This window comes from Alcaligenes sp. Marseille-Q7550 (assembly GCF_965112015.1).
In genome coordinates this window covers 1,705,438-1,761,540 of sequence record NZ_CBCOPU010000001.1, presented here as the reverse complement: position 1 = coordinate 1,761,540, position 56,103 = coordinate 1,705,438, and the positions used below count along the sequence as shown (strand labels likewise).

54 protein-coding genes, 1 tRNA gene, 1 pseudogene and 2 riboswitches (2 of these 58 cut by a window edge) are annotated in these 56,103 nt (G+C 64.2%); of the genes and pseudogenes, 18 read left to right on the top strand and 38 right to left on the bottom strand.

Annotation, left to right across the window (positions count from 1 at the left end; translation table 11 throughout):
• From ACWPWO_RS08410 to ACWPWO_RS08385, 6 genes are all read right to left on the bottom strand, one after another.
• A protein-coding gene (locus tag ACWPWO_RS08410; protein WP_454005920.1) for a hypothetical protein crosses the window boundary here: on the bottom strand, nt 1-36 show its beginning. Its footprint begins 294 nt before the window's first position; 36 of the gene's 330 nt are visible here — the first part of the coding sequence; it begins with the start codon at nt 34-36; its stop codon lies beyond the left edge, outside the window.
• A 472-nt stretch (nt 37-508) separates the two neighbouring features.
• Complete coding sequence (locus tag ACWPWO_RS08405) at nt 509-976, bottom strand: hypothetical protein (protein WP_454005918.1); 468 nt, start codon at nt 974-976, stop codon at nt 509-511.
• 259 nt (nt 977-1,235) lie between these two features.
• On the bottom strand, nt 1,236-2,675 hold the full coding sequence (locus ACWPWO_RS08400) for a hypothetical protein (RefSeq protein WP_454005916.1): 1,440 nt from the start codon (nt 2,673-2,675) through the stop codon (nt 1,236-1,238).
• Nucleotides 2,676-2,862: 187 nt separating this feature from the next.
• Nucleotides 2,863-3,738 (bottom strand): hypothetical protein, encoded by an 876-nt coding sequence (locus tag ACWPWO_RS08395; protein ID WP_454005914.1) that lies wholly within the window; start codon nt 3,736-3,738, stop codon nt 2,863-2,865.
• Entirely contained in the window at nt 3,738-4,130 is a 393-nt protein-coding gene (locus ACWPWO_RS08390) for a hypothetical protein (protein ID WP_454005912.1), read from the bottom strand. Before ACWPWO_RS08390 ends, ACWPWO_RS08395 begins: the two co-directional genes overlap by 1 nt.
• Before the next feature lie 699 nt (nt 4,131-4,829).
• Nucleotides 4,830-4,906: transfer RNA gene (locus ACWPWO_RS08385), tRNA-Val, on the bottom strand.
• Nucleotides 4,907-5,286: 380 nt separating this feature from the next.
• On the opposite strand from ACWPWO_RS08385, the gene ACWPWO_RS08380 reads away from it, so the two are divergent.
• The 5 genes from ACWPWO_RS08380 to ACWPWO_RS08360 all read left to right on the top strand — a co-directional run bounded on the left by ACWPWO_RS08380 (nt 5,287) and on the right by ACWPWO_RS08360 (nt 11,626).
• On the top strand, nt 5,287-5,781 hold the full coding sequence (locus tag ACWPWO_RS08380) for a YkgJ family cysteine cluster protein (protein WP_454005910.1): 495 nt from the start codon (nt 5,287-5,289) through the stop codon (nt 5,779-5,781).
• 191 nt (nt 5,782-5,972) lie between these two features.
• Nucleotides 5,973-7,019, top strand: a complete 1,047-nt coding sequence (locus tag ACWPWO_RS08375; RefSeq protein WP_454005908.1) for an NADP(H)-dependent aldo-keto reductase — start codon at nt 5,973-5,975, stop codon at nt 7,017-7,019.
• 318 nt (nt 7,020-7,337) lie between these two features.
• Nucleotides 7,338-8,471 (top strand): quinolinate synthase NadA, encoded by a 1,134-nt coding sequence (nadA, locus tag ACWPWO_RS08370; protein ID WP_454005907.1) that lies wholly within the window; start codon nt 7,338-7,340, stop codon nt 8,469-8,471.
• A complete protein-coding gene (nadB, locus tag ACWPWO_RS08365) occupies nt 8,471-9,943 on the top strand; it encodes an L-aspartate oxidase (protein WP_454005905.1) in 1,473 nt (490 codons plus the stop codon). Before nadA ends, nadB begins: the two co-directional genes overlap by 1 nt.
• 106 nt (nt 9,944-10,049) lie before the next feature.
• A riboswitch (glycine riboswitch) is annotated at nt 10,050-10,137 on the top strand.
• A 1-nt stretch (nt 10,138) separates the two neighbouring features.
• A riboswitch (glycine riboswitch) is annotated at nt 10,139-10,219 on the top strand.
• Nucleotides 10,220-10,264: 45 nt separating this feature from the next.
• Entirely contained in the window at nt 10,265-11,626 is a 1,362-nt protein-coding gene (locus tag ACWPWO_RS08360) for a D-amino acid dehydrogenase (protein ID WP_454005903.1), read from the top strand.
• Here the strand turns inward: ACWPWO_RS08360 and ACWPWO_RS08355 are convergent.
• The 4 genes and pseudogenes from ACWPWO_RS08355 to ACWPWO_RS08340 form a co-directional block, all read right to left on the bottom strand.
• Nucleotides 11,571-12,797, bottom strand: a pseudogene (locus tag ACWPWO_RS08355) (ATP-dependent DNA helicase); the annotation flags it as partial. The gene ACWPWO_RS08360 and the pseudogene ACWPWO_RS08355 sit on opposite strands and share 56 nt — an antisense overlap.
• Complete coding sequence (locus tag ACWPWO_RS08350) at nt 12,761-13,747, bottom strand: hypothetical protein (protein WP_454005901.1); 987 nt, start codon at nt 13,745-13,747, stop codon at nt 12,761-12,763. The gene ACWPWO_RS08350 and the pseudogene ACWPWO_RS08355, both read right to left, overlap by 37 nt.
• A complete protein-coding gene (locus ACWPWO_RS08345) occupies nt 13,744-15,417 on the bottom strand; it encodes a VRR-NUC domain-containing protein (protein ID WP_454005899.1) in 1,674 nt (557 codons plus the stop codon). Before ACWPWO_RS08345 ends, ACWPWO_RS08350 begins: the two co-directional genes overlap by 4 nt.
• Nucleotides 15,418-15,457: 40 nt before the next feature.
• Nucleotides 15,458-15,973 (bottom strand): MarR family winged helix-turn-helix transcriptional regulator, encoded by a 516-nt coding sequence (locus ACWPWO_RS08340; RefSeq protein ID WP_454005897.1) that lies wholly within the window; start codon nt 15,971-15,973, stop codon nt 15,458-15,460.
• 84 nt (nt 15,974-16,057) lie between these two features.
• Between ACWPWO_RS08340 and ACWPWO_RS08335 the strand changes: the two genes are divergently transcribed.
• Entirely contained in the window at nt 16,058-16,942 is an 885-nt protein-coding gene (locus ACWPWO_RS08335; protein ID WP_454005895.1) for an EamA family transporter, read from the top strand.
• Nucleotides 16,943-16,977: 35 nt separating this feature from the next.
• Complete coding sequence (locus tag ACWPWO_RS08330) at nt 16,978-17,595, top strand: nitroreductase family protein (RefSeq protein WP_454005893.1); 618 nt, start codon at nt 16,978-16,980, stop codon at nt 17,593-17,595.
• A gap of 9 nt (nt 17,596-17,604) precedes the next feature.
• Here ACWPWO_RS08330 and ACWPWO_RS08325 read toward each other — a convergent pair whose 3' ends face one another.
• Nucleotides 17,605-18,501, bottom strand: a complete 897-nt coding sequence (locus ACWPWO_RS08325; RefSeq protein ID WP_454005891.1) for a LysR substrate-binding domain-containing protein — start codon at nt 18,499-18,501, stop codon at nt 17,605-17,607.
• 159 nt (nt 18,502-18,660) lie between these two features.
• On the opposite strand from ACWPWO_RS08325, the gene ACWPWO_RS08320 reads away from it, so the two are divergent.
• Entirely contained in the window at nt 18,661-19,266 is a 606-nt protein-coding gene (locus tag ACWPWO_RS08320) for a short chain dehydrogenase (protein WP_454005889.1), read from the top strand.
• A 39-nt stretch (nt 19,267-19,305) separates the two neighbouring features.
• Here the strand turns inward: ACWPWO_RS08320 and ACWPWO_RS08315 are convergent, their stop codons facing one another.
• Complete coding sequence (locus ACWPWO_RS08315; protein ID WP_454005887.1) at nt 19,306-20,613, bottom strand: aminotransferase class I/II-fold pyridoxal phosphate-dependent enzyme; 1,308 nt, start codon at nt 20,611-20,613, stop codon at nt 19,306-19,308.
• A gap of 74 nt (nt 20,614-20,687) precedes the next feature.
• On the opposite strand from ACWPWO_RS08315, the gene ACWPWO_RS08310 reads away from it, so the two are divergent.
• The 5 genes from ACWPWO_RS08310 to ACWPWO_RS08290 all read left to right on the top strand — a co-directional run bounded on the left by ACWPWO_RS08310 (nt 20,688) and on the right by ACWPWO_RS08290 (nt 23,178).
• Nucleotides 20,688-21,488 carry a YggS family pyridoxal phosphate-dependent enzyme gene (locus ACWPWO_RS08310; protein ID WP_454005885.1) on the top strand — a complete coding sequence of 267 codons (801 nt, stop codon included), beginning with the start codon at nt 20,688-20,690 and terminating at the stop codon, nt 21,486-21,488.
• Complete coding sequence (locus ACWPWO_RS08305) at nt 21,485-21,757, top strand: hypothetical protein (RefSeq protein WP_394065540.1); 273 nt, start codon at nt 21,485-21,487, stop codon at nt 21,755-21,757. The genes ACWPWO_RS08310 and ACWPWO_RS08305 overlap by 4 nt, the downstream gene beginning before the upstream one ends.
• Nucleotides 21,758-21,866: 109 nt before the next feature.
• Nucleotides 21,867-22,181, top strand: a complete 315-nt coding sequence (locus ACWPWO_RS08300; RefSeq protein ID WP_394065539.1) for an ArsR/SmtB family transcription factor — start codon at nt 21,867-21,869, stop codon at nt 22,179-22,181.
• The gene (locus ACWPWO_RS08295; RefSeq protein ID WP_454005883.1) at nt 22,178-22,525 is read left to right on the top strand and encodes an SRPBCC family protein; all 348 of its coding nucleotides are present in this window, start codon (nt 22,178-22,180) and stop codon (nt 22,523-22,525) included. Before ACWPWO_RS08300 ends, ACWPWO_RS08295 begins: the two co-directional genes overlap by 4 nt.
• A 38-nt stretch (nt 22,526-22,563) precedes the next feature.
• Nucleotides 22,564-23,178, top strand: a complete 615-nt coding sequence (locus ACWPWO_RS08290) for an ATP-dependent Clp protease proteolytic subunit (RefSeq protein WP_454005881.1) — start codon at nt 22,564-22,566, stop codon at nt 23,176-23,178.
• A 132-nt stretch (nt 23,179-23,310) separates the two neighbouring features.
• Here the strand turns inward: ACWPWO_RS08290 and ACWPWO_RS08285 are convergent, their stop codons facing one another.
• Both ACWPWO_RS08285 and ACWPWO_RS08280 read right to left on the bottom strand, forming a co-directional pair.
• Complete coding sequence (locus tag ACWPWO_RS08285) at nt 23,311-24,633, bottom strand: MFS transporter (RefSeq protein WP_394065800.1); 1,323 nt, start codon at nt 24,631-24,633, stop codon at nt 23,311-23,313.
• A gap of 281 nt (nt 24,634-24,914) precedes the next feature.
• Nucleotides 24,915-26,054 (bottom strand): FAD-dependent monooxygenase, encoded by a 1,140-nt coding sequence (locus ACWPWO_RS08280; protein ID WP_394065536.1) that lies wholly within the window; start codon nt 26,052-26,054, stop codon nt 24,915-24,917.
• A gap of 417 nt (nt 26,055-26,471) precedes the next feature.
• On the opposite strand from ACWPWO_RS08280, the gene ACWPWO_RS08275 reads away from it, so the two are divergent.
• The 4 genes from ACWPWO_RS08275 (at nt 26,472) to ACWPWO_RS08260 (ending at nt 32,002) form a co-directional block, all read left to right on the top strand.
• The gene (locus tag ACWPWO_RS08275; protein WP_394065535.1) at nt 26,472-26,948 is read left to right on the top strand and encodes a MarR family winged helix-turn-helix transcriptional regulator; all 477 of its coding nucleotides are present in this window, start codon (nt 26,472-26,474) and stop codon (nt 26,946-26,948) included.
• Nucleotides 26,949-27,026: 78 nt separating this feature from the next.
• On the top strand, nt 27,027-28,190 hold the full coding sequence (locus ACWPWO_RS08270) for an NnrS family protein (RefSeq protein ID WP_454005879.1): 1,164 nt from the start codon (nt 27,027-27,029) through the stop codon (nt 28,188-28,190).
• Between the two features lie 173 nt (nt 28,191-28,363).
• Nucleotides 28,364-30,304, top strand: a complete 1,941-nt coding sequence (locus tag ACWPWO_RS08265; RefSeq protein ID WP_454005878.1) for a PIG-L family deacetylase — start codon at nt 28,364-28,366, stop codon at nt 30,302-30,304.
• Between the two features lie 264 nt (nt 30,305-30,568).
• A complete protein-coding gene (locus ACWPWO_RS08260; protein ID WP_454005876.1) occupies nt 30,569-32,002 on the top strand; it encodes a hypothetical protein in 1,434 nt (477 codons plus the stop codon).
• Between the two features lie 177 nt (nt 32,003-32,179).
• Here the strand turns inward: ACWPWO_RS08260 and ACWPWO_RS08255 are convergent, their stop codons facing one another.
• From ACWPWO_RS08255 to ACWPWO_RS08215, 9 genes are all read right to left on the bottom strand, one after another.
• Nucleotides 32,180-32,434: a hypothetical protein gene (locus ACWPWO_RS08255; RefSeq protein ID WP_454005874.1), complete on the bottom strand. Its 255-nt coding sequence runs from the start codon at nt 32,432-32,434 to the stop codon at nt 32,180-32,182.
• Nucleotides 32,332-33,066, bottom strand: coding sequence for a dihydrodipicolinate synthase family protein (locus ACWPWO_RS08250; protein ID WP_454005872.1), 735 nt, complete (start codon nt 33,064-33,066; stop codon nt 32,332-32,334). The genes ACWPWO_RS08255 and ACWPWO_RS08250 overlap by 103 nt, the downstream gene beginning before the upstream one ends.
• A gap of 156 nt (nt 33,067-33,222) precedes the next feature.
• Nucleotides 33,223-34,104: a helix-turn-helix domain-containing protein gene (locus tag ACWPWO_RS08245; protein ID WP_454005870.1), complete on the bottom strand. Its 882-nt coding sequence runs from the start codon at nt 34,102-34,104 to the stop codon at nt 33,223-33,225.
• A 216-nt stretch (nt 34,105-34,320) separates the two neighbouring features.
• A complete protein-coding gene (locus tag ACWPWO_RS08240; RefSeq protein ID WP_454005868.1) occupies nt 34,321-35,091 on the bottom strand; it encodes an aldolase in 771 nt (256 codons plus the stop codon).
• A 97-nt stretch (nt 35,092-35,188) separates the two neighbouring features.
• Complete coding sequence (locus tag ACWPWO_RS08235) at nt 35,189-35,590, bottom strand: RidA family protein (RefSeq protein WP_454005867.1); 402 nt, start codon at nt 35,588-35,590, stop codon at nt 35,189-35,191.
• Nucleotides 35,587-37,038: an aldehyde dehydrogenase family protein gene (locus tag ACWPWO_RS08230; RefSeq protein ID WP_454005865.1), complete on the bottom strand. Its 1,452-nt coding sequence runs from the start codon at nt 37,036-37,038 to the stop codon at nt 35,587-35,589. The genes ACWPWO_RS08235 and ACWPWO_RS08230 overlap by 4 nt, the downstream gene beginning before the upstream one ends.
• Nucleotides 37,038-37,541 (bottom strand): aromatic-ring hydroxylase C-terminal domain-containing protein, encoded by a 504-nt coding sequence (locus tag ACWPWO_RS08225; protein WP_454005863.1) that lies wholly within the window; start codon nt 37,539-37,541, stop codon nt 37,038-37,040. The genes ACWPWO_RS08230 and ACWPWO_RS08225 overlap by 1 nt, the downstream gene beginning before the upstream one ends.
• Nucleotides 37,541-38,569, bottom strand: a complete 1,029-nt coding sequence (locus ACWPWO_RS08220; protein WP_454005862.1) for an FAD-dependent monooxygenase — start codon at nt 38,567-38,569, stop codon at nt 37,541-37,543. The genes ACWPWO_RS08225 and ACWPWO_RS08220 overlap by 1 nt, the downstream gene beginning before the upstream one ends.
• A gap of 125 nt (nt 38,570-38,694) precedes the next feature.
• Complete coding sequence (locus tag ACWPWO_RS08215; protein WP_454005860.1) at nt 38,695-39,387, bottom strand: ArsR/SmtB family transcription factor; 693 nt, start codon at nt 39,385-39,387, stop codon at nt 38,695-38,697.
• A gap of 144 nt (nt 39,388-39,531) precedes the next feature.
• Between ACWPWO_RS08215 and ACWPWO_RS08210 the strand changes: the two genes are divergently transcribed.
• Nucleotides 39,532-40,893, top strand: coding sequence for an MFS transporter (locus tag ACWPWO_RS08210; RefSeq protein ID WP_454005858.1), 1,362 nt, complete (start codon nt 39,532-39,534; stop codon nt 40,891-40,893).
• A gap of 23 nt (nt 40,894-40,916) precedes the next feature.
• Here ACWPWO_RS08210 and ACWPWO_RS08205 read toward each other — a convergent pair whose 3' ends face one another.
• The 15 genes from ACWPWO_RS08205 to ACWPWO_RS08135 form a co-directional block, all read right to left on the bottom strand.
• Nucleotides 40,917-41,720, bottom strand: coding sequence for an APH(3') family aminoglycoside O-phosphotransferase (locus ACWPWO_RS08205; RefSeq protein WP_454005856.1), 804 nt, complete (start codon nt 41,718-41,720; stop codon nt 40,917-40,919).
• Between the two features lie 204 nt (nt 41,721-41,924).
• Complete coding sequence (locus tag ACWPWO_RS08200) at nt 41,925-43,070, bottom strand: YncE family protein (protein ID WP_454005854.1); 1,146 nt, start codon at nt 43,068-43,070, stop codon at nt 41,925-41,927.
• 66 nt (nt 43,071-43,136) lie between these two features.
• A complete protein-coding gene (locus tag ACWPWO_RS08195) occupies nt 43,137-43,445 on the bottom strand; it encodes a DUF3325 domain-containing protein (protein WP_454005852.1) in 309 nt (102 codons plus the stop codon).
• A complete protein-coding gene (locus tag ACWPWO_RS08190) occupies nt 43,442-45,088 on the bottom strand; it encodes a PepSY-associated TM helix domain-containing protein (protein WP_454005850.1) in 1,647 nt (548 codons plus the stop codon). The genes ACWPWO_RS08195 and ACWPWO_RS08190 overlap by 4 nt, the downstream gene beginning before the upstream one ends.
• Nucleotides 45,085-45,357 (bottom strand): DUF3649 domain-containing protein, encoded by a 273-nt coding sequence (locus ACWPWO_RS08185; protein WP_454005848.1) that lies wholly within the window; start codon nt 45,355-45,357, stop codon nt 45,085-45,087. Before ACWPWO_RS08185 ends, ACWPWO_RS08190 begins: the two co-directional genes overlap by 4 nt.
• Before the next feature lie 5 nt (nt 45,358-45,362).
• On the bottom strand, nt 45,363-47,771 hold the full coding sequence (locus ACWPWO_RS08180) for a TonB-dependent siderophore receptor (RefSeq protein WP_454005846.1): 2,409 nt from the start codon (nt 47,769-47,771) through the stop codon (nt 45,363-45,365).
• A 195-nt stretch (nt 47,772-47,966) separates the two neighbouring features.
• The gene (locus ACWPWO_RS08175; RefSeq protein ID WP_454005844.1) at nt 47,967-48,956 is read right to left on the bottom strand and encodes a FecR family protein; all 990 of its coding nucleotides are present in this window, start codon (nt 48,954-48,956) and stop codon (nt 47,967-47,969) included.
• A 75-nt stretch (nt 48,957-49,031) separates the two neighbouring features.
• The gene (locus ACWPWO_RS08170; RefSeq protein ID WP_454005843.1) at nt 49,032-49,535 is read right to left on the bottom strand and encodes a sigma-70 family RNA polymerase sigma factor; all 504 of its coding nucleotides are present in this window, start codon (nt 49,533-49,535) and stop codon (nt 49,032-49,034) included.
• A gap of 338 nt (nt 49,536-49,873) precedes the next feature.
• Nucleotides 49,874-50,650 carry a DUF72 domain-containing protein gene (locus tag ACWPWO_RS08165; protein WP_454005841.1) on the bottom strand — a complete coding sequence of 259 codons (777 nt, stop codon included), beginning with the start codon at nt 50,648-50,650 and terminating at the stop codon, nt 49,874-49,876.
• Nucleotides 50,651-50,716: 66 nt separating this feature from the next.
• A complete protein-coding gene (locus ACWPWO_RS08160; protein WP_454005839.1) occupies nt 50,717-51,322 on the bottom strand; it encodes a GrpB family protein in 606 nt (201 codons plus the stop codon).
• Nucleotides 51,323-51,552: 230 nt separating this feature from the next.
• Nucleotides 51,553-52,464 carry a LysR family transcriptional regulator gene (locus tag ACWPWO_RS08155; protein WP_454005838.1) on the bottom strand — a complete coding sequence of 304 codons (912 nt, stop codon included), beginning with the start codon at nt 52,462-52,464 and terminating at the stop codon, nt 51,553-51,555.
• A gap of 73 nt (nt 52,465-52,537) precedes the next feature.
• The gene (locus ACWPWO_RS08150; RefSeq protein WP_454005836.1) at nt 52,538-53,548 is read right to left on the bottom strand and encodes a xylose isomerase; all 1,011 of its coding nucleotides are present in this window, start codon (nt 53,546-53,548) and stop codon (nt 52,538-52,540) included.
• 44 nt (nt 53,549-53,592) lie between these two features.
• Nucleotides 53,593-54,636, bottom strand: a complete 1,044-nt coding sequence (locus ACWPWO_RS08145; protein ID WP_454005834.1) for an aromatic ring-hydroxylating dioxygenase subunit alpha — start codon at nt 54,634-54,636, stop codon at nt 53,593-53,595.
• Between the two features lie 39 nt (nt 54,637-54,675).
• On the bottom strand, nt 54,676-55,653 hold the full coding sequence (locus ACWPWO_RS08140) for a PDR/VanB family oxidoreductase (protein WP_454005832.1): 978 nt from the start codon (nt 55,651-55,653) through the stop codon (nt 54,676-54,678).
• Nucleotides 55,654-56,042: 389 nt separating this feature from the next.
• On the bottom strand, nt 56,043-56,103 hold the final stretch of the coding sequence (locus tag ACWPWO_RS08135) for a DUF4148 domain-containing protein (RefSeq protein WP_454005830.1). 317 nt of this gene lie beyond the right edge of the window; 61 of the gene's 378 nt are visible here — the last part of the coding sequence; its start codon lies off the right edge, out of view — the gene reads right to left on this strand; the stop codon is at nt 56,043-56,045.

Sequence of the window (56,103 nt, the reverse complement as noted above, 5' to 3'; positions counted from 1 at the left end):
GAAAGCATGAGGGGCGTTAAAAGTATAAGGATTCAAGGTGATCTCTCTGGAAAAATCTGGCCGTCTATCAAAGCCTTAAGCAAGAGTGCCGATGGCCTTCGCATTCGCTTCAAACCCATCGCGCAACGGCGCAGGCATCATCTTTTCAAACCGGTGGGTAACCTACGGATACGTGGGGTTCCTGTACCGGGGAGTTAAACCATCCACCACTTCCAAAACTTTGCGCGCCTCCTGCTCAGTCAGCACATCGCATTGCACCGGCGTGGTCACGTCGCTCAGTTTGATGCCATGTACGTAGTCCTCGCAGATCGTGAGAAGGCTTACAGGATCCGCATACGCAATGAGCGAGGGCTCCTCCCAGGCGGCGGTCCGCCTAACGGAAGCAGTCACCATGTCAGTCCGAGCACCAGCAACTGTTTGCCCTTCCATAACGACCACCCATAAAAAAACCCCGGCATCAACCGGGGCGAATCACAAAAAAACAAGTTCAAAAAAATAATTTCTACGCTTACCGCCCAAAAGCCTCAACCATCTCATAATAAAGCTTCACACCTGCGCGAGCGTTCGAGCAAAACTTGGATATTGAGCCTGGATATTCAAAACCGCACACCTTCGGCCAGTCCTCAATAAGCTCACACTTGTCACCAACCTTACTCAGGTCGTCAGAGAAGTCCCCCTGAAGAACAATCAAGTCATAGACCCTTTTAAAGTCAGCATCTCTTACCTCGGAGACTATCGCGGCAATGCCTGTCTTTTTCTCATAGAAAAAGGGAGTTTTTCCAACATAGCCTCCCATGCGATTTTTTGCGTTCAGGTAGCCACAAACATTGCCTGGCGCAGCACCATCTACAAGACCGGAAAACTGCGCGCTACCAGGGTCATTGAGAAGCTCCTTTACAGCATTTTTTGCTTCCCATTTTGCACATCCCGATATAAAAAGCATCGCAACTAATGCCACAAATGTGACGACCCTCATTTCTTCTCCTTAACATCAAAGATGTCGGGATGATACCAGCAGCTATTCTTCGGTGAACAACGCCAGAACCTCAGTCTCGGTCGCCCGGTTGGCAACCCTGATATCCTCGTGCTCGCTACCCTCAGTCTCCGGATGCTCTTCGTAGTCCATATGGAAATAAATATTCCCGTTCCGATGACAGCCTCTCGTTCTCCAACTTCCGTCTTCAAGCACCGAGCAGGACAATTCGAACCAGCGAAAGGCAAAGAACACGGGTCTTTTACTTGCTGCTCCAACTGCGCATGAACTGGAGCATAGCCTCGGCCTCCCGTCTCTTTTCACCAAATTCGATCAGCCTCAGGGCCCGCCTGGCGTCACTCAGTTTTTCTCGGCAAAGCAAGTTCAGGTCCTGCTTTGGCAGGTCCTTGGAGCTTTCTTCACTGAACTGGCTGCAATACGTGTAGACTCGCGACAGTCCCACCTCATTGAGCGCGTTGACGCCCAGACGCAATCCCAAGGCATGTAAGCGCGAGGCTCCGCACAAGTACAACAAGACATCATCATCCAGCATTTGCAAGGAAGCAACATTCAGCGGCCCATGCGGATTGTGTGCGGAGTTCCGGAACAGACACAGGCTTTTATCTACCGCTATACGCACATCTTTACTCACCTGTTCGGGCAGCCATCCGTAGAGTTGATTGATCTTGCCCACCAGGAGATGCAGATCATACAAAGCCTTCGACGCGGCAAGCTGATCGCCTGCAAGCCTGGCCCACGTCAACGCCATGTTCACTTTCCTCAGATCATGTGTAAACCGTGAATGGATCTCGTGCCCCAGCGCATGGCGGATGCTATCCAGCGTGGCGAGAGCCTGCTGCCTCTCGGATTGATTGCCGATCCGACCCAGAGCGCTCCGGGCGGGCTCCAGTATTTGCGGCTGAAATACGAGCGAGAACCCCCGCAATCGATCCGCGGGCAAAGACCGGAGGTAATTGTCCAGCAGGGCGAAAGTCGCAGGGCCGTCATCCGACCGATTAAGATCCGACCTGGCCAGACCTGTGAACAAGGAAAGCAATTGCGCCGCCAGCTCCTGCTCGCTCACGAATTGGGCGAGCATCAGATTGTGAATCCTCCACAAGGGCTCCACTATGAGGACTTGAATCAACCGCTGGGTCAGGGCCGCCTTGATCTGCCGCAGCACGTTGTCCGCACGGGCTCGCAAGTCAGGCGAAATCCGCTTCAGCACCGCGGCGCTAGCATTCGGGTGACTCAACATCCCATCGTACATAGCCTCGAGATCGGCGCGCGTCAATTCACTCATGTAGGTGGCTAAGATGTATTCCCCCCCTGAAAGATCGGCCAGATCGTATGTCACCTTCATACTTAACTGCTCCAACCCTTCCTTGATTCTGAGCAGATCCTTCCCCTTTCTCCATGAGCCCGTCAAGCTGCCGAGAAAATTTCCGATGCGCCAACTATTGCCATATACCTCATTCCTGGCGGCGCGCTGCAACTGCTCTGCTGGGGTTGCCCGCCTACGAAACCTCTGATTGGCCCATGCATCGCGCACGAGCCTTATCAAGCCGGGGCCGCTGGCACGCGCCGTGCCACCTCGCGCCGCATTTACCCGCAGGTTGCCGATGGCTCCCAAAGGAGCAGCCGCCAGATCTTGGCGCTGCCACTGCGGGATATTCTGCAAGCCAAGGGGTTGAACATTCATGATGATCTTCCTTGAAAAGAATCACCTCCCTTGAACTTCAGTAACAGGCGTATATCGGGCGTTCCTTTGTCTGCGCATGCGCAGAACACACACTCCCGCCCAGGGCTGCGGCACACGCGCATTCATCCCGACGGCGTCGAACGCCGCCCCCAATCCTGACTATTACAGCCTTAACAAGAAACACTGGTTAGCTGGCACGCAACTCAGGCTCCAGCTCCAACCCAAAGCTGCCCAAGACCACGGCGGCGGCGCCGAGATTTCTGCGCCTGCCGTCATCCAGCTTGTTCAGGGAATGTCTATTGAGCGGGCCAACCGGATTATTCTGACGATCACGGAGCAGGTCCACGCTTGACTCGACCAGTCGCTGCACCCGCTCAAGCTCACTTTGGGGCAGCGCTCCCCAGGTCTGATAGGCGTCCTCCACCACGCGGCTCAAGCGATACAAGGCATCGGTTACGGCAAACCTGTCGCCCGCGCCCAAAGCCAAGGTCAGATTGACTTGTTCGGTCCGCAGGCTGCGCGACGCCCGTCTACTGAACTCGAGCTCCAACGAGTGCACCAGCCCAAGGAGAGAATTCGCCTGCCAATAATCCCCAGTCTGCCACAGTGCCTGTCGGACGGTATCCAGATTTCTGGAATGCAGGACGCCCAGCAGCCCCTTGAACTCGTCCGTAGACAACGTCTTGAAATAAAGCTTCTGCGTGGTCCTATCGTCGGAGAGCATCAACAATTGCGCACTCAGGTCTTGCTTATTCACTGAGTCAGCAGCCAGCAGATCGACAATCTGCAATAAAGGCTTATGCATGGCATGCCGGGCCGCTTGCTGATTCACGGCTTTTGCAACATCCTTCAACACCCGGGACGCCTGCTTGCGCACCGCATCATCAAGGCGAGGCGAAACCCGGTCCAGAACCGCGTCACACGCTTTCTCCTTGTTCAGAGCCCCGCCGGTCAGAGCCACAAGATCGAACTCTGTCAGCTCCTCCAGATACGTATGCAGGCAGTACTTCGCTCCCTTTAGCGAGTACAAACCGCCCTCCCCGCCGGACCTGTTCAGCTCCATCAATGCTCGGGCGATTCTGGAGTGATCATGGCATCGACGAACCGGCCTTCCTCATCCACCTTGGCCGTCAGGCTGCCCAGCAAATTGCCGATGAGCAGGCCGTTGGCGCGGACCTCAGCACGGGCCTCGGTCAATGCCTGGCGCTGCGCCCGCGCTTGCGAGGATTCGCCGGTGACGTCAGCGTTCAAATTAGCGCGTCTGTCGGCCAGCGGCTGGTTCATCTCCGACAATGGCGCCCCGGCCCTAGGGGCAGGCGCTGTCCCGCCCTGCTCCACTGAGTACTGCAGGTTGCCGACAGACCCCAGAGGACTGGCCCCCAGCTCATTGCGCTCCGGCACCTGCTGCCGGCGGTCAGCTTCCAAGGTAGAGGAATTAAGGGATTGAGTGGCCATGATCAACTTCCTTAAAAAGTTAGTCCCCCGCGAAGGCTGGCATCTAGTTTGCGTACCTCTTGGCAAATGTGCCAAGAATCGATGGCAGCCAGCGCAGATACGATCCTGCATGGCAAGAGTCTGTCGCCGCTCCGGGCTTCTTCGATCTGCAATTCATTTCATCCGTCGTCGTCCAACGTCGAAATCCACACCCTGCTCTACTGTGCATCGCAAATTACCGACTCAACATTTGAGTAACCGTCGAATGGCTCGCGTTCCTTTACCCGCGTTGAACGCGTTGCCAGCTCGGCTGCCCCCATTTTCCAACTATCACGTTCTGCAGGAGAGACACCAATGAGCAGCAACAATACCCACGGTCAGACTCAACCTGCCGCGAGCGCAGAGCCGCTTTTCCGGTACCGCCCATGTTCCGATGGCGGGTACGAAGTCCTGCTGCACAATGGCCGCATCGAGAACGTGCGCAAGAAATCTGGGGCATAGAGATCGCGCTGTCTCCAGGCGCAGCAGAACGCCGACCCATGCCCGCAATAGCCCCCTGGCTTCGCGTGTAAAAAGCCTAGGTCCCCAACCGTTGGGCCCATGCCCCAAAATAGCTTGCCGAGGCTTGACGCAGCCTGGAACGATGAGCAACAAAAAAGCCCCAAAGCATTGATCTTTGGGGCTTTTCCTGGCACAGCGCGGTGCTGTGTACCTGTATTCTGGTAGGCAGTACTGGATTCGAACCAGCGACCTCTACGATGTCAACGTAGCGCTCTAACCAACTGAGCTAACCGCCTGCGGTGAAGAAATGAAATAATAGCCCTTCCTTGAAGTTGCTGTCAACACTTTTCTGTGTTTTTCTTCAAAAAAAGTGAACTTTTTTCTGCGGGCGGTTCGAGCAGGCGCCGGGAAAGATGTGGGGAAACCCCTAGTTCATTGTTAACAAAGGAATATTGAGCAGGTCCACTTGGACTTTACTCAGGCGGTGGTTTTTCATGCCTCTCGGCCGAAGATACATAAAGATACAATATGCCTGTCTCCGCGCCGCATCATCGCGCCGACGGGGCCGCAGATTTTCCTATCCAGGATCACGGCGCAAAAATAAAATATCTGCTTTACGCTCTGGATGCGTATCGGGCCTGACCGGGTGCGCGTCTGTACCGGGACACCCTCGATCATGACTTCCTCTCATCTGCCTCTTCTCCCGACCGATTTGCGTGATCTGCCCGGCGTGCAGGAAAGCCCTTTGGACGCCGTCCGCTACGACCCGCCCAATGACGAGGTCTTTGACGAAAATCCCTGCCTGAGCTGCGGCGTATGCTGTTCGCATTTCCGCGTATCCTTCTACAGCGGCGAGCTGGCCGGCGAGACAGGAGGTACGGTGCCGGTGGAACTGACCACGAAAATCGGCCCCTTGCGCGCCTGTATGAAAGGCACCGAGCAAGGCGGCGGGCGCTGCATCGCCCTGCGGGGCACGCTGGGCCAGCCCGGCATTCACTGCGCCATCTATCCTGACCGCCCCAACCCCTGCCGCGACTATCAGATCTGGGAAGCCGACGGCAGCCCCAACCCGGACTGTCAGCGCCTGCGCGCCAAACATGGATTGCCGCCCCTGCCTCATCGCCCCGACCCGCAGGCCCCCGCCGCTCCGGAACATGACAAGGCGGCCTGATCGATGCGACACGTTCCTGCAACGCCGGCTCGCCAATGAGCCGGCTTTTTTTCGCGCTTCTCCAGGACAAAACGCAGTCCGCAAAAAGCCATTGCACCCCAGGGGCAAGGGCCGGGCAGCCCATGAAACACGCTACCATGGTCCTTTTTGTTGTAGGGCCGCCCGGCCCTGCGTTTTCGGGAGTGGATGCAATGAAATACCGCAAGCTGGGCAATACCGATCTGGACGTCAGCCTGATAGGCCTGGGCACCATGACCTATGGCGAGCAGAACAGCGAGGCCGACGCGCACGCGCAACTGGACCTGGCCCTGGAACTGGGCGTGAACCTGGTGGACACCGCGGAGATGTATCCCGTGCCGCCATCGGCCGCCACGCAGGGACTGACCGAGCAATACATCGGCACCTGGCTGGCCAGGAGCGGACGCCGCCAGGACATCGTACTGGCCAGCAAGGTCGCCGGCCCCCAGCGCGACCCCAAGCGTCCCGGCCATATCCGCGACGGCGCCACCAGCCTGGACCGCAAGAACCTGGAGCAGGCCCTGCACGACAGTCTGCGTCGCCTGCAGACGGACTACCTGGACCTGTACCAGTTGCACTGGCCGGACCGCAGCACCGTCACCTTCGGCCAGCGCAGCTATCCCTGGAAAGAAGAAGACACCGTGCCCATCGAAGAGACTCTGGAGGTGCTGCGGGACTTCGTGCGCCAGGGCAAGGTGCGGCACATCGGCGTATCCAACGAGACGCCCTGGGGCGTGGCGCGTTTCCTGGAACTGGCTCGCCACCGCTCGCTGCCGCTGATCGCCACCATACAGAACCCCTACAATCTGCTCAATCGAGTGTTCGAGGAAGGCCTGTCGGAGTTCTGTCATTACGATGGCCTGGGCCTGCTGGCCTACTCGCCCCTGGCCATGGGCGTGCTGACCGGCAAGTACGACCACGGCGCGCGTCCCGAGAAGGGTCGCCTGACCCTGTACGAGCGCTTCAAGCGCTACGACGGCCCCAACGCCCGCGAAGCCGCGCTGGCCTACAACGAGCTGGCGCGCCGGCACGGCCTGACGCCTACGCAACTGGCCCTGGCCTGGGTGAACCAGCAGGCTTTCACCAGCAGCAATCTGATCGGCGCCACAACGCTGGAGCAATTGCGCGAGAACATCGCCAGCGTGGACGTGACGCTGGACCACGAGCTGATCGCGGCCGTCAACGACATCCATGGCCGCTACCCGAATCCAGCTCCCTGAGCACGCTTCTTCATGCAAGCCTCGCCATCCTCGGCCAGGCCTGCGCCCGCAATGTCGATGCCGCTAGGCGCCCCTGCTTCAAGGTGAAGAAACTCCGGCCATAAGGCCGGGGCCCCGTGCCGCTTACAACCGCTGCGCTTATGACCTGCACCGGCGGGCTCATTGCCACAATGTATGAAACACCGCTTTCACCGGCTGTTTTTTCCATTTATGCTCAAAAAAAGCATAATAGAAATCGGGAGACAGGCACTCTGAAGCGATCTGGTCCGCCGGTTTTTTTTCACTTATTTATGCTCAATTTGAGCATCAAGGACAAACATGCCTCAGCACTACCCTATCGACGTGTGCCAGCCGGCAAATGGCGCAGCCCTGCAACGTCATACGGCCTGGCAGGCCGTACCGGCCGCGTCCGCCAGCCCCGAGGCCGACCAGGCCTTGAAAGCGGAGCTGATCCGCTTGCTGGACGAACAGGACGCCGTTCTGGTGGCCCATTACTACCAGGATCCGCAGCTACAGGACCTGGCGCTGGAAACCGGCGGCTGCGTGGGCGACTCCCTGGAAATGGCGCGCTTCGGCCAGGAGCATCCGGCGCGCACCGTGGCGGTGGCCGGGGTGGGCTTCATGGCCGAATCGGCCAAGATTCTCAGCCCCGGCAAGCGCGTGCTGATAGTGCACGACCAGGCCACCTGCTCCCTGGACCTGGGCTGCGCACCCGAGGATTTCGCTCTCTTCTGCGACGCCCATCCTGACCGCGTGGCGGTGGTGTATGCCAACACCAGCGCCGCCGTGAAGGCGCGCGCCGACTGGGTGGTCACCTCCTCCATTGCGCTGGACATCGTGCGCCACCTGCATGACCAGGGCCGCAAGATCCTGTGGGCGCCGGACCGTCACCTGGGCGCCTACATCCAGAAGCAGACCGGCGCCGACATGCTGCTGTGGCAGGGCTCCTGCCTGGTCCATGACGAATTCAAGGCGGACGCGCTGCAGGCGCTGAAGCAGGCTCATCCGCATGCCGTGGTGCTGGTCCACCCGGAGTCTCCGGCCGGCGTGATCGCCCTGGCCGATGTGGTCGGCTCCACCACCCAGTTGATCAAGGCTGCCTGCCGGCATCCCGCCGACACCTTCATCGTGGCCACGGACCAGGGAATCCTGCATGCCTTGCGTCAGCAGGCGCCGGGCAAGACCTTTCTGGCCGCGCCGACCGCGGGCGAGAGCGCCGCCTGCAAAAGCTGCGCGTATTGTCCCTGGATGGCCCTGAACTCCCTGCACGCCCTGAAGGCCAGCCTGCTGCAGGCCGGCCCCGGCATACAGATAGACCCGGCCCTGGCCGCGGACGCCCGCCGTTCGCTGCAGCGCATGCTGGATTTCGCGGCAGAGCGCCAGACCAACTTGCGCGTGCGGGCCGATCTTGCCGAACACGCCGCCCTGTTTCAGGACGTGGGAGCCGCCTGATGCAGACGCACGTACTGATCGTAGGCGCCGGCCTGGCCGGTGTGAGCCTGGCCTTGTCCCTGCCCCGGACCATGGCGGCCACCGTGCTCAGCCACGCCCCCCTGCCCTGCGGCGCCAGCCCCCAGGCCTTGGGCGGCATCGCCGCCGTCCTGGACGCCAAGGACAGCCTGGAGCAGCACGTGGACGACACCCTGGCCGCCGGCGCCCACCATGGCGACCCGCAAATCGTGCGCCACATCCTGCAAGCCGCGCCGCAAGCCGTGCAGTGGCTGCTGGACAGACAAGTGCCCTTTGACCGCATGCCGGACGGACGGCTGCATCTGACCCGTGAGGGCGGTCATGCGCGGCGCCGCATTGCCCATGCGGCCGACGCCAGCGGCCTGGCCATCATGCAGGCCTTGCTGCGCGAACTGGCGCAGGCCCCGCATATCCGCCTTCGCAGCCACTGCCAGGTGCTGGACTTGCGGCGCGACGAGCAAGGCAGCGTCGCCGGCGTGGACCTCTACGGCCGCCGGCTGCGCGCCCGCGAAACCCTCAGGGCGGACCATGTGGTGCTGGCGACGGGCGGACTGGGACGGCTTTACGCACACAGCACCAACCCCGCCGGCGCGCATGGCGAGGGCGTGGCCCTGGCCTGGCGAGCGGGCGCACGCATCCAGGACCTGGAGTTCGTCCAGTTCCATCCGACCTGCCTGCGCAGCGACGCCGCCCCCCTGCTGCTGACCGAAGCCCTGCGCGGCGAAGGCGGCCATCTGCTGGATGCCCAAGGACGGCGCTTCATGCCCGACTACGATCATCGCGCCGAACTGGCTCCGCGTGACGTGGTGTCGCGCGCCATCGCCGAACAGATGCGCCGCGACGGGCGGGACCATGTCTGGCTGGACGTGCGCCACCTGGGCGCCGAGACCTTGCAAGGGCATTTCCCCCGCGCTCTGCAACAAGCGCTGCAGCGTCGCCTGGACCTGCGCCGCGACCTGGTTCCCGTCGCGCCGGCAGCGCACTACAGTTGCGGCGGCGTATACACCGATCTGCACGGCCGCAGCTCGGCGCCCGGCCTGTACGCGGTGGGCGAAGTGGCCTGCACCGGCCTGCACGGAGCGAACCGGCTGGCCAGCAACTCCTTGCTGGAGTGCGTGGTCATGGGCCGGGCGGCGGCGCGGGCCATCGCCTCCAGCGAACAGAAAGCGCGCGCTCCCCTGACGCCCCCGCCCGCCGCCGCAGGAACGGGCCCGAGGCCGCCGACCCTGCCCGCCCTGCAGGCGCTGATGCAGGAACACGTCGGTCTGCGTCGCCAGGGCGCCGGGCTGGCCCGGGCCGTGAAGACGCTGCAGGACTGGCGCGCGCTGTTGCAGGAAGGCGCGCCCACGCCCGACCGGCAGGCCATGGCGTTGCGCGTGGACACGGCCTGGCTGCTGGCACAGGCGGCGCTGGAGCGGCCTCGGAGCCTGGGCACGCATTTCCGGCTGGACTGAAGCCGCAGCCTGCTGCTGCGCCGGCAACGCAGAAGGCGCCGCGGCGCCACCTTGGTTTACCCTGATTGCCCTTATAGCCTGCCAGGATTAATGTAGAAATGTCATCACAGGCGGTATGAAAGAGACCTGTTCGCTCAGGCGCCGACGGAGCAACCACCCCGGAATCTCTCAGGCAAAAGGATCGTACCAGCCCGACAATCTGGAGAGCGGCGCAATGCGCCCACCGAAGGAGCCCGGCGCCCGGCCGGATAAACTCTCAGGTCACAGGACAGATGGGGTATTGCCACCGTCCGGCGGCAATTCACCTATCAGGAGCCTGCCATGTCTCACATCGCCGTCATCGGCGCCGGCATCACCGGCGTCACCACCGCTTACGCCCTGGTGCGCCAGGGTTTCCAGGTCACCGTCATCGACCGCCTGCGCTACCCCGCCATGGAAACCTCGTTCGCCAACGGCGGCCAGCTGTCCGCCTGCAATGCCGAAGTCTGGAACAGCCGCGGCACCATCATGAAGGGGCTGAAATGGATGATGCGCAAGGACGCCCCCCTGCTCTTCAACCCTCGACCCAGCTGGCACAAGTACAGCTGGATGGGCCAGTTCGTGCGCGCGATCTCCGGCTACGAGCACAATACGGTGGAAACCGTGAAGCTGGCCATCGCCGCGCGCGAGCACCTGTACCAATGGGCCGAGGACGAGCATATCGACTTCGACCTGGAAAAGCGCGGCATCCTGCACATCTATCACACGGCCTACGGATTTGAATCGGGCAAGCGGGTCAGCGAACTGCTCAAGCGCGGCGGGCTGGAGCGCCATACCGTCACCAACGAGGAAATCCACCAGATCGAGCCCACCCTGCAAGGCACCTATTACGGCGGCTTTTACACGCCGTCCGACGCCACGGGCGACATCCATAAATTCACGCGCGGCCTGGCGCGCGCCTGCGAGCAGCGCGGCGTGCGCTTCCTGCAGGACACCGAGGTGCTGGGCGTGCGCTGCGGCCCGCCCCACCAGATCCAGCTGCGCACCGGCGAAGGCGCCGAGGCGCAGAACCACAGCCTGCAGGCGGACGCCCTGGTGGTGTGCGCCGGCGTGGGCAGCCGCCACCTGGCCAAGCTGCTGGGCGACTACATCAACATCTACCCGGTCAAGGGATATTCGATTTCCGCGTATCTGGACACGCCCGAAAGCCAGGCGGCCGCTCCCTGGGTCAGCCTGCTGGACGAGGAAGCCAAGATCGTGACCAGCCGCTTGGGCAAGGACAGGCTTCGGGTCGCCGGCACGGCCGAATACAACGGCATGAACAAAGACATCCGGGCGGACCGCATCGCCCCGCTGGTGAACTGGACGCGGCGCAACTTCCGCGACGCGGCCACGGACCGGGTGGTGCCCTGGGCGGGCCTGCGGCCCATGATGCCCGACATGATGCCGCGTGTGCAGGCCGGCAGCCGCCCCGGCGTCTACTACAACACCGGTCACGGGCATCTGGGCTGGACGCTGTCCGCCGCCACGGCCCAGCTGATCACCGAGCTGATCGTGCAGCGCCAGCGGGAAGCCGAGCCTGTTCGATCCGCCACCAGTCCGGCAGCAGCTGCTGCACCCGCCGCTGCCCGTAGCGCTCATCCAGCAGATGCACATAGCCCCGATCCTGTTCATCGCGAATCACACGGCCCGCGGCCTGTGTGACCTTGCGCAGGCCCGGATACAAGTAGGTGTAATCGTAGGCCCGGCGTTCCCCGAACAGCCGGGCCATGACTTGCCGCACCGACTCGTTGACCTCGTTGAACTGCGGCAGCCCCAGCGTGGCGATGAACGCCCCCAGCAGGCGGCGCCCCGGCAGATCCACGCCTTCGGAAAATGCGCCGCCCAGCACCGCCAGCCCGATGCCCCGCCCCTGGGGCGTGAAGCGCGCCAGAAAGTCGGCGCGCTGCTCATCCGTCATGGACGGCGTCTGACACCACAAGGGCAGCTCAGGTGAACGCTGCTGCAGCGCCTGGCGCACCTGGTTCAGGTAGTCGAAGCTGCTCAGAAACAGCAGGTAGTTCCCGGGCTGCTCGGCATAGGCCTGCGCCACGATGCCGCACAGGCTGTCCAGACTGGCCTCGCGATCGGCGTAGCGGGTTGAAAGACCCGCATACTGGCGCACCTGCAACTGCTCGGCCTTGTAGGGCGAAGGCACCTCCAGGATGGGGCTGCGTTCGGGCACGCCCAGGAGGTCGCGGTAGAAATCCACAGGAGTCAAGGTGCCCGAAAACAGCACGACCCCGTGCGCATCGCCATAGCGCTCTTGCAGGAACGGCGCCGGCACGACATTGCGGATGCGCAGCGTGACGCCATCGCGCTCCGCCAGCACATCGAACAGGGAATGAGCGCCGAAGCGCTCCGCCAGGTCGGCAAAGAACAGAACTGAAAAATAGGCTTGCAGCAAGGGGCTGTTCTGCGGCAAAGGATGGTCGGCCACATGGCTGCCCAGGCGCGCCGCCAGCTGCTCGCATTCCTGCAGCAAGGCCGCCGGCACGCTGTCCAGGCCCATCCGGGCGGCGCCCTCCTCCGACAGGCAGTCGTCCATGGCGCGCATCAGGCGGCCGAAATGCCGTTTCAGGGCCGACGGAGCCGCCTTGCGCGCGCTGCGCAGCTCCGCCTGCGACAAGTCGGCCGAATACATGCTGCGCGCCCGATCCAGCAGATTGTGCGCCTCGTCCACGGCCACGGCGCTGCGCCATTGCTGGGCCAGGGTCTGGCCGTGCAGCATGGCGGAAGTGTCGAAATAGTAGTTGTAGTCGCCGACCGCCACGTCCGTCCAGCGCAGCATCTCCTGGCTCAGGTAATACGGGCAGACGGCGTGTTCACGGGCCACGGTCTGCAGGGCATCACGATCCAGCACGGCCACTTCACGGCCTGCCGGCGCGCCGCCGGCAGGCGATCGTAAAAGCCTTGCGCCAGGGGACAGGATTCGCCATGACAGGCCTTGTCGGGGTGCACGCATTGCTTGTCCCGTGCCACCAGCTCCAGCACTCTCCAGGGCGCCGGCGCGGCGGGCGCAAGGCGCCCCAGGGCGTCCAGCGCCATCTGTCGGCCGGAATTCTTGGCCGTCAGGTAGAAAAGCTTGTCCAGGCCTGCCTCGGGCATGGCTTTCAATCCGGGAAACACCACGGCCAGCGTCTTGCCTATGCCCGTGGGCGCCTGGGCCATCAGGCAGTGGGCGTCGCGCTGCGCCCGATAGGCCGCCACCGCCAGCTCGCGCTGGCCGGCGCGAAAGCCCTCGAAAGGAAAACGCAGTTCGCGGCAGATCTGATCACGCGCCTGCCTGTGCCTCTGCTCCTGCCGCGCCCACTGCTGGTACAGCCGGCATTGCTGCTCGAAGAATTCCTGCAACTGGGCGCGGTTGGCATACTCCGCCAGCGCCGTCTCCTTGTGCTTGTCCACGTGGTAATACACCACGCTGACGCTCAGGCCCTGCAGATCGCGCTCCCGGCACAGCATGGCGGCATACATCATGGCCTGCGCGCGGTGCAGGCGCCGATGATGTTCCGGAATGCGCTCGAATGCGCCCCGGTAGGTCTTGATCTCCTCCAGTCGCAAGGCCTGGGGATCGAAGCCGTCGGCGCGACCGCGCACCAGCAGGCCTTCGAATTCCAGCTCCAGGGGCACTTCGGCCTGATAGTGCTGCGGGCGCTGCAGCCGCACCTGTTCGTGACCTTGCATGCCCTCCCGGGCGCTGGGCGCCGGCGTGAAGCGCAAATCCAGGTCGCCGCTGCGCGCGGTGAATTCGCACAAGGCGCGCACGCCTACCGCAAGCGCGTTCATGCCTGCGGCTCCCGGCTGACATGACACACCCGCGCGGGAATGCCATGCTGTTCGAAATAGGCCAGCCAGCGGCGCTGGTTGTCCTGGAGGCGATCGCCCGGCCCTTTGACCTCTATCAGTTCGTACCAGCCCTGGGCGGGCAGGAAACGGATCAAGTCCGGGAGGCCGGCGCGGTTTTCGCGCCAGTCCAGCAACATGCGCCGGAACACCGCCTTCAAGTGGCGGGCGGGAATGCAGCGCAGCGCCAGCTCCAGTGCGGTTTCCCCCAGGGCCGGCCAGGCCAGCAAGGGGCATTGCATGCCCATTTTCTCCCGCCAGCGCCGCCGTATGCAGCCTTGGTAGGACGGGCCGTCCAGCATGGCCAGGGCCTGGTCGAACAAGTCCTGGCGCCGCGCCACGAAGTCGGGACTGCCCCAGTCGGCCGGGCTGCTCTGGTAGGGGTGAAAAAACGCCCCTGGCAGGGGTGCGAACACGGCGTCCCAGCACAAGAGGCCGAACAGGCCCGGCAGCAGCGTGTTTTCAACGTAGTGCACGGGCGCCAGGTCGGAATGAAGGTGCGCCAGGACCTGCCATTCCACCCGCTGGCCGTCCTCGGGCAGAGTCAACTGAACGAGCTGCGTGCGCGCCAGCGGCCGGGTCGGCTCCGGAGCCGGTTCCAGTTCGGCCGCCTGCGGCGCCAGCCGGCGCAGGCGCGGCAGCATGCGCGCCAGCTTCTGCGCTTCGGCTTCGCTCTCGGGCTGGGCCCAGGCCTGTTGAAACAAGGGCCAGGCGGCCGCCCCGTCCTGCCGGCGCTCCAGCACCCGCAAGAGCCTGTGCCGCGCCCCCGGCCAGGTGCTGCGCCGGTACGCCTGCTCGGCCAGTTCCCACCAGGCCTGGCGTTCCGCCTCCTGGCCAAGCTGGAACACGGTCTTGTCCTGGCGCCGGCGCAACCAGTCGCTGTCCGTGACGATGTCGAGCACGGCCCGCAAGCGCTCCATCCATTGCTGCGCGTCTGGCTGCTCGGGCGCCTCCCGCAGGCCGGACAGGGTCTCGTACAGGCGCACATCATCCAGGTGCCGGAAGGCGCGGCTGCCTTCATCCAGTACGATGGCCTCGTAGCGGTACAGGCCCAGATCGCTGAGCACGAACTCCGACCAGTCCTGGTACTGATTGCCGAAGAACAGCAATTGCAGGCGCTGCGCCCATTGCGAGACGGCCTGCGGCAGGCGCAGCAATCCGCCGGCGGGATGAACGGCGCAGACCCATGCCGGATAAGGCCGGGCCTGCATGCCTTGCCGCGCCGCCACCCAGTCCCGGCATTCGCCCTTGCGCGCGCCCGAGGGCAAGGAACCGAACATCGCGCGCAACTCCGGCAGGGTATGCAGATGGAAGAGCTCGTCCAGGTCCAGTTGCGGATCGGCCTGGGCCAGGCCTGCATCGGATAGCTCCTGCACGGCCGCGGGCAGATCCGGGATTTCGGCATAGCGCAGCTTGTCGGTCCGGAACACGTCCGCCTTGCGCATGATGAGCCGCACCAGCAGCGCCTGCGCCGAAGTCGATACCTGCAGGAAGGCGTCTCCGCAGGCCAGCTGGCCGGGTTCGAGCAGGTCCAGGCTGTGCTGCCGCACCCACCGCAGAACCTGGTGGAAATTATGCAGATAGTAAAAAGGAGGAAGTTCGGGAGCGGCCATGGGCTGGACTGGGTATTTATCCAGCCATTCTACCACCGGCTCAGGCGGGACGCGACTCCAGGTGATGCAGCCACAGCCTCAGCAAATCGTTCAAGGACTGTCTTTGAGCCGCATCCAGCCCCGTGAGCAGGCTGTCTTCATTGGCCAGATGGTCAGCGACCACCAGGTCCACCCGTTCCAGGCCCGCGGCGCTCAGGCGCACCAGCATGCTGCGGGCGTCTTCCGGGTCGGGGATGCGTTCCACCAGGCCGCGCTTCTCCAGTCCCTGCAAGCGATGCGTCATGGTGCCCGAGCTGACCATCAACATGGAAAACAAAGCCGTGGGCGCCAGCGTATAGGGTTCGCCGGCGCGCCGCAGGCTGGCCAGCACGTCGAATTCGCCCAGCTGCAGATCATGGCGGCGAAAGCACTCGGCCATTTGCTTCTGTATCAGCAAGGAGCAGCGCGTCATGCGGCCCAGCAGCGCCATGGGCAGCAAATCCGGCAGGTCCGGGCGTTGTTCGCGCCATTGATCCACGATCGCATCAACGGCGTCTCGGTGTTCGGTTCCGGTCACAAATACCTCTGAGATTCTGTTTTATCTTGATATTAAGATATATGCGGCGTAGACTGCGAATTATCTCGACATCAAGATAAAATCATGACCCGTCTGCAACTCTGGCTCCTTACGCTCCTCACCGCCCTGGGCCCCGCCATCTGGGGCTCCACCTATATCGTCACCACCGAAATCCTGCCGCCGGGCCGGCCATTCATCGCTGCCTTCCTGCGCTGCTTTCCCGCCGGGCTGATGCTGTTGCTCTGGATGCGGCGTGCGCCCGCACGCGGCGACTGGGGCCGGGTGCTGATCCTGGCCGCGCTGAACATCGGCGTCTTCCAGGCCCTGCTCTTCATTGCCGCCTACCGGCTGCCCGGCGGTCTGGCGGCGGTCGTGGGCGCGGCCCAGCCGCTGGTCGTCATCGCCCTGGCCTGGGCCATGGAAGGCAAACGGCCCGTGGCGCTGGCCCTGATCGCCAGCGTGGCGGGCATTGCCGGCATGGGCATTCTCCTGCTGTCGCCGCAAAGCCGGTGGGACGCCTGGGGCATGGCCGCCGCCATACTGGGCGCTCTGTGCATGGCCTGCGGCACGTATCTCTCGCGCCGCTGGCGCAGCGGCCTGCCCGTGCTGGCCTTCACCGGCTGGCAGCTCCTGCTGGGCGGGCTGATGCTGGCGCCACTGGCCTTATGGGTGGACCCGCCGCTGGACAGCAGCCTGACCTGGTCCCAGGCGGGCGGCTACGCCTATCTGTGCCTGGCCGGCGCCCTGCTGTCGTACGCCCTGTGGTTCCGCGGCATCGCGGTCCTGCCTCCGGTCGCCGTGTCTTCGCTGGGCCTGCTCCGCCCCATCCCCGCCGTCATCCTGGGCTGGCTGCTGCTGGGCCAATCCATGACGGGCGCCAGCCTGGCCGGCATCATCCTGGTGCTGGGCAGCGTGCTGACCGTGCAATGGGCCAGCAGTCGCGCCCCTTCCCGACAACTCCTAAAATAAGCCCTCGATTCCTCAAGCAGCATAGGACAGTTTCAATGAGCAACCTTACCCACGACCTGATCAAGCAACGCGTTTCCACGTCCTTCTATGATCGCGACCGCGCCCTGGATCCGTCCGCCATCACCGCCCTGATCGATCTGGCGACCCGTGCGCCGTCCGCCTACAACATGCAGAACTGGAGCTTCGTCGTGGTCCAGTCGGAACAGGCCAAGCAGCGCCTGCTGCCCATCACCTACGGCCAGCAGAAAGTCGTGGACGCCGCCGCCACCATCATCGTCTGCGGCCGCCTGGACGGCCACACCCGCCTGCTGGACAAACTGCAGCCTGCGCTGGATCAAGGCGTGGTCCAGGAAGAAGTGGCCCGCAAATGGGCGGACGTGGCGCATCACAACTACCACGACAGGGCGCAGCGCCAGCGCGACGAAGCCATCCGCTCGGCTTCCCTGGCCGGCATGCCGCCGATGCTGGCCGCGCAGGCCCAAGGCCTGGCCACCGGCCCCATGATAGGCTTCGACGCCGACGCCCTGGCGCGCGAATTCGGCCTGGACGAGCAGGAAGTGCCCGCCATGCTGATCACCGTGGGCTACGCCTCGGAAGGCAACTGGAGCCAGAAACCGCGCGTGGACGTGCAGTCCGTGCTGCGCTTCGTCTAAGGCGCAACCTTACTGGAGCTGCGCCGGCAGATGCCGACGCAGGTGGCGCACCAGCAGGCCCAGAGCCGGCATGCGCCGCAGCTCCGGCGCATACAGCAGATGCACGGGCCGCGCCCGCGGCGTGAAGGCTTCCAGCACCGGCACCAGGCGGCCGGCGTCCAGATCTTCCTGCAACAAGACCTTGGGCTGCATCAGCAGGCCCGCCCCGGCCACCGCCGCGCGGCGCAGGGCCTCGCCTTTGTTGGCCGCGAAACCGCGGTGCGCCGGCCAGGACACGGGGCCGCCGGGCCCCTGCAGTTGCCAGGCCGAGCGCCCGCTCCACACCTGATGCCACAGGCATTGATGGGCCGGCAGCTCCTCCAGGGAGACGGGCATGCCGCAACGCTCCAGGTAAACGGGCGCCGCGCAGATCACCATCTGGTACAGGCCCACGCCATGCGCCACCAGATCCAGCCCGGCGGACGGCTCGCCCACCCGCAAGGCCAGATGCACCTGGCTTTGCCGCAAATCCGTCAGCGCATCATCCAGATCCATTTCGATGCTCACCCCTTCATGCTGCACACAGAAGCGCGCGAGCTCAGGCGCCAGCACGCACTCTCCCAGGGTGACCGCCGCCGAGATGCGCAGCCGTGCCTGCGGACGGTCGCGCCGGCTCTCGACCACGCGCTCGGCGCGGCGCACGCCCGCCAGCACCGCATAGGCTTCGGCCAGGTAGGCCTCGCCCACCTCGGTCAATTGCTGGCGCCGCGTCGTGCGCAGCAACAAGGGCGCGCCCAGGCTGTCCTCCAGCGCCTTGACATACTTGCCCACCATGACGGCGGACATATCGAGTCGCGTGGCGGCGGCGGCGAAACTGCCGGCTTCCGCCACATCCACCAACACCTGCATGGCGCGCAACGTATCCATGATGATTCCTAATCAAGAACAAACGCGAAGCAAACAATAAAAATTACTAACTTTTAATTAGTAAAACACAAACCATACGCTACTGGGACGTTCTGGGTCAGGCGCGCACAATGAATCGACATTCACCCTAGAGCCATCGCTCATTGAACGGAGATCATCATGAAGATCATATTAGTCGGCGCCAGCGGCACGCTGGGCAGCGCCATCGCCCGGGAACTCTCGGCAGACCACGAGGTCATCCGCGCCAGCCGCCATGGGCAGGACGTACAGGTTGATATTGTGGACGAGGCCAGCGTACAGGCCATGTTCAAGCACGTCGGCCCCTTCGACGCCTTGGTGTCGGCCACGGGCTGGTTGCACTTCGGCCCTTGGGATCAGGTCCGGCCGCAGGATATCGCGGCCAGCCTGGACAACAAGCTGATGGGTCAGATCCGGCTGGCGCTGCTGGCCCGGCCCTTCCTGAACAAAGGCGGCTCCATCACCCTGACCAGCGGCATCGTAGGCGAGCAGGCGCACATCCTGGACGGCGTGAGCGCGGCCACGGTCAACCAGGCTCTAAAGGGCTTCGTGCAGGCCAGCGCCCAATACTGGCGCGAGGGGCGAATCAATCTGCTCAGCCCGACCGTGCTGAGCGAATCCCTGGGCGGTTACGGCCCCTACTTCCCCGGTTTCGAGGCCGTGCCGGCCGCGCGCGCGGCCAAGGCCTGCCGGCGCAGCGTGGAAGGCGTGGAAACGGGCCGCATTTTACGCGTGGGCTATGCCTGAACATGCGCCGCCTGCGCTGTGCGACGGGAGCAAGCGGGCCTAGCCCGCTTCTCCCAGCACCTGGGCCAGATCGGCAGCGAAACGCTGCGCCTGTTCGGCACCCAGGCTGGCAAAGGTCAGCCTCAGGCCCTGCGCGGGCTGGTCCACGCCGAAAACCTGGCCGGAGCGCACCAGCCAGCCCCGCGCGGCCAGGCCCGCCAGTACGGGCTCGGCTTCACGGTCCAGCGGCACCCACAGATTGAAGCCGTCGTCGCTGTCCCAGAACGTGATGCGGTGCTTTTTCAGCGCCTGCATCAATTGCTGGCGAGCCTGCGCATAGGCGGCCTGCGCGGCTCGAGTCTGCGCCGTGAGGCCGGCGTCCGTCAGGCCGTGCACCACCATCTGCTGCAGCAAGTGGCTGACCCATTGGGCGCCGGAAGCCAGCCGCTGGGACAGGCGCTCGGCCGTCTGCGTGTCCGAAGCCACCAGGGCCACGCGCAGATCCGGCCCCAGTCCCTTGGATACGGAACGGATCAGGGCCCAGCGCAGGTGCCCCGGCGGAATCACGTTGCGATAGGGGCTGTTGGCCAGCATCCAGAAATGATCGTCCACCATCAGCAGCACGTCCGGATAGCGCGCCAGGATCTGCTCGATCTGGCGGGCGCGTCCGCGGCTGAACGAGCATCCGGTGGGATTGTGCGCGCGCGGCGTCAGGATCAGGGCGCGGGCGCCGTCGGCCAGCGCCTGCTCCAGCGACTGCGGCACCATGCCTTCGGGATCCACGGCCACGCCCACCGGCTTCAGGCCCAGGGTACGCACCGAATTGATGCTGTTCAGGTAGCCCGGGTCCTCGATCCCGACCTTGTCACCCGCCAGCAGGAACGCCTGCAGCAGGCGCTCGATGGCGTCGACCGCGCCATAGCTGACGTGATAGGCCGTGTGCAGCGGCGTATCCTTGTGAAAGACCTGCTGGCAGACGGCGCGCAGCTCGGGCATCAGCGGGTCGGCGCCATACAGCGACTGGGCTCCGCCGCGCACGCCCTGGACCAGTTGCGCCGGCGTGGGCAGATGCTGGGACGATGGGTTGCCGCTGGCCAGGTCCTGCAGCACCGAGCTGGCTCCGTGGCCCTCCCGGGCCAATTGGCGTATGGATTCGCGGATGCGCGTGCCGCGCCGGCCCTGGGCGTCCGCCACCCCGGCCGAGACCAGCCGCTTGTAGGCCAGCGCCACCGTGTTGCGGTTCAGCCCCAGCGTCTGCGCCAGTTCGCGCACGGGCGGCAGCACCTGTCCCGGCGCGATGTGCCCCAAGGCAACTTGCTGGCGGATATCATCGAAAAGTTCCTTCGCGTTGGTTCCCTGGATATTCATTTTGACCTATGACATAATGGTTGATGCGGCCCTCAGGGTCGTGCCTGTCTTCATTCATTCCCTTCTGGTGCGCCATGTCCGACTCCGCCCCTGCCCTGCTTCATACCGAACATTATCCCACCTCCACCAGTGTAGAGGCATTTCGTCAACGCATTGCCCTGGTACAACAACGAATCGATCAGGCGTGCCTGCGCAACGGCCGCTCCGCCGGAGACGTGCGCCTGCTCACCGTCAGCAAGACCTTCGGCACCGACCGCATCCGCCTGGCCTATCAGGCCGGCTGCCGCATACTGGGCGAAAACAAGGTACAGGAAGCCGAACGCAAATACGAGGAACTGCACGAGGAACTGCCGGACCTGCAATGGTCCGTCATCGGGCACCTGCAAAGCAACAAGGCCAAGTCTGTGGCGCGTTTCGCCTCCGAGTTCCAGGCGCTGGACAAACTCAAGACCGCCGAGATCCTGGACCGCCGCCTGCAGGCCGAAGGCCGCAGCCTGGATGTGTTCGTCCAGGTCAACACCTCCGGCGAAGCCAGCAAGTTCGGCCTGCCGCCCGACCAGGTGCACGCCTTCGTGCGCGAACTGCCGCAATTTTCGGCGCTGCGCGTCAAGGGCCTGATGACCCTGGCCCTGATGGACGCCGACCCCGAACGCGTGCGCCCTTGCTTCGCGCTGCTGCGCACCCTGCGCGACCAGTTGCGCAACGACATCGCCCATGCCGAAGACATGCGCGAGCTGTCCATGGGCATGTCGGGCGACTACGAAATCGCCATCGAGGAAGGCTCCACCGTGGTGCGCGTGGGCCAGGCCATCTTCGGCGCGCGTTCCACGCCCAACAATTACTACTGGCCTGAAACCCAAGCGGAGGCTCCATGAATCCCCTGCGCCTGATCATTCGCCTGAACGGCAAGGAAAGCGGCCGCTTTCAATCCAGCCCTTGCTGCCCGCCCGACCAGTTGCGGCAACTGGCACGCCATCTCCAGACCCTGCCCGGCTGCGAACTGGAATTGCAGCAGTCCTGCGGCGAACGCCGCATCCTGGACAGCGGCCCCGCAGGGCTGCGCGTGCTCAGCGCCGAAATCCTCTACGAAACCGCCGACCTGGACGCCTGGCTGCGGGAAGGCCAGGAAGCCCTGACGGCCTGATCAGGCCCCCGCCGCACGCGGACTACGCATTCGGCCATACAGGCATCTCGTTTTCCCGGCAAAGCGCACGCCGCTTGCACAACACATAAGCAAATGCTAATGTGTTGTCATGATTGAAAACGACATCTTCAAGGCGCTGGCCGATCCAACCCGCCGCGCCATCTTCGAAAAGCTGGCTCAAGGCAGCATGAACGCGACTGCCTTGCGCGCCGGCATGGATATCAGCCAGTCCGCCATGTCCCAGCACCTGGCCGTACTGCGCAATGCCCGGCTGATCCAGGAAGAGCGGCAAGGCCGTTTCGTCAATTACGAAGTCAATCCGGACGGCCTGGCCTCCATCGCGCAATGGCTGTCCCGCTACCGCGCCTACTGGCCCGCGCGGGTGGACGCCTTGAAATCCCTGCTCAAGGACATGGATCAATGACGCCCCCCGTTTCTCCGCCCTTGCACGAGGGGCTCGTGCTCGAGTACGAGCTGGACGCTCCGCCACAAAAAGTCTGGCGGGCGATCAGCATCCCCGAATATCGCGAGGCCTGGCTGCCCGGGCAGGCTTTGGCGCAGGCCGAGCCTGTATCCTCGGAGGCTCCCGAACAAATCCGCTACCGGCTGCGCGATCCCGCGCCTCCCTTTCTCGAGAGCCAGGTCACGTTCCAGATCAGGCCCAACGACTCGGGCGGAACCACGCTCACCATCATTCATGAGCCGCCCGGCACGACTTCGTCCGCGGCGGCAAACGACGACGCCCCCTATCTTCTGCTCGCCGCCTGATGTCGCAGGCCGCAAGCCTTCATTTCCAAGGAAACCTCATGAACGACGTCATGCAGCTCGTACCCATGGTCGTAGAACAGACCGGCCGCGCGGAGCGATCCTTCGACATCTACTCCCGGCTGCTGCGCGACAGGATCATTTTCCTGAATGGGGAAGTCAACGACGCCGTCGCCGCCCTGGTCTGCGCACAACTGCTCTTCCTGGAATCGGAACATCCCAGCAAGCCGATACAGCTCTACATCAACTCCCCCGGCGGAGTCATCACCAGCGGCCTGGCCATCTACGACACCATGCAGTTCATCAGCCCGCCCGTACATACGCTGTGCATGGGAACGGCCCGTTCCATGGGTTCGTTCCTGCTGATGGCCGGCGAGCCGGGCGAGCGCACCGCCCTGGCCAATGCCAGCGTGCACGTGCATCAGCCCCTGGGCGGGTTCCAGGGACAGGCCTCGGACATGCTCATCCATGCCGAGGAAATGCAGCGAACCAAGCAGCGCATCACGCGACTGTATGCCCGGCACTGCGGCCGCTCCTACGAGGAGGTGGAGCGCGACCTGGACCGGGACCGCTACCTGACCGCCGAACAGGCGCGGGAATGGGGCCTGATAGACCGCATCATCACGCATCGAAGCGGCGCGAACCGGAACCGCTGAAGGCCGCGCCCAAGCGGCGAACCTTGCGGCCTGTCCTGATCCAGATGCAAAAACACCCCGAAGGCCGGGCTTGCGCCTGCCTTCGGGGTGTGTCGTGCCCAGGGCCTGGCCGGCCCCGGCAATGAATGGAACTTAGCGGTTGACCTGCTTGGCGGGCAAGGCGTAGGCCAGCAGGCAGCTCAGCAACAGGCTGCCGGCGAACAGCCACAGCGCGGCGCTTCCCGAACCGGTCAGATCGGTGACCCAGCCGATCAGCGAGTTGCTGATCAGGCCGGCGATGTTGGCCAGCGAGCAGGCCAGCGCAAAGCCGGTGGCGGCGGCAGTGCCTTTCAGAAAGGTCGCGGGCAGGCTGAAGAAAACCGGCACGGCGCCCATGATCACGCCCGAAGCCACGGTGAAGCACAGCACGGTCATCCAGGCGTTGTGCGTCACATAGGTGCTGGCCACCAGGGAAATGGCGCCGATGGTCAAGGGCACGATCAGGTGCCAGCGACGCTCGCGGCGGCGGTCGGAACTGGCGCCGATCCACAGCATGCCGACCACGCCGGCCAGGGACGGAATCGCCGTCATCAGGCCGATCTGGAAGGGATCCTGCACGCCGGCGGCGCGGATGAAGGACGGCATCCAGAAACTGATCGAGTACGTGCCCAGCAGGATGGAGAAGTCGATCCCGCCCAGCATCCACACCTTCAGGTTGAAAAAGCCGTCCTTGAAGCTGTGCTTGACGCCCTTGCCTTCGGCATCGTCCGCCTTCAGGTCGGCAGCCAGGCGGGCCTTTTCTTCCGTGCTCAGCCACTTGGCCGAATGGTAGTCGTTCGGCAGGGCCCAGAAGGTCAGGATGCCCAGCAGCACGCTCGGGATGGCCTCCAGGAAGAACAGCCACTGCCAGCCGCGCCAGCCGTTCAAGTGGTCGAAATGGCCGATGATCCAGCCCGACAGAGGGCCCCCGATCACGCTGGACAGGGGCAGGCCGATCATGAACAGGGCGATGATCTTGCCGCGCCGGTACGTGGGGAACCACAGCGTCAGGTAGTACAGCACGCCGGGCAGAAAGCCCGCTTCGGCCGCGCCCAGCACGAAGCGCAGGATGTAGAACTGCGTAGGCGTGGTCACCATCATGGTCAGGCCCGACAGCAGGCCCCAGGTGATCATGATGCGGGCGATCCACAGCTTGGCGCCGACCCGCTCCAGAATCAGGTTGCTGGGCACCTCGAACAGGATGTAGCCCAGGAAGAACAGACCGGCGCCCAGACCATAGGCAGTCTCGCTCCATTGCAGGTCTTCGAGCATCTGCAGCTTGGCGAAGCTGACATTGATGCGGTCCAGATAGGCGGCCAGATAGCAAAAGCACAGGAAAGGGATCAGCCGCCAGATGATCTTCTTGTACAGGTCCTGATTGTGTGTCGCGTCCACCGCGACCGCAGGACTGGTAATGGATGAATGCACCTTGTAAATCTCCAGATAATTATTGATTTGCCTGGTAAACCAGAAAACTCCGCATGGACAGCGCCACCCATTGACACAGCGCCACACTAAAGCCTTGCCGCCCCCAAGACAGCAAGCAGCATCAACTGCCCGCAACTTCACACGTGCGGCCGGGCCGGCACAGTAACTGTTCCGATCCGGCCAGACGGCTCCATGCCCGGCGCCTCCCCCAAGAAGGACGACCAGGCATGAACCGCGCGAGAATCCCGTGCCGGCGGGCGGGTCGCTCCCGCCCCCGGCACCCATCAGGCTCAGGCCGACTTCAGTTCCTGGCCGTACAGATCGTAGCCATAGACCCAGGCCGGATCTTCCTGCGTGCGCAGGAAGGTATTGGCGTTGGACACGGACTGCACGCGAGTGGCGCGCTCCTTGCGGTTGGCTTCGTACAGCTCGAATGCGCTGCGGTAGTCGCCCAGGCCGGTTTCCTGCAGGCAGCGGGTCAGCATGGCGGCATCCTCGATGGCCATGCAGGCTCCCTGGGCCATGTGCGGCTTCATGGGGTGGCAGGCGTCGCCCAGCATGACCAGGCGGCCGCGGCTCCACAGCGGCAGCGGATTGCGGTTGCGCAGCGGCCACTTGGTGATGCTCTCCGTGGACTTGATCAGCTTCTGCACGGTCGGGTGGTAGCCTTCGAAGGCGGCCAGCATCTCTTCCTGCGAGCTGTCCACGAATGCGCCCTGGAAGTCCCAGGCTTCGTGCGGAACGCCGGTCACGAAGTAGTATTCGTCACGCTTGCCGGTGGTGTAGTACACCATCATGTGGCGATCGTCCGTCCACCATTTCACACAGTCTTCGAAATCGTCGGCATACTGGGCCAGCTTGTCGCCGCGGATCAGGGCGCGGTGGGCCACCCAGCCGCTGTAGATCGGGTCTTCCACGCCCAGCAGGGTTTCACGAATCTTGGAATGGATGCCGTCGGCGCCGATCACGATGTCAGCCTTGACCCGGGTGCCGTCCGCGAACTCCAGGCGAACGACATCGCCTTCGTCCACGATGGTTTCCAGGCGCTTGCCGAAATGGACCGTGCCGGGCTTGATGCTGGAGATCTGCAGGGCGTGCATGTCGCCGCGGTGCACGGTGATGTAGGATGCGCCGTACTCCTTCTTGGCGAATTCGCCCAGCGGAATGCGGGACAGGTAGTCGCCCGTCTCGCCGTCGCGGCTGAACCAGAAGTCGGGGTGCGAACCCATGTCGTCCAGGGCTTTTTCCAGGCCCATGCGGCGGAAGATCTTCATGACGTTGGGGCCCACGTGGATGCCGGCGCCCAGACGCGAGAACTCGGGCGCCTGCTCGAACACTTCCACGTCAAAGCCTGCCTGCTGCAGCAGAGTCGCTGCAGCGGCTCCGCCAAGACCTGCTCCCACAATCGCAATCTTGACCGTTTTTTCCAATTATAAGCTCCTGATCACGGCGTCCGGAGAATGACGCCTCATACACATTTTTTAGTAGTGTACACACTATTTATAAGGATGAAAATAATGTGCCGCACTAGGGTTTGCACTAACTTGTCAAGCCACGCAGATTGATTTTCATCAAGAAAATATCTTTCGCTACCCCCTGTAAATCAAGGATAATCCAAAAAAAGCCAGCGCCTGGCCCAGGACTCCACCGCCTTCTTGAGGAATACTGAAAAATCCCCGCAATTTAAGCGTATAGACTAATTTAAAACGCGGCACACCCTATATAGGAACTTTCCTGGAGCAAACGCCGACTGATCTGGATCAGGCGCTGGCAAGCCGCGCGCAGTTATACTTGAATATTGGATCAGCGCCAGGCCTGCCCACCGTACAACAACATACACAATGACTATGCAGCCCAACAACTCCCTCCCGGACGCCGACGCCCTGCCCTATGACGTGACCGAACAGATCGGCCACCTGCTGCGCAAGGCAGGCCAGCGGCACACCGCCATTTTCCAGCAGCACGTAGGCGACAATCAGCTCACCGCGATCCAGTTCGTGACCCTGTGCGCCTTGCGCGATCATGGCGCCAGCTCCCAGACCGAACTGGTCGAGGCCACGGCAGTGGACCAGGCCACCATACGCGGCATCATCCAGCGCCTGAAGTCCCGGGACTTGATTGAACTGGCCCCGGACAAAGACGACCGGCGCAAGGTCATCGTGGACCTGACCCAGGAAGGCCGGGCCCTGCTGGATCGCGTCATTCCGCGCGCCAAGAAGATCAGCGAATTGACCATGGGCAACCTGAATCCGGCCGAACGCGTCGCCATCATCTACCTGCTGCGCAAAATGATAGACAGCGATCTGGAACCGCAGAGCGACTGACCCGTCAAACAGCCTTCGGGCTGTTTTTTATTCGCGCCATAAGATATATTTCAAATACATCTTAAATTGCATTCAGCCATGATCCCCCTGCACACCTCAGCCGCATCTTCCCGCCCGCAATGGCGCGCCTTCCTGGAACTGGGCTTTCGTCCCTTGTACCTGCTGTCCACCCTCTGGGGTGCGGTCAGCATCGCCTTGTGGCTGTACGCCCCCGGCTGGCTCGCCCAGGCGCCCCTGCCCGGCCTGTACTGGCACGCCCACGAAATGCTGTGGGCCTTCATCGGCACCATCGCCGTCGGCTTTCTGCTGACCGCCAGCGCCACCTGGACGGGCCAGCGCACGATGCGCGGCCCCGCCCTGGGCATCCTGTGCCTGATATGGATCGCGGCCCGCTTCTGCCTGCTGGCGCCGGGCGGCCTGCTGCTCGCCCTGGTGCTGGACGCCCTGTTCTTTCTGGCCGCCGCCGCGGAACTGGCGCGTGTCATCCTGCTGGCCCGCAACCGCCGCAACTACGGCATCCCCCTGGCCATGCTGGCGCTGGGCGCCAGCCACGCCCTGTTTCTGTACAGCCTGCTGCAGGGGCGGGACCCCATGCCCTACTTCTACAGCGGCTTCTGGACCATGGCCCTGATCACGCTGCTGATCGCGCGCCGCGTCATTCCTTTCTTCGCCATGCGGGCCATCCCGGGCCTGACCATTCCCATGCAGACGCGCAGCGGTCATTGGCAGATGGGTCTGAGCGTGCTGGCCATCGCCTTGTCCCTGATGGCCTGGCGTCTGCCTCTGGCCGCCGCGCTGGCCGCGCTGGGGCTGATCGCGCTGGTGCAATGGGTGCGCTGGCGCCCCTGGGCCAGCCGCCGCACGCCGCTGTTATGGATCCTGTACCTGGGCTATGCCGGCCTGGCGGCCGGCCTGCTGTGCGCCGCCGCCTACGAGGCCGGCCTGATGCAGCGCGCCGCCTGGCCCGTGCACGTCCTGGGCCTGGCCGGCTTCAGCGTCATGATCATCGGCATGCTGACGCGCACCGCCCTGGGCCACCTGGGCCGCCCCCTGAAATCCTCGCCCCGCCTGGTGCTCGGCTATGCCTTGCTGCTGGCCGCCACGGCGCTGCGCCTGCTCGCCCTGGTTCCCAGCACCTGGAGCCTGCCGCTGCTGCACCTGGCCGGCCTGTGCTGGATCCTGGCCCTGCTCAATTACCTGCTGCAATTCGCTCCCATGCTGATACGTCCGCGCCTGGCTTGAACGCAGCGCGCACGCCACACCAGGGGCGGCAAGACAGCCGGGCCGCGCGGGCAGACCTTCCTGCACGGCCGGCGCCTGCTTATACTGAACGGGCACGTCGGCCTGCCATTTCCGGCCCGGCCCGACGCGGGAAGGATCCATCCGATCCCTGATTGTCTCCTGCCTGCCCCATCATGCCTGCTTTCACGGCCCGCGCCCGCCTGCGGCGCACTCCGCTTCTGGGCCTTGCCGCCCTGCTGCTTCCCCTGTCCGTCCAGGCCGCCGCGCCCGACTGCCATGCCATCCGGGACCTGGCCTTCGTAGGCCATATGGACGACGACCTGCTGTTCATGAACCCCGACCTGGCCAACGCCATCCAGGCCGGCGGCTGCGTGCAGGTGGTCTACCTGACCGCCAGCGAACGCAAGGACGGCCTGGACTATATGTACAGCCGGGAGCGCGGCGTGCGGGCCGCCTATGCCTACATGGCGGGCCAGCCGGACGAGTGGGACGAAGAACGCCTGGCGCTGGGCCGTTACTCCCTGGCCCATTTCACGCTGCGCGGCAATCCCAGGATCCAGTTGAGCCATCTGCGCCTGCAGGACCCCTGGCTGGGCAAGGGCTGGGGCAGCCTGACGCCCCTGAGCCAGGCCGAATCCATGCCCGGACAGGTCGTACGGACGCTGGACGCGCCTGAACAAAGCTACACGCGGGACGATCTGGTCCAGACCCTGTCGGCCCTGATCCGCCGGTATCGCCCCACCACCATACGCTACCTGGACGATACCAACCCCGTCCCCTACACCAAGCTGTGCTGGCGTTGCCCGGGCCATGGCCATCCCGATCACATCGCCAGCGCGCGCCTGGTGCGCGACGCCATGGCCGCCGTGCCCGGCAACTATGCGCAGATCGGCTACCTGGACTATCCCACCCAGGAACACGACAGCAATCTGAGCGTGGCGGAAATCCAGAGCAAGACGGACATCTTCCGCCGCTATGCATGGAAGGACGGCCACTATTGCAAAGGCCCCGAAAATTGCCAGGAGCCCGCCGGACCAGCCGCCGCCTGGGTGCAGCGCGCCTACTACGCCAGCCGCCACAATTCGGGCGCCGACCTGCTGGTGGACGCCTCCGGCCAATTGTCGCTGTTCGCCGCAGGCGAGCAGAACGATGCCGTCAACCAATGGGATCCGGCGCTCAAGCGCTGGAACACCCTGGGCGGCCGCACCGCCGATGCCTTGACCGCCTTCCACTACCCCGACGCCGCCCCCGGCCTGTTCGCCCGCGACGCCACCGGCGGCATCTGGGTCAACCGCCAGCAAGGCAACGGCCAATGGCTGGGCTGGCAGGCCGTGGCCGGCGCCCGCCTGCTGCATGTTCCCGTCGTGGCCAGCGGCCTGTCCCTGGCGCTGGGCATGGGCACGGACGGCCTGTTCTACTGGAGCGCGCCCAACGGCCTGGACCACGGCTGGACACCCTGGCAGGCCCTGCCCGCGCTGGACCAGGCCTACAGCCAGGCCGCCATCGTAGCCGACGGGAACGGCTTGCCGCACGTCTTCGCCGTCACCCAGGACGGACGCCTGTTCCAGACCCGCCAGAACGAAGATCGCCAATGGCGCCCCTGGCAGGCGCTGGCCGCCCCGCCCAGCAATGGCGGACTGGGCGCCATCCGCAATGCGCAGGGCCGCATCGAGCTGTATCTGCGCGACAAGAACAGCCAGCACCTGTTGCGCCTGACGGAGCAGGCCGGTTCGTCGGCCTGGAGCGCCGCCCATGACATGGGCATACGCTACGTGGGCCGCCCGGCGCTGGTCCTGGATGAACACAAAGACGTGGCCCTGGCCGTGCTGGAGTCCCCGGGCGGGGCCATCCTGCTGGCCGACAAAGACGCGGTGACACGCCTGGAAGAGCATGCCGCCTCCCAGCCCGCCCTGTACGAGCAGCACGGCGTGCTCTACCTGGCCAGCCGCCCTGTGGGTCCCGTGCAAAGCTATCGCCTGCAGGCCCGCCGCCACGGCGAATGGTCGCAGACCGCGCTGATCGACAAGCTGCCAAGCGGAGGCGGCGCGTCATTCGCCCCCGTGGCCGGACCCACACTGCGCGCGCAGGCTCAAGCTCCGGTCCGCAACCCTTGAACACGTCCTGACGCCTTGAATATAGTCATTCGTAACAAAAATGCCAGACCTGGGCAGGCGCCCGTCCTCAAGAGGGCTCATAGACAACGGCGGCCGAATGCGGCCCGGCGGCGAGCGGAACGCACAGAGATGTAACAGCGGATCGACGTTTCGGGTTGCATTCTGTTGCCTGCCCCTGCGACGCCAAACGCCACTCCAGTACAATCATGGCCGCCGGCGTCCGTCATTGGGGCCGACCGATTTATTCTTACTCATACAGAAACCATGAAGCCTTCCACTCTATTCGCCGCCATTCTCGGGGTTCTCGTCGGTGCCGGCGGCGCTGTCTATTATTACCAGAACCAGGCCGGCGTCGCTCCCCAGGCCAAACCGGCCGCCATGTCCGCCGCCGGCCCCGCCGCAGCCCTTGTCCTGGACCAGAAGACCGGCGGCGAACTGACCAGCCAGAGCTTCCTGAACCTGAGCGACGGCGTGCGCAGCGCCCTGTACGAGGTCAAGGCCGAAGCCGGCCAGATCGTCAAGATCTCCGTAAGCGGCCCTCTGCGCGCCCAGATCAGCGTGCTGCGCAACGGCGAACTGCTGACCCGCAGCCCGCGCTGCGACGAATGCCCGACCAGCTCGGAAAAGGACAAGACCACCACCCTAGGGTTCCGGGCGGATTTCAACGACACCTACCAGATCGCTGTCAGCGGCTACGACACCAGCGCCTACGGCCCCTTCCAGGTCGTGGTCACGACTCTGAAATCCTATGCCGGCGAGCCTCTGACGGCTGGGCAGAATATCAGTGACTGGGCGCTGGGCGGCCAGAAGCGCTACCGTCTGAATATCGAGAAAGAAGGCCTGTACAGCATCGCCATGAAGGCCGAGCAAAGCAGCATGGACCCCTACCTGACGCTGATGGACCGGCGCGGATCCGAGCTGGTATCGGATGATGATGGCGGCGAGAACATGGACGCCCGCATCCAGGCCTACCTAAAAGCCGGCGAATATATTGTTCAAGCCTCCTCCGCCAATGGGGCACAGAGCTTCCAGGGCGGCTTCAGCCTGGAGATCCAGGCTCACGACATCGCGGCCGAGCCGGACCTGAAGAACGGCGACACGCTGAACCTGGATCAGGCCAGCCGCAACGGTCTGTTCACCGGCCAGACTCAGACCTACACGCTGAAGGTGACCGAACCCACGCTGGTCACCCTGCTGATGGATACGCAGGGTTTTTACGCCGACTTGCATATGGATCAACTCAGCGGCGTGCATACCGGGGACAACGCCAACCAGCAGCGCATCCGCGCCGTCCTGCAGCCCGGCGAGCACCGCGTCAGCATCTCGGGCTCCATGCAAGCGGGCCTGTTCACCCTGAGCGCCTCGGGCCAGCCGGCGCCGGCCAACACAGGCGGTGGTACGCTGCGCGTGGGCGAGCCCCGCCAGGCCATCATGCTGGAAGGCGTCACCCGCGATACCTACAAGCTGAACGTGCGCCAGGCCGGCCGCTATGTCATCGACATGACCTCGCCGGTCTTCGACACCTACCTGGTGCTGAGCCAGAATGGCCAGACCATCCTGGAAGACGACGACAGCGGCGGCGACATGAACGCGCGCCTGGAAGTGGACCTGCAGCCCGGCGAGTACGAGCTGCAAGCCGTGTCGCTGGGCGACAGCAGCCGCGACATGGAATACGAGATCGTCGCGCGACGCAAGTAAAGCCCCTGCCTGGAGCGCCCGAATGAAAAACGGCCGGAAAGATCTTCTTTCCGGCCGTTTTTTCCCATGGCCGCAGCATTGCCGCCAGGTGCGCGATGAGCCGGCCCTCCGTCTTGCTGGATCGCCATATGCACGAGAACCCCGGCGACGAACGAACAAGCCGTTGCGCAAAGCCCGTCAGTATAGCCCCAGCCTCACCAGCACGGCCTTGAGTTCGGCCCGCCCCGATTCGTCCAGGACCTGCAAGGGGGCGGGCAGACAGGAGGGGCCGGCAAGACCGATCAGCTCGGCCGCCGTGGCCACCACCCGCAAACTGCCATATCGCGCATTCAGATCCCATAGACCCTGCCAACGGTCGGCCAAAGCCTGGGCCTGCTGTCCCCCTCCGGCCTGCGCCACCTTGCAGATGGCCAAGGCGTCCTGCGGGAACAACCCGCCCAGGACCGAGCACCATGCATCGCAGCCAGCCGACAGGCCACGGCCGACGCATCGCCGCTGACGCCAAGGCTGACATCGGCCGGCAGCAAGGCGCGCAGGCGGCCGACCCGTTCCTGCGCCTGTTGGGATTGCAGAGGCACGGCGGGTATCTTGATGGCGCCCACCCTGGACAGGCCGGCCAGCCGGCCGAGCAAATCGTCGCTGCAGGAAAAATGTGTGGTCGACGGATTGTCGTAGATCACCAGAGGCAGGGACGATGCGTCGTTGACCGCCCTGAAGAGTTCGAAGACCTCGTGATCGCGCAGGATCTGGTAGGACATGGGCGAGAGCATCAAGGCGCCGGCGCCGACTTGCTGGGCGTCCTCCGCCAGCGCCAGCACCTGGCGCGCGGCCAGGGCGCTGATGCCGACGATCACCGGAATCCCATCCGCCGCCTCCACCGCCAACTGCGCAATGCGCCGGCGCTCCTGCCTGTCCATATAGGCGAAATTGCCGGTGGACCCCAGCACGCAGATGGAATCCACCCTCGCCCGCCGCAACCGGTCCACCAGGCGCCCGAACGAGGCCTCGTCCGGCCTGCCCTGGGCAAAAGGCGTCAAGGGATAGGCGCATAAGCCCTTCAGCATCTCAGATACTCCATGCATAAACCATTATTTTGTCATAGAACAAAATAAAGAAAAAGTATCTGGGAACCGACCATGCGCGCAGTGCTCGAGCTGATGCGATTTTCGCGGTGCCCGTCGGCGGCCTGCCCGGCGGAAAGCCAACGGCGGCCCCTCGTATCAAGCACGTATCGTCGGCACATGAATTTTGGTAAAAACCTCCGGGATACGCCCGTCCATGTGAATGAAGGCCTGTTCGCTCTTTCTTGCCGGCAGGGTCTGAACTCCGGCCAGGTAACGGGTGGGCGTGGTGCCCAGGGTGCGGCGAAACATCGTGATGAACGCGCTCAGGCTTTCATAGCCCAGATCAATTGCGATATTGGTCACTGACTCACCGCTGGCCAGCTTTTGCAAAGCCAGGCGTATATCCCACTGTTGCAGCCAACGCCCGAACGACATTCCGGTCTCGCGCAAAAACAGGCGGCTCAAGGTACGGTTGCTGACGCCAATCAAGGCCCCCCATTGCTCCATGCTCAGCTTGAGCCCCGGTTTTTCCGTGAGCACATCCACCAGCCGCCTGAGACGCCGTTCGGTAGGTATGGGCAGGTGCAGCGGCTCCCGCGGCGCCGCTTCCAGTTCGTCCATCAGTACGGAAACCAGCCGAGTTTCCCGAATGCGGCTTTCAACAGAGCTTTCCGCGGGATGCACCAGACGCAATATCAGTTCGCGCAGCAAGGGCTGGGCAAACAAAATGCCGCATTGGGCCAGGCCAGCACGATGCTGCTGCGGCTCCATGTAAAGATTGGCCACGCTGGCCTGACTGGTAGCCCGGGCAAAATGCATCACCTGACCCGGTATCCAGATGGCGCAATGCGGCGGTACGGTCCACAGGCCCTGCTCGGTCTGTACCGTGATCAGGCCCCTGATCACATACAGCAACTGATCTTTGCGATGCTTGTGGGGTTCAGTATCGCCGACGAAAACCAGCTCAACCTGCAAGCCGGTCACAGGCTGCTGTGCCTGATCGAGATATTCCTGGACGCAGAGAATGGCGTTATTCATAAATCAGTCGCAGGCGTGCACATGAGGCGGCTGAGGCCACGCCGAACAAGAGCCGAAAACCTCAACGTAACACAAGCGTGCCTGCAATCCGTGCTGGATGCCGCCATATGTTGTCGCAATACGGCCATATATCCGCAAGCAGCGCCCCGGAATAGTCAGGCCAGCCTTACCCGACGCGTCTCCAGGCTGCGGATGCGCAGGCGCGGGCAGCGACGTTCACAGCAGAACACCGCCATCCGCGCGCACCGCGCGTCTGGCGAAATTGGCGAATGTCAGCTCCAGCACCTTGGGTCTACGCAGAAAATCACGCGACTCTTGAGCCAGCGCGGCATCGATCGCCTTGACGGGACCCAGCGCCCGGGCGCGCAATTGCATGTCGGCGGCCTGCTCCATCCAGACAGCCAGCATGCAGGCTTCTTCAATACTGCGGCCCGCCGCCAGCAAGCCGTGGTTGGCCAGCAAAATCGCGTGCTTGTCCCCCATGGCGGCGGCAATGATCCGCCCCTCTTCGTCGCCGATGGGCAAGCCCGGCCATTCAGGCAGAAACGCACAGTCATCGAACAGCGGCGTGGCATCCATATGGGCCACGGTCAGCGGCTCGCCTGTCATGGACAAGGCGGCGCATGCGGGCGGGTGGGTATGCACAATGGCCTGAATCTCCGGGCGCTGCGCATAAATCCAGGCATGAAAACGCACTCCCGGATTGGGCATGACACTGTTTCCCAAAGGCCGCAAATCCTGATCGACCCGCGCCAGGCGGCTGGCGCGGGCCTCGTCAAAGCCTACCCCGAAACCCAGCGTCAGCATCTCCGAAGAGCCGTCCACACGGGCTGTCATCTGCCCCGCCAGACCGCGCCAATGGCCTTCTTCATGCAGAATGCGGCAGGCCAGGGCCAGCTTCTGCCTGTCGGACCAGCCTCCGGTATCCAAGGATTGCATCTCTTGGTTCAGGCGCTGGGAAATATGTTTTTTTGCTTGAATCTTCATTGTCTCTCGTTGGGTCGATAGCCCTGGATCAGCCAGGCAGCGGCAGCTGGCCTGGCCGCCACCCCCCCACCCAATCCTCCGTAGGGGCCGGGCATGGTCAAAGAACGGCCACCACTTGTACTTCCACCAGAAAACCATCCGCGAACAAGGACTGCACTCCCACGACCGTACTGCTGGGCGGGACAGAGCCGTCAGGCCTGGCCCGCGTCAACGCCTGGATCAGGTCGGGCGCCTTGGATGCGTCATAGTCGACGATGAAGATCGTTTCATTGATCACTCGAGAGCGGGACGTCCCTGCAGCCTTCAGGACATGGTCCACATTCTGATAGGCGCGCTCCAACTGCGCCACCATGTCGCCGTCCACCAGCGCCCCGTTCTCATCCCACGATAATTGCCCCGAGGTATACACCAGACCGGCCTTTTCCAGCACCACCCCATGTGAGACCACTCCCGGCAATTTCGGCAAGTTGTCCGGATTGATCGCGTAACTATTCTTCATCTGCGCCCTCCTTTTGGATGTGCGTTGCCGCCCTCGTTCTTGATATTGATCACTTGCGCTTGAGTGAACTCCAGCAGACCTTCCTCGCCCAGTTCGATCCCGAAGCCAGACCGCTTGGCGCCGGACTGCGGAATATGCGGCCCTAGATCGATGTGCTGATTGATCCACACGGTTCCGGCCACCAATTGGCTGGCCACGGCCACAGCGCGTTCTGTATTGGCTGACCATACGGAGGCGCCCAGTCCGTACTGGCTGTCGTTGGCGCGAGCCACGGCCTCGTCCAGATCGGTATAACGGATCAAGGGCAGCACGGGCCCGAACTGCTCCTCGTCGACCAGCCGGACGCCATCCTGGACGTCCGCCACCAGCGCGGGGCGGATGAAATACCCTTGGCTGTCTGGCACAGGTCCGCCGCAGAGAAGCCGTCCGTGCCGGCAGGCATCGCCCAATAGTTCATTGACCTTCTGATACTGCTGCTGATTTTGCAAAGGCCCCTGCATGGTCATCGGATCCAGGCCGTCGCCCAGAACAATGGCCTCTGCCAGCCTGACCAGTTCTTCACATAAGCGGTCGTAAAGCGAACTGTGCACATACAAGCGCTTCAATGCGATGCAGGCCTGACCACTGTTGAAGAACGCCGCCCGGATGATGGCAGGGGCGATACGGACGGGATCGGCATCGTCCAGCACAATGCCCGGATCGTTTCCGCCCAACTCCAGCGTCAGCCGCTTCAGGGACTTGGCGGCATTGGCCATGACCTTGTAGCCCGTAGCGGTAGAGCCCGTGAACGAGATCTTCGCCACCAAAGGGTGACTGGTGAGCAGGTCGCCCAAGTCGTTTTTATCGCTGACGACATTAATGACGCCCGCAGGGACTGTATCCGCAATCAACTGCCCCAGAAGCAAGGTGCTCAGTGGAGTCGTGGCCGCCGGCTTGATCACTACCGTATTGCCCGCCAGCAAAGCATGGGGCACTTTGAATGCCAGCAGGAGCAAGGGAAAGTTCCAGGGCGTGATCACCGCCACCACCCCGAGAGGCCGGCGAAGCAGAACCGCATGCCGGGTGTCGCTGTCCTCCAGCGTACGCGCCCCGAACTGCGCCTGGGCCGCATAGCGGAAAAACGCGGCGCTGCCCTGCACCTCGTCCAAAGCATCCTTCAGGGGCTTGCCCTGCTCTTGGGTCAACAAGCGCGCCAGTTCTCCGGCATGCCGCTCAATCGTATCGGCAATGCGGCGCAGCGTTTCCCGCCGCTGCTCCAAAGGAGTCCGCGACCACATGCAGTAGCTGCCGCTGGCTGCCAGAATGGCCTGTTCGACCTGTTCCTCCGAGGCCCGGGGGCTGTGCGCCAGCACCTGCCCCGAACTCGGGTTGATCACCGCCATGGAACTGGCTCCCTCCGTCAGGACGCCGTTGATCAGCATCCTGAAAGGTCCGGTCTTGGTCTGCATCAAGAAGCCTCCGACACGACGGCGGAAGCGCCGGGCAGGTCCGCTTTCGTCCACAGGAAAGCCAGTTCATCATTCATCTGAGCGCGCAGTTCATGCAAGTCCTGCTCATCGCTGGCCCAGGCCACATACCCGTCGGGTCTGATCAGCGCCGCTGTCAGCCCATCCCAGGCCGTACCGGTCGGCGCCAGGCCGGCGCGCTGAACGATCAGGCGCGTCTGTGCGACTGCCCCGGAAGCGGCGTCCGGGCTTGCCTGACCCGTCAGATCCAGCAGCACATGGCGACCAGAGGACAGCAGACTGAACAAGCCCTGCTTCGTGCCGTTGAAGCTCAGCTCCGGAGCCCGTTTACCGACCAGGGGATGCGCTCGCGGATCCAGGGAGGGATAGGCCACATGCAGGCCCGACAAGCGTTCGGCCAGCGCATTTTCCAGAGACGGCAGCTCCTTGATCAACTTGTTCAAGAAAGCGCGCAGCTCTATCCCTTCCTGGGTGAAACAGCTCATCAGCGCTGTCTGCGCTGCGTGTGCTCGAGCAGATCCTGGCCCACCGGATGCCGTTCCTGGTGGTAGCTGTCCAGCAAGGAATCCGGCGCCCAGCCATGCAAGGTGGCCGCCAGCTTCCAGCCCAGGTTCATGGCATCCTGAATCCCGATGTTCAAACCGACCCCGCCCGCGGGCATGTGCTGGTGGGCGGCGTCCCCGGCCAGCAAGATACGGCCTTTGCGGTAGCTTTCCGCCTGCCGGCTGGCATTGCTGTACCGGGACAGCCACGAAGGGCTGTGCAGACCGAAGTCCGTACCGAAAATGGCGATGACTTTGGCGCGGAGCTCGTCCAGAGCCAGTTCACCCGGCCAAGCGCGATTCACATCATCCGGCGAGATGCCGACCAATCTATGCTGGCCATCGGGGAGTTTCGCCACCATGGCCGTGCCGTTCAGGCCCCATTTCCCTATCATGACGCCCTCGGGCGGCTCGGCCAGCGTCGCGTCGCCCAGCCAGCCCAGCACCGTGGCGTCAGTGCCAGGAAAGGGAATGCCCGCCTGAGTGCGTACCGTGCTGCGCGTCCCATCACACCCTGCCAGCCACTGCGCCTCAGCCGTATATGTTCCACTGGGGCCCTCGATGGCGACCGACACCGAATCGGGCCCTTCCTCAAAATGAGAGACACGCTCTCCCCGCCTGACGTCCGCACCCAGGGCGCGGGCCCGTTCCTGCAGGATGGCCGTGATACGGGCCTGTGGGATCGCCAGCGTAAAGGCGTACTCGGTATTCAGGGGTTTGAAGTCCAGCCTGTGGTCCAGGATGCCAAAGTGCCCGCTGGGAATACGCACGGCTTCCCGCAGCATGGTTTCATGGGCCCCGCGCATGGCAAAAACTTCTATCGTCCTGGGGTGGATCGTGAGCGCCCTGGACTGCGGACTGATGGCGGGCGTCTGCTCGATGACCAGGGTCTGGATGCCGGCCAGCTGGAGTTCGCAGGCCAGCCAGCAGCCCACGGGCCCCGCCCCTGAAATAATGACTTGATAGCGCACTGCCGTCTCCTTACTTTTTTGTTCTGTAATGGAGCAGTCATTTTGTCACTCGCGCATCCAGGCTCGTCTTGTCGAAACGGACGACTTATTGCCTGAAACGGCCATATTTCGGACAGAGGGGCTTTCTAGGGCAGCATCACGCCCAGGGTCTCCCTGAGCCCGGCCGCGCCTGCGGGTGTGAGCAGAACGGCGCGTGAAGCGTCGGAGCGTCGGAGCCAGCCTCGCTCGCACAGCAGGCTCATGAACTGTACGCCCAAAGGCCCGGCCAGATGCGGTACGCGTTCCGTCCAGTCCAGACATTGCCGCGCCAGGCCGCGGCGAGTCGGCCGTATGGCTTCGACATCCAGCCCCAGATCGCTGAACCAGCGCACGCCGGCTGGCGTGACGATGAAGCGTCGGTCCTCCTCCGGCTGGAGGTAATCCTGGTCCAGCAGGGCGCAGGTGACAGCCACCCCGACCTGTCCCGCCAGATGATCGTAGCAACGTCGGCAGAATCGCAAACTTCGTTGCTGCGGGCTAAGGGCCATCGGCCTGGGCGTCGCGCCAGGACGGATCGCCGCGAGCTGCTCCAGCGCCTGGGCGACGTGGGAATCGGCCAGACGGTAGTACCGATGCCGCCCCTCGGTCTCGACCAGGACCAGTCCGCCCGCGCGAAGCTTGGCCAGATGCGCGCTGGCCGTCTGCGCACTCACCCCCGCGGCGCGGGCAAGCACGCCCGCCGGATGCGCGCGTCCGTCCATCAGCATCGTCAGCATGGCCGCCCGGCTTGGATCGGCGATCAGAAAGGCAGTCGCGGAAATGTTGAAGAAAGTGGACATGGCTGTCTCCTGCTCGGCAACTGAATGCTAACCCATCACCGTTTCCGCATGGTTCGCCACGCATCGAAGCATTGCCAGAGCCGGGCCTGGTACTGTGCTTGCGTACGGACGGCGCCCGTCCATTCGACTCCCACCGAGCCCGCCATGATCTCTTCCCCTCTCCGACTCGTATTGACGACGCTATGCCTGGCCGTCCTGGCGGCCCAGATCGACACGGCCGTGGTCAACCTGGCAATGCACCCCATCGGCCTGGACCTCGAGGCGGACATGCGCTCCCTGCAATGGGTGCTGGACAGCTACAACCTGGCCTACGCCGCCTTGCTGCTGACAGGCGGTCTGCTGGCCGACCTCTATGGCCGACGCCGGACATTCATCGCCGGCTCGGCAATCCTCAGCATCGCGACCTTGATGTGCGCCGCCGCGCCGTCCACGGAAATCCTGATCGCCGCCCGGGCCTTGAGCGGACTGGGCGCCGCCCTGCTCGTACCCGCGTCGCTGGCCATCATCCGCGTGGCATGGCTCGAACCCGCCGAACGCAGCCGGGTCCTCGGGATCTGGGCGGCCTGCAACGGCCTGGCGATGGCGCTCGGTCCGACGCTGGGCGGAATGCTGATCGAATACGCCGGCTGGCGCAGCATTTTTCTCGTCGTCGCCCCCATTGGCGCAACGGCGGTCGCGCTGGCCTGGTCCTGCATCCCGGAATCGTCCGATCCGGGGAAGCGGCATTTCGACGGCGCCGCCCAGTTGTCCGGAGCCGCCGCCCTGGGCATGATGGCCTTTGCCGCCATCGAATGCCGCGAAGCGCCATACAGGGCGTTGGCAGCCTTATTGGCCGGCGCAACCGCCCTGGCCGTGTTCGTCCGCATCGAGGCTCGTCAAGGCTCGAGCGCCATGGTGCCTCCGGTCTTGTTCCGGTCCCGCCCATTCCGCGGCGCCATGGCGGCAACGGCGGGGATGACATTCGGCATGTATGGCGCCTTGTTCCTGCTGCCCCTGGCCTGGCAGGACGCCGGACGTTTCGGCCCTCTGGGCGCAGGTATTGCGCTGATGCCCACGGCGTTGACATTTGTCGCAAGCTCGCCCTGGTCGGGCTTGCTGGCCGTCCGGCATGGAACCCGGCCCCTGGCCGCAGGCGGCCTCATGCTTGCCGGAGCAGGCCTGCTGCTCATCGGCGTGGAAGCGCGGTCGCCTTCCATCCTCGCACAGGAGATCAGCCTGGCCCTGACCGGCCTGGGCATGGGCCTGGCCACCGGCCCTTTGATGGGGGCGGCGGTCGGCGCTGCACCTGCGGAACGATCCGGAACCGCCAGCGCCCTGATCAACGTCGCCCGCATGATGGGAGCCAGCCTGGGGGTCGCCTTCCTGGGCGCCCTGTTTGCCATGCCGTCGCATCCAGCCGACGGGCTGCGCGCGGCCATGCTGGCCGGCGGCGCCATCCAGATCGCCTGCGCCGTCTTCACCTGGCGCGCCATTCCTGCGCAGGCACGCAGCCCACAGTGCGCCTGAAACACGACGGCGCGGCGCCGGACTCAGAAGAACTCATCCAGCAGGCGATAGAACTCCATCCGGCCTTCATCCGCTTCCAGGCCGTATTCCTGGAAGAACACGTCCACCCACTGCGGACCGAAATTGTGCTCGATGCTGCGCGCCGTCAAGGCCAGGTCCTGGAAACGGTCGGCCACGCCCAGGCGGCCGCAGTCGATGAAGCCCGTGAACCATTTGCCTTCCAGCATCAGGTTCGGCAGGCAGGCATCGCCGTGCGTGACGACCAGATCCTGCGTGTCCGGCCGGCTGGCCAGCAGCTCCTCCCACACCTGTGCGGCGCTCCATCCCTGGCGCGGGCCGTCGAAGGCCGACTCGTCCACCAGCCCGGCCTGCAGACGCCGGCCCGCATCGGCCAGCCTATGTTCCAGGCGATGGTCGAAAGGGCAATCCTCGATCGGCGTCTCGTGCAGAATGCGCAAGGCCATGGCGGCCACCCGCAGCACCAGGGCCGGCTGCAGGTCGAACGCGGTCGCCATGTCCTGGCCGGGCACCGCGCTCATCAGCAGGTAATGCCGGCCCTCATGCCGCAAGGCATCGAACACTGCGGGCGCGGGCAGGCCCACCTGGGCCATCCAGCGCAAGCGCTCGATTTCGCCGGGCAGTTCGCTGAGAGCCGTTGCCGGCTCCGTCTTGAGGAAGACATCCGGCTGGCCGGCGCGCACGATGCGGAACACATCCGCTCCCGACGCCCCAATGGTCTGGCGTTCGAAGCAGGCCTGCGTGAATTCCATGCGCCACGGCGGGGGCACATATTCCTGAGCCTGCTCTTGGGACACCCATACGTTCATCTGACTGGATTCCTTCGACGCCGTCACGGCGCCTTGTCGTTCTTCATGCGCCCGGTACCTCGGGCCTTGCCCCCGGAACGAGGCAGTCGAACATGCTATCGCCATGTCATGACGAAAACAAACGATCAATTCTGGGGGGCGTTGAACAGCGCAGCTTATCCATGACGGCCGGCGGCATCGGCCCGGCGACCCGCCCGAGCCGAATCAGAACGACAGCCGGACCACGCTCTCGGGGCTGCCTTTGGGCTGGTCGCGCCCGTTCTTGACGCTGACGTACAGATCGCCGCTGCGCCCATCCAGAGCCAGACTGCTGGGGGGGGTCGGCAAGGACACGGTCTGCAGCAGCTCATAGCGTCGGCTGTCATAGACTTGCACCTGGCCGGATTCCCGGCTGGTGACGTACAGGCGTTCGCGATCAGGATCGAGCAAGAGCGCAATGGGCCCCCTTCCCGCAGGCAGGCTGCGCAACAGAGCGCCCGTGGCCGCGTCCATGACCAGCACTCGGTGCCCTTCCCCGCGCCGCTGGTAATCCAGACCGCCCTGCTCCTTGCGCATGCCGTCGATCAGCGCCTCTCCCTGATCCGTTGCGAGGATCCTGCCCTGCTTGCGGTCGAACGCCAGGTTCAGCAACTGGTCCCCTCCGGTTTCAATCACGCGCTCCACCGTCAGGCTGCGCGTGTCCACGCGATGCAGTTGTCCCTGCAGATTGGAGACATACAGCACGTTGCCCGAATGATCCAGCGTCACGCCGGCGGCCAGGAAGCCAAAGCCCGGCAAGACGCGTTCGAGGGCCAGCGCGCGCGTGTCCACCACGTACAGGGCGCTGTCGGTGAACCAGGCGCCGGGCGCATACAGTCTGTGATTGCGCGTATCCAGCACCAGCTCGCGCAAACTGTGCGCATAACGCTCTTCGAGTTTGCCGTCCATGCCGCGCGCCTGGATCTTCCGGGCCAGCGGGATGATCGCGATCACCTGGTTGCTGCGCGTGTCGATCACGGTAATGGACGCGTCCAGACCGTTGCCCACATAGAGCCGGTCCGCCGCATCATCCAGGGCCACGCCGAAGCCTTTGCGCTCCAGAGGAATCTCGGCCTGCACGGCCAAGGTCCGCGGGTCCAGGCGCAGGACCTTGGAGGACTCCCCTTTTTCGCCCTGACCGCCGGCCGACACCACAAACAGGGCATCCTGACGCTTGGACAAGGCCAGTTCATACAAGGCAGGAGCCAGGACCTGGCGCTGGGTCCTGAGCTGGCCGGCCTGCACGCTGTCGCGGGTCGCGCCGGCCTGGTCTCCGGTCGCCGGCGCCTGGGCGCAAGCGGACAAGGCCAAGGCAATTGGAACGATATACATTAGTCTGGACTTCACTTTCATGGTCATGAAACCTCTCTGCTTGAAAAACGAGAACGGCCTGGCCCCTCATTGCCGGGGCCGAATGCGATTGGCCGTCAGCAAACCGACAAATACCGCTGCGGCCGCCGCGCTGGCATGCCCGCTGCAGGCCACCAGGCCGAATCCCCAACCCATGCTCCTCACGGCCAAAGCCATGGCCAGACCCAGCAGCAGCCAGCCCGCCCCGCGCAAGAGACCGGCGGCGCGCCGGCTCAACACCCGCCCCCACCTGTCTTGCTGATGCCTGTCCATGGACAGCGCCAGCCCGGTGAAACCCAGGCAGCACGCCAGGAAGATCCATATGTGATCCAGCCAGGTGATGTTCAGCGCGTTCATGACGCCTCCTCGCTCCGGGCGCCACCTTCGCTCAATGGCGCGGGGCGCGCCTTCCCGGCCGGCGCGGGGGCTGGGCGATGCCGGGCGACGCGCAGCGCCAGGCAGGCATGCAGGACCGCGAAAGTCCATAAGGCCAAGTCAACGCCGGCGAACAACCAGTCGCCCGCCGCCAGGCTCCCGGCCAGGCCGCGCCCGGCGACAAGCATGTTCAGCACGGGCAGCAATGCCATCAAAAAACAGCCCAGCCACAGCAGTTCGATCCAGGCCCGCCGGGCGGGCCGCAGCAAGGCCCAGGCCAGAGCCGCGGCCCAGGCGAGGAAGAAGCCGTGAATCTCCCACTCGGCGCGCTGCGCCATCGAGACGGGCAGCAGCCGGTTGAACCAGAAGAAAGCGGTCATGGCCACAGAAAGCCCGGCGATGGCGGCGATGTTCAGGCGCTCCACCAGCCTGAAGCCGAAATGCGGTTTCCGCGGATCCGGCAAGCGGGCGCGGCGCTTGACCGTCCACAACACCAGCCCCGTGCCCACCATGGCCGTTCCAGCCAGACTGACCAGGAAATACAGCCAGCGGGTCGCCGTGTCGGCGAACCGCCCCAGGTGCAGGCCGTACAGCACGCCCTGGGTGACGGCCGCCGGCCCCGAATTCTCCTTGGCGCGCAGAAGCTCGCCCGTGACGCCGTCGAACAGCAGATACTGCGGCGTCGTGGCGATGCGTTGCGATTGCCGGCGTGCAATGGCCACACGCACGGCCCCATCGCCCGGGTGGTTGATCTGGACAATGCCCGCGCCGCCCGGCCCCCAGCGCTGTTCGGCCTGCTGGATCAGGGGCGCCAGGGCCGGCAGCGGCGCGGGCACGCCGGCTGGCTGACCCGCCGGCAGGAAAAACCGCATCTCGCTGGTCACGGCCTGTCGCTCCGCCGCCGAAGGCAAGGCTTGAAGACCGAAGGGCATGTACATCACCATCAGCGTAACCAGCCCGCTCCAGGTGATCATGAAATGAAACGGCAGGCCCAGCACGGACAGCCCGGCATGCGCATCCAGCCAGGAGCGCTGCCCCTTGCCCCAGCGGAACGTGAAGAAGTCCGTGAAGATTTTCTTGTGGGTGATCACGCCGCTGACGATCGCCACCAGCATGAACATGGCGCACAGACCGGCTATCCAGCGCGCCCACAAGGCCGGCATGTAATGGAAATTGAAATGGAAGGCGTAGAAAAAATCGCCTCCGCGCGTCTCGCGGGCTTGCACGGCCTGCCCCGTGGCCGCATCGAATACGCCGCTGCCGAAACCGCGGCCCGGCAAGTCGGGACTGCTCCAGAACGCGGAGGCGGCGGGCTGGCGCCCGGAAGGCAGGCTGATGCTGATCTGCCGCAGCGTCAGCCCCTTCTGGCGGACGGCATCGAGCACGCTCTGCACCGTCTGGGCCGGCGCGGGCAGGCTTGACGCCGCGGCCAGTTCCGGACGCATGTAGCGCGAAATTTCATCGCGGAAATACGAAACCGTTCCCGTCAGGAACATGGCGTACAGGATCCACCCGACCAGCAGGCCGGTCCAGATGTGCAGGTCGGACATGGTCTGGCGTATGCCGCGAGGCTTTCCCTTCCCGGTCCGCCCGGCCTTGGCTTCCTTATCGAGGGCGCGACTCATGCGGCATCTCCCAGCCAGACCCAGGCGGCCGCCGGCAGCAACGCCAGCGCCGCCATGCCCAGCCCCAGCCAGGCGCGCGCGGCCGAACGCACGGCGAATACCCAGACCACCGCGCCGGCATGGATCAGGAAGCTGCCCGTCATGCCCAGCAGCACGGCCTCCGAAGAAGCCATCGGCAAGGCGAGCGCCGCGACGCTCGACAAGGCCGCCAGGCCATAGCCGCCTGCCAGCGCGGCGGTAATGCGCATCAACAAGGAAACAGTATTCATCCGGCTCAGAAGTCCATGGTGGCTGAAAGCATGACGGTGCGCGGCGCTCCCAGACCCAGGCTGGTCCATTGAGGCATGGCCCAATATGCCTTGTTGCCGACGTTGGCCACACTGGCCCGCAAAGTCAGCGGACGGCCGGACACCTTGGTCGCATAGCGCGCACCCAGGTCATAGATCGTCCGGCCGGGGACGGACTGGGAGTTGTCCGCGTTGATGTATTGCCTGGATACCGAGGTGGCGTTGGCCATCAGCGTCAGGCCCTGCGCGCCCGGCACGTCCCACTCCAGGCCCAGCTTGGCCTGCAGCCTGGGCAGCCCCGCGGCCATATTGCCCTGGTTCAGGCCACCTGCGCTGCGGGTCAGCTTCGGATCCAGGTAAGCTACCCCGCCCATCAGGCGCAGCCCTGGCGTCAGGGAGCCGAAGAACGTCCACTCCACGCCCCGGTTGCGCTGCTCGCCCCCGCGCGACAAGACGTTGCTGTGCGGATCGGTGTAGCTGCTGGGCCGCTTGATCTCATAAAGGCTGAGCGTATGGGCGAACTCGCCCAGGTCCAGTTTCAGGCCCACTTCCTTCTGCCTGGTCTTGAAAGGCGCAAAGACCTCGCCGGCGTTGGCGGCCGTCACGGGCGCCGTGGCCCCCTGGCTCAGGCCTTCGATGTAATTCGTATAGAAAGAAAGCCGGTCCGTCGCCTGGACCAGCAGCGCCACGGCCGGCGTGGTGGCGCTTTCGTCGTAGCGCGAAGTACGGTCCCCGGTGCGCACGTCAAACGTGTCGCTGACCACGGTCTGATGCCGCAGGCCCAGCGTCAACTGGACTCTGTCCTGCGCAAAAGACAAGGTGTCGGCCAGGCCCACGCTGTTCAGCCGCAACTTCGTCTTGGAGATCGCCGGCGCGCTGAAGCTTGACGGCGCCGGCCCCCAGACCGGATCGTAGATATTGGTGACCCAGTCCGCTCCCAGCACATTGCGGCGGCCGAACTGTTCGTCCGTATGCGCATAATGCGTGGCGCTCAGCGACCACTGGTGCCCGATGGCGCCGGTCTGGAAACGGCCTCGGACGCCCGCTTCAGCCGAACGCTTGTCCACCTCGAAGAGCAGGTCGCTGGCATTGGTCCGATAGTCGCCGGCGGCATTGAACACCTGTACGGTCTGGACGCTGGTCGTCTTGTACTGGGTCTTGCTGGCCCCAGCGGCCGCATAGACCATCAGATCTTCGTTCACGTCGAACTCGCCGCGCACCATGGCGCCCTGATCCTTGGTGTCGAAGAAGGCCCAGCTAGGATTGAGCAAGGTATCGGGCCTGGGCGGCTTGGGAATGTCCACGCCCGGCGCCAGGTTGATGCCGCGGGTCGGGCCATCGACACGCTCCTCGCTGGCGTAGAGGTCGGCCGAGACGCGCATGCGCTCGCCGCGCCAGTCCAGGCCCAGCGAGGCCAGTTGCGTCTTCTTGTCCTGCTGCTTGATGGCGCTTTCCCCATCGCGATACACGCCATTGAAACGGATGCCGAACTGCTTGTCCTCGCCGAAGCGGCTTCCCAGATCTACGTGTCCGCCGAACTGGGAATTCGTCATGTATGAAGCGGTCACGCTGGCCAGCGGCTCCTCGCCGGCGCGCTTGGGCACCAGGTTGACAGCGCCCCCGACCGAGCCGCCGGGCGGCATGCCATTGAGCAAGGCCGACGGCCCCTTGAGCACCTCGATGCGCTCGAACATTTCCGGCGAGGCCCGATAGAACGGCGACACGCCGTACAGCCCATTGAAGGACACGTCATTGGTGCTGGAGCTGAAGCCGCGGATCGAGTAGTTTTCCGCGATGATGCCCGTCACGCCTGTGGCGAAGACGGCCGGATCCGTGGCGGCGATGACATCCGTGATGTCGGGGGCCTGCCGGTCGGCAATGAACTTTTCCGTGTAGCTGATGGTGCTGAACGGAGTTTCCATGAAGTCCTTGTCGCCCAGCAGCCCGACCCGGCCGCCCGCCGCCACCTGCCCGCCCTCGTAGACCTTGGGGAGACTGTCGCGCCGGCCATAGACGGTCACGGCCTCCAACTGGGCGGCGTCGGACGGGCGCGACAGGGACACGTTCCTGCCGGTACGCCGGAATTCGATGCCCGTGCCGGCCAGCAGGCGACGCAAGGCATCGTCGGGCGACAATTGTCCCGACAGCGCCCCGGCCTGATGCCCATCCACATCGGCTCGGGAGAAGAAAATCTGCAGATCGGCCTGCTCGCCCAGTTGCAGCAAGGCGCTGGCCAGCGGCTGGGCAGAAATCCGGATGGCCGCCGGCGCCGTCTGGGCCTGCGTCTGGCCCTGATGGGCGCCCAGGGCCAGAGCCACTGCCATGGCCAGCGCGGACAGGCCGCCGTCCCGTGCCGAGGCCCGCGCGGGCGCATGCGGCATTCTTGTCATCTTCATTTCGTGCTTCTTCCAATCGTGAAGGCGCGCCACGCGCGCCGTACGTCCATCCACGGCGCCCTGCTCGTACGGCAGGCGCCTCCCTTCATAGAGATAGACGTCGGCAGGACGCTAACATCGGAATAAAAATGCGAATCATTATCGTAATAAGATGTTACCGATCTCGAATGGCGCTGATGGACGTTCATGAGATGCTCAGCGCGCCACGATGCGAGCCTGTCCGTCGGACAGGCGATAGACCTGCACGGGTGCGAACTCCGGCAACAGATCCAGCAAGGACTGGGCGTCATCGATACTGAAAATTCCCGCAATGCGATGCTGGCGCACCGCCGGGGACTCCAGCCGCGCCGGCTGCGGCAGATAGCGGTTGATTTCGGCAATCGCCTGCTCCAGCGTGGCGTCTTCGAACACGATCTTGCCGCGCGTCCAGGCCAGTTGCGCATCAATGGACACGGACCGCACGCTGCCCAGCAACTGATCGGCGCGCCCTTCCACGCCCTGCCCCCGGCTCAGACTCTGTCGGCTGCGCCGCCACCAGGGTCCGCTGCTGACCTGCACGGAGCCCGATTGCACGGCGATCTGCACCCCGCCCTGTTCATGGCGCACGTTGAACTGTGTTCCCGTCACCAGCACGTCGACCTCTCCCGCCTGCACCCGGAACGGGCGGGACGGGTCAGGCTGTACGGAAAAAAACACCTCGCCGCGGCGAAGCTGGACCTCGCGCCGGTCGGCATACAGCCGGACCCGGGCCTGGGTTCCTGAATTCAGGAGCAACACGGAGCCATCGTCCAGGGTGACTTCCCGGCGGGCGCCCCGCTCCACGACAAGCAACAGCTCCTGATTGGGCGCCTGCAGCCAGCTTGACCGCCAGATCCCTGCTCCCGCCACGGCGGCCGCGCACGCCCCGGCCATGCCCAAGGCAAGGCGCCGCCGGGCCGGTCGCGGCACAGGAGGCGGCGTCGCCAGTGCGCGCAGCCGCTCCTGGGGCACATCCAGCGTCGCCTGCCAGATCTGCTCCATATTCCGGTATTGCCTGTCATGCTCAGGATGCTGGTCTCGCCACGCCCGGCACGCCTGGCGCCCTTCGGGCGTCGCATCCCCGGACTGCATGTACGCGAACCAGGCCGCCGCCGCATCCTGGACGTTGTCAAGCGTGTCAGAAGAAATAACGACTGGAGGCTTCATGGGCAGATACCGGTGCGGCTCCATTTCCGCCCGCAAAACCATGCAGAACGGCAAAGCCGGGTCGAGCGGGAATGGTCAGGACGCATATTTCTGCAGCCTAGCATTCAGGTGCTTCAGGGCGCGCGTCATGTGTTTCTCCACCATGTCGCGGGAAATGCCCAGCGACTGGGCGATTTCCGCATGTGTCCACCCCTCCAGCCGATGGCGGATATAGACCTGCCGGCACGGCAGGCTCAGCTCGCCCAGCGCCGCCTCCAGATCCTGGGCCAGGCGGGCGGCCCGCACCTGCGCCTCCAGGTTCCCGGCCAGGGGATGCTCATCCTCCTCCAGCTCGTGCAGGGGCATGGCCTGCGTGCGCTGGCTGCGCCGATGGCGATCGATCAGGCCATTGCGCACGCTGCCTTTCAGGTAGGCCAAGGGATCCTCCACCTGCACTGCGCCATGTTCAAGAATCCGCACCACGGCATCCTGCATGGCATCCTGCGCATCCTCGCTCGCCGTCGAGCGCCTGCGCCATGATCCGATCAGCTCGCTGTAATGAGCGAGCCAGGCTGTGACGGGAGAGCGAGGGCCGGACATGGGAAGGCGAGCACCAGGACAACATGATAAGGGTCCACATAATAGCAATGATTCTCATTTATAAATAGTTATTTTGCCGCTTGACCATATTGCCTCTACGGTTGATCCGCCTGGAGGCGCGCCCCGACCATCGTGCCCACGACAGTCGTACCCATGCCCGGGGCAGCGTGCCACTGCAGGGGGGAACGGAACGAAGCCGCCTGCGCCGCCGTGGCAGCAGCGGATGTAAACGAACCATGACTGATCAGCCTTATCGTTTGCCAGGGCGGCAGACAGGTCGACGCGCCGCCCTGTGGTGCAGGGTCGCGCGTTGATTGACGTAAACGCTTACGGCCATTTCAGTTCAACGATCCCGGCCTTCCGGAGTCCAGCCTGTGCATCAAGGACAAGGCGTTGGGGATGGCTTGTCCCGCCGCGGTATTGTCGAAAATGCACCAGACCCTTTGCCCCGCCCGGCGGGCAGCGGCGATCCGCGCCGCCGCCGCGGCGATGAACGCCTCGTCATACGCCGAATAGTACATTTGGGGCGCACCGTGCAGGCGCAGGTATAGGATATCGGCCTCGCCGACAGGCTCGACTCCAGGCACCGGCGCCGAATGCGCATGAACACAGGCAATGCCCTGCTGCCTGAACATCTCCCCCGCCGCCGCGGTGAACCAGCCTGCATGACGCGGTTCGCAGACGATGGGAACGCTGACCTGTCCGCGCAGCAAGGCAAAGAAACGCGCCGCTTCCAATACATCCAGGCGCAGGCTGGGCGGCAACTGCACGAGCAGGCAGCCCAGCTTCTCGCCCAGCGACGCAAGCTGGTCCACGAACCGGAACAGGAGGTCGTCGACGTTGCGCAGCCTGCGCTCGTGGGTGATGGTGCGCGGCGCCTTCACGCTGAACCGGAAGGCCTCGGGCACGCTTGCCGCCCAGCGCGCATAGGTCTTGGCCTGGTGCTCGCGATAGAACGAAGAATTGATCTCCACAGCCGGAAACACCTGGGCATAACGCTCCAGATGGGTGCCCTGCGCGGGAAAATGGGCAGCCGTCCTGGAGGACAGCGCCCAGCCGGCGCACCCCACCAGAACAGGCGCCTCCGCAGAAAGGTTCTTTTCGTACCCGGACATCCTTCCCTCCTTCATGAGCTTCGGGCGCTCGGGCTCCTGAACCGGGGCACGGCGCGAATCCGCGACTTATGCCAGACCGTGGAATTCGAACAGCGCCGCATAGATCCGTCGGATCACGGCCTGCTTGTTCTGGTTGTAGTCCTGCACGGTGCCCGCCCCCACCCTGGCCTGCAGCTTGGCCTGGGCATAGGCCTCGCGATCCCGCTCATGCGCGCGCAGCCAGTCGCGAAACAAAAGATGCCGCACATGCTCGGGGCATTCCGGGCCGAACACATGCAGATTCACACGCGGCGCATGATGGCGCAGCATGCGGTGCCCGTACCAGGAGCGCTCGCGTATCGTCAGCACATAGCCCAGCTCCGCCAGAGCCGGCACATAGGACTCCTCCTGCTCCGGATCGGCCACGATCAGATCGATGTCGATCACCGGCTTGGCCGCCAGGCCCGGCACCGCCGTGGAGCCCACGTGCTCGATCGCCAGCGCCGCCTCGCCCAGAACAGCGCCGATCTGCGCCCTCAAGGTCTCGAAGCGCTGCGCCCAGACGGGATCATGCGGCTCGACGACAATGTCCTCGCGCGTGGGCTTGCCCACTACCCAGGGATTCTCATCGGGGTCGCCATCCTCGAAATAGGTGATGCCTTCAACGTGGCGCCAGGGAAATTCTTCAGCCATCAATGGTTCCTTCACGTCTTGCCCGCCAGAAGATATTCGTATTCATGATGTTCTTTTTCATAGAGTCTGAATGCGGCGCGAATCATTCGACACGCGGACGGCCAGGCCGGCTCCTGCTGCGTAAGTCAGTGTATGACGGCCTCGCCATGAGCAAGGTAAGTGATTTTTACCGGCACGATTTCACATGCATCTGCTTATGCCATCCATGCCGCACGATGCTGTCCGGCCAGTCAGGACTGCTCCTCCTGCAGCCGCGACAGCTCTTCCCGCAGGATCGCGACCACGGCGTCCACCGCCGGCGGCAGGGAGCGCGCCGAGCGTATGCACGCCTGCAGGCGGACCGGAATCACGGGCGCCTTCAAGGGAATATAGGCCAGTCGCCCCGTTGCGCGCATTTTCGCCAGACCTATGGACGTCTGGAAGGCCACGCCATGCCCGCGCAGGGCCAGCTGGCGCATCAATTCAATGGAGTTGGTCTGCGCGATCAGCCTGGCCTGTGCGCCGTGCTTGTCCAGCAGCGGCGCCACCAGGGCATGCAGCGCCAGGTCCTCGGAAGCCAGGATCAGCGGATAGGCCGCGCATTGGGCGAAAGACACGGAGCGGCGGCCGGCCAGGGGATGCCCGGCCGCCACGATGGCCCCCAATGTAAACTCCCCCTGGCCGACGCAGCTCAGTTCGGGGTGCGCCGGCAAGCCAAAGCCGATGCCGATGTCCACGTCGCCGGCGCGGACCTGATCGGCGATATCCGCCGAACCCATGGTGCAGGTATGGATGGTGATCCCGGGATGCCGCTGCATCACCCTGTCCAGCACCAGGGGCAGGAAATCGAGGCTCAGGCCCTCGACGGCGCCCAGCTTGACTTCGCCGCCCTCGATGCCCATCAGGCGTTCGATTTCCGCCTTAGCCCGCTGCTCGTCCTGAAGCACCGTCAGCACATGCCGGGCGAATATCCCGCCGGCTTCCGTCAAGCGCAAACCGCTGGGCAGGCGTTCGAACAATGGCGTACCGATCTCCTCCTCCAGGTTGAGCAACTGCCGGTTCACCGCCGAGCTGTCCACATGCAGTTGCCGGGCCGCTTCCCGTATCGAACCCGCCCGGCGGATGGCATCAAAATAGCGGATGGATCGGGCATGTATGCTCACGTTGGCGCCTTGTCTGAACATGGAGGAAGCAGCGAATCGCTGCCGCTCCATCATTTAACTGCATTGACGGCGCCTAGTACATCTCCGCAGGCCCGGCCGCCACATCCTGCCTTTCGCGCTTGATCTGCTCCCAGGTGCGCCTGAACCATTCGGCGATGGCCACGTTCTGCTCGAACAGCGAGTACTTCACCCCGCCCCCATAGTCGGGCATGTCTATCATGTCCGTGGTGATGTAGCGCAGCGGGCAGTCCGGCGTATCCCGGTGATGGCGCAACACGCGCCGCACCACGTCCTTGCACGGTTCCACGCGATAGGCGTTCCAGTGCAGGTGCCACTGGCCCGGCGCGGGCTTGAAGAAGGGATACTGGCAGGCCCGCCCGTACGTGCCGCCCTCCTTGAGTTCCCAGGGATTCTTGGGACCATTGGGCGACACCGGCCGTATCTGGAGCCAATGCGTCATGTTCATGCCTATCCACTCATCGATCACATTGCCTTCCTCGTAAGGATCGATGATGAAGGTCCCGGCCTCTATGTCGCCGCGGATGCCGCTGACATCCTGTTCTTCGGGATTGTCGACCTTCAGCAGCACATGGCTGTGGTCCAGCACGAAGTTGAAGGGCACGCCGCGCCGGCGCACCTGCTCGGCCACCGGACTGATACGCCGCAGATCCTCCGACCACATGTAGATGTGCACTTCGAAACCGATTTCGATGCCTATCCTGCGGCCCAGGTCGTAGGCGTGCAGATAAAAATCGACCACCTCCTGGTCGGTGACCACATGGCCTTGCGCATGACGGGCGAGCAGCATGATGTTATGGAATTCGCCCCCCGCTTCCTTGCACAGGCGCAGGTTCTTCTCCAGCAGCCCCTCGTCCCGGCCCGCCATGTAGGACCACAGGCCGGTGCGTATGGGAATGCCGTGCTTGTCGGCGGCCCGCAGGTACTCCTTCTCCGCTCCCGGTTGAGGCATGCGGTCGAAATGATCGAATACCCCCGACTCCTTCAGCATGCGGAACTGCTCGTCCACCGACACGGGCTTCGTATGCTGTATGCCCCGGCCATTGCAGCCAATGGAAAACTCCATGCTTGATCTCCTTGAATACTGGTTTCTTCTTTTGCCGGGACGGACTATGCCCCGGCCTTGTCGGCAGCGCCCTCTTCAGCCTGCAGACGCTCTATCATTTTTCGTATGCGCGCCGGCGCATTGTCTATCCCCAGCCGGGTGTACTCGCGCACGCCGGTGCGCTCCTGCTCGCACTGGATGCGAGCCAGAATCTCGGCGTCCTCCTCGAAGGTCAGCGTCATGAAGCGCACGACATCGTCCGACACCTGCGCATCATCCGGATGATAGTTGCGCACGTGCAACCAGAAATAATGGGTCGTGGACTCTGTTTCCGGAGTCAGGAAATTGAAGCTGTAGGACCGGAAGCCCTGGTCCTTGTTGTCCTCGGTCGGCTCGACGCCGGCATCCACACAACCGAAATCGACACAGGAAACAGAAGGCAGGTGCAGATAATAGTATTGCCAGCGATCCGTCATGCCCTGGAAGTCGGCCATGCGCTCGACCAGCGGCACCGGCGGCGCATTCCTGATCCATCGATAGGCCAGTACATGAGAGTCGCCCTGCTCTATCTTGACGCCGACGTTCTCGCCGGCTGAATTACCGATGGTTTTCTTGTGCACATACGTCGTATGGGCGGGATCGACCAGGTTGTCGGTGATGTTCAGGTAGTTGGTCTTGAAATGCAGGTACTGCCCGTCCACCAGGCCCCAGCCATCCTCTTTGTAGCGAGGCACGTCGACGATGGCATGATGGTGCGCCAGGGCCGGATCGCCCATCCAGATCCAGACCGCGCCGTACTTCTCCTGCAAGGGGAAGGAGCGCACCCTGGCGGTGGGCGGGATGCTCTGCTGTCCGGGAATGCGCACGCAAGCTCCGGAACAGTCGAACTCCATGCCGTGATAGCCGCATTGCACATGATCGCCCTGCAGCTCGCCCAGCGACAAAGGCGCCAGCTTGTGCGGGCAGCGGTCCGCCAGCGCCGCGGGCGCGCCGTCCTCGCGACGGTACAGCACCACCTGCTCGCCCAGAATGGTGCGCGGCAACAGCCGACGGCCGACCTCTTTGCTCCAGGCCGCCACGTACCAGGCATTTTTTACAAAAGTCCCCATTCACGTCTCCATTTTTTAGAAAGGCAGAAAAGACCGGACTCACGCATCCAGCACCAATTCGTCGCTTCGAGCCCGGGACACGCACACGCACATCAGGCGGTCCTCTTCGCGATCGCTGTCCGACAGCGCATAGTCGCGGTGCTCGGGCGTGCCGGCCAGCACGCGCACGGCGCACACGCCGCATTCGCCGCGGCCGCAATCGAACATCGGATCGACGCCCGCCTCGACCATGGCCTCGAGAATCGACTGTCCGGCCGGCACGTCCAGCGTCAAGGCGCTGCGCTGCAGCACCACTCGGCAGGGACGATCCTGCTCGCGGGACGCCGGTGCGCCGAACAGTTCGAAATGCACGTGACTGGACGGCCACTGCAAGGCCTTGGCTGCGGCGATCACCGCATCGATGAGAGGACGCGGGCCGCATACATAGACATGCCGCCGCGCCGCCGGCTCGCCCAGGACCTGCATGACGGACAAGCCTTTGCTTGGTTCGCCCTCATCGAAGTACAAACTGGCGCGCGGGCCGCACAGCGCCTGCACGACCTCCTTGTAGGCCATGCCCTGCGGGCTGCGCGACGCATAATGCAGAACATAGGGCATGCCGCTCGAGGACAGCGCATGCGCCATCGACAGGATGGGCGTGATGCCGATTCCCCCGGCGATCAGGACCGCTTCATGCTCCTGGTCGCACAAGCCGAAGTCATTCCTGGGCAGTCCCGCCTTGAGCCTGTCCCCCACCTGAAGCGCATGCATGAAGCGCGAACCGCCGCCTCCCTGGGCCTCGAGCTTGACGGCAATCTCATACTGGCCGGACTGCCGGGTGCTGTTGATCAAGGAATAAGAACGATGCTTCACCGCGCCGCCGTCCGGCGCCACGTTCACCATGATGTGCGCCCCAGCCGCAAACACGGGCAGGGACCCGCCGTCGGCGGCGCGCAAAGTGATTGCCTTGATCTGTGCAGTCAGCGATTGAACATCGCTCACCACCAGCTCCAGCGGCCACTCAGAAAAACTGGACATGCGTTCTCCCTCGATCCGGTGCACAAGAGCGTCCGGATCCTGCTTCAAAGAAAAATCAAACTCTTGGAAAAAGCCGGCGTTCAATCAAGCGGCAGCGGTGTCTTTCATCATGGGCTCCTTGTGTTTTGCTTCTGATTCTTGTGATCAGTATAGTGAGCCGGATGCGCTGTTCATATTGGCAAATAAACAGCATAGCGCTGCAAATTTTGCAGCATTCGGAACGCGACCTGTTCTTTCGTGTGGCGACGCACGGGGCCGGCCCGCAGGCACAGCTTGCCGCAGCCTGCATAAGAAAACGCCCCGTCACTGTCGAATCGCGGACGGGGCGAAAAAGCGGCGCCCTTGGAGCCTGCGCCAAGCGGCAATGGCGCCCGGGGCGCGGCGCACCCTCAAGGTTCTACATGATGCAGCAAGCCCCGGACGCGAGCCTGTTCGAGTTCACGCAGGACC

Coding starts and splice junctions, on each gene's coding strand:
- ACWPWO_RS08395 (WP_454005914.1), bottom strand. CDS start 3,738: ATGGAGCTGAACAGGTCCGGCGGGGAGGGCGGTTTGTACTCGCTAAAG.
- ACWPWO_RS08320 (WP_454005889.1), top strand. CDS start 18,661: ATGAAGATCATATTAGTCGGCGCCAGCGGCACGCTGGGCAGCGCCATC.
- ACWPWO_RS08315 (WP_454005887.1), bottom strand. CDS start 20,613: ATGAATATCCAGGGAACCAACGCGAAGGAACTTTTCGATGATATCCGC.
- ACWPWO_RS08380 (WP_454005910.1), top strand. CDS start 5,287: ATGACTTCCTCTCATCTGCCTCTTCTCCCGACCGATTTGCGTGATCTG.
- ACWPWO_RS08190 (WP_454005850.1), bottom strand. CDS start 45,088: ATGAGTCGCGCCCTCGATAAGGAAGCCAAGGCCGGGCGGACCGGGAAG.
- ACWPWO_RS08210 (WP_454005858.1), top strand. CDS start 39,532: ATGATCTCTTCCCCTCTCCGACTCGTATTGACGACGCTATGCCTGGCC.
- ACWPWO_RS08310 (WP_454005885.1), top strand. CDS start 20,688: ATGTCCGACTCCGCCCCTGCCCTGCTTCATACCGAACATTATCCCACC.
- ACWPWO_RS08240 (WP_454005868.1), bottom strand. CDS start 35,091: ATGAAGATTCAAGCAAAAAAACATATTTCCCAGCGCCTGAACCAAGAG.
- ACWPWO_RS08305 (WP_394065540.1), top strand. CDS start 21,485: ATGAATCCCCTGCGCCTGATCATTCGCCTGAACGGCAAGGAAAGCGGC.
- ACWPWO_RS08180 (WP_454005846.1), bottom strand. CDS start 47,771: ATGAAGATGACAAGAATGCCGCATGCGCCCGCGCGGGCCTCGGCACGG.
- ACWPWO_RS08160 (WP_454005839.1), bottom strand. CDS start 51,322: ATGGCTGAAGAATTTCCCTGGCGCCACGTTGAAGGCATCACCTATTTC.
- ACWPWO_RS08235 (WP_454005867.1), bottom strand. CDS start 35,590: ATGAAGAATAGTTACGCGATCAATCCGGACAACTTGCCGAAATTGCCG.
- ACWPWO_RS08270 (WP_454005879.1), top strand. CDS start 27,027: ATGATCCCCCTGCACACCTCAGCCGCATCTTCCCGCCCGCAATGGCGC.
- ACWPWO_RS08400 (WP_454005916.1), bottom strand. CDS start 2,675: ATGAATGTTCAACCCCTTGGCTTGCAGAATATCCCGCAGTGGCAGCGC.
- ACWPWO_RS08330 (WP_454005893.1), top strand. CDS start 16,978: ATGAGCAACCTTACCCACGACCTGATCAAGCAACGCGTTTCCACGTCC.
- ACWPWO_RS08150 (WP_454005836.1), bottom strand. CDS start 53,548: ATGGAGTTTTCCATTGGCTGCAATGGCCGGGGCATACAGCATACGAAG.
- ACWPWO_RS08405 (WP_454005918.1), bottom strand. CDS start 976: ATGAGGGTCGTCACATTTGTGGCATTAGTTGCGATGCTTTTTATATCG.
- ACWPWO_RS08215 (WP_454005860.1), bottom strand. CDS start 39,387: ATGTCCACTTTCTTCAACATTTCCGCGACTGCCTTTCTGATCGCCGAT.
- ACWPWO_RS08390 (WP_454005912.1), bottom strand. CDS start 4,130: ATGGCCACTCAATCCCTTAATTCCTCTACCTTGGAAGCTGACCGCCGG.
- ACWPWO_RS08140 (WP_454005832.1), bottom strand. CDS start 55,653: ATGTCCAGTTTTTCTGAGTGGCCGCTGGAGCTGGTGGTGAGCGATGTT.
- ACWPWO_RS08200 (WP_454005854.1), bottom strand. CDS start 43,070: ATGTATATCGTTCCAATTGCCTTGGCCTTGTCCGCTTGCGCCCAGGCG.
- ACWPWO_RS08335 (WP_454005895.1), top strand. CDS start 16,058: ATGACCCGTCTGCAACTCTGGCTCCTTACGCTCCTCACCGCCCTGGGC.
- ACWPWO_RS08145 (WP_454005834.1), bottom strand. CDS start 54,636: ATGGGGACTTTTGTAAAAAATGCCTGGTACGTGGCGGCCTGGAGCAAA.
- ACWPWO_RS08260 (WP_454005876.1), top strand. CDS start 30,569: ATGAAGCCTTCCACTCTATTCGCCGCCATTCTCGGGGTTCTCGTCGGT.
- ACWPWO_RS08300 (WP_394065539.1), top strand. CDS start 21,867: ATGATTGAAAACGACATCTTCAAGGCGCTGGCCGATCCAACCCGCCGC.
- ACWPWO_RS08350 (WP_454005901.1), bottom strand. CDS start 13,747: ATGAACGCGCTTGCGGTAGGCGTGCGCGCCTTGTGCGAATTCACCGCG.
- ACWPWO_RS08245 (WP_454005870.1), bottom strand. CDS start 34,104: ATGAATAACGCCATTCTCTGCGTCCAGGAATATCTCGATCAGGCACAG.
- ACWPWO_RS08360 (WP_454005903.1), top strand. CDS start 10,265: ATGTCTCACATCGCCGTCATCGGCGCCGGCATCACCGGCGTCACCACC.
- ACWPWO_RS08325 (WP_454005891.1), bottom strand. CDS start 18,501: ATGGATACGTTGCGCGCCATGCAGGTGTTGGTGGATGTGGCGGAAGCC.
- ACWPWO_RS08290 (WP_454005881.1), top strand. CDS start 22,564: ATGAACGACGTCATGCAGCTCGTACCCATGGTCGTAGAACAGACCGGC.
- ACWPWO_RS08225 (WP_454005863.1), bottom strand. CDS start 37,541: ATGAGCTGTTTCACCCAGGAAGGGATAGAGCTGCGCGCTTTCTTGAAC.
- ACWPWO_RS08205 (WP_454005856.1), bottom strand. CDS start 41,720: ATGAACGTATGGGTGTCCCAAGAGCAGGCTCAGGAATATGTGCCCCCG.
- nadA (WP_454005907.1), top strand. CDS start 7,338: ATGCCTCAGCACTACCCTATCGACGTGTGCCAGCCGGCAAATGGCGCA.
- ACWPWO_RS08295 (WP_454005883.1), top strand. CDS start 22,178: ATGACGCCCCCCGTTTCTCCGCCCTTGCACGAGGGGCTCGTGCTCGAG.
- ACWPWO_RS08375 (WP_454005908.1), top strand. CDS start 5,973: ATGAAATACCGCAAGCTGGGCAATACCGATCTGGACGTCAGCCTGATA.
- ACWPWO_RS08345 (WP_454005899.1), bottom strand. CDS start 15,417: ATGGCCGCTCCCGAACTTCCTCCTTTTTACTATCTGCATAATTTCCAC.
- nadB (WP_454005905.1), top strand. CDS start 8,471: ATGCAGACGCACGTACTGATCGTAGGCGCCGGCCTGGCCGGTGTGAGC.
- ACWPWO_RS08175 (WP_454005844.1), bottom strand. CDS start 48,956: ATGAAGCCTCCAGTCGTTATTTCTTCTGACACGCTTGACAACGTCCAG.
- ACWPWO_RS08195 (WP_454005852.1), bottom strand. CDS start 43,445: ATGAACGCGCTGAACATCACCTGGCTGGATCACATATGGATCTTCCTG.
- ACWPWO_RS08165 (WP_454005841.1), bottom strand. CDS start 50,650: ATGTCCGGGTACGAAAAGAACCTTTCTGCGGAGGCGCCTGTTCTGGTG.
- ACWPWO_RS08230 (WP_454005865.1), bottom strand. CDS start 37,038: ATGCAGACCAAGACCGGACCTTTCAGGATGCTGATCAACGGCGTCCTG.
- ACWPWO_RS08250 (WP_454005872.1), bottom strand. CDS start 33,066: ATGCTGAAGGGCTTATGCGCCTATCCCTTGACGCCTTTTGCCCAGGGC.
- ACWPWO_RS08170 (WP_454005843.1), bottom strand. CDS start 49,535: ATGTCCGGCCCTCGCTCTCCCGTCACAGCCTGGCTCGCTCATTACAGC.
- ACWPWO_RS08275 (WP_394065535.1), top strand. CDS start 26,472: ATGCAGCCCAACAACTCCCTCCCGGACGCCGACGCCCTGCCCTATGAC.
- ACWPWO_RS08185 (WP_454005848.1), bottom strand. CDS start 45,357: ATGAATACTGTTTCCTTGTTGATGCGCATTACCGCCGCGCTGGCAGGC.
- ACWPWO_RS08265 (WP_454005878.1), top strand. CDS start 28,364: ATGCCTGCTTTCACGGCCCGCGCCCGCCTGCGGCGCACTCCGCTTCTG.